The organism is Rhodococcus sp. AZ1, from assembly GCF_054979605.1.
In genome coordinates, this window is the sequence record NZ_JBUEQF010000006.1 from 115344 (window position 1) to 173014 (window position 57671).

Consider the following 57671-nt stretch of genomic DNA (forward strand, 5'->3'; position numbering starts at 1 on the left):
GCGTTTCGGCAAGGTGTGGGCTTCGATGGCCATCACCGAACCCGAGTTCGGATCCGACTCGGCCGCCGTGGGCGCAACCGCTGTTCTCGACGGCGACGAGTGGGTGCTCAACGGCGAGAAGATCTACGTCACCGCCGGTGAGCGCTCGACACACGTCGTCGTGTGGGCCAGCGTCGACAAGAGCAAGGGCCGCGCCGCGATCAAGTCCTTCGTCGTCCCACGTGGCACACCGGGCATGACCGTCTCACGCCTCGAGCACAAGCTGGGCATCAAGGCCTCCGACACCGCCGCCCTCCTGTTCGAGAACTGCCGCATCCCCAAGGACAACCTCCTCGGTTCCGCGGACGTGAACACCGACAAGGGCTTCGCCGGTGTCATGCAGACCTTCGACAACACTCGCCCCCTTGTGGCCGGTATGGCCATCGGTGTGGCGCGGGCTGCCCTCGAGGAGCTGCGCAGCATCCTCGCCGACGCCGGCGTCGAGGTCGACTACGACGCGCCCGCCATGAACCAGCCCGCCGCGGCGGCAGAGTTCATCCGCCTCGAAGCCGACTGGGAGGCCGCCTACCTGCTGGCCCTTCGTGCAGCCTGGATGGCGGACAACAAGGAGCCGAACAGCCTGCAGGCATCGATGTCGAAGGCCAAGGCCGGACGCAGCGCCACCGACATCACGCTCAAGGCCGTGGAACTGGCCGGGACGTTCGGGTACTCCGAGCGTCCGCTGCTCGAGAAGTGGGCGCGGGACTCGAAGATTCTCGACATCTTCGAGGGCACCCAGCAGATCCAGCAGCTCATCGTCGCCCGCCGAGTGCTGGGCCTGAGCTCGGCCGAGCTGAAGTAGACACGCTCGGCGCAGCACCAGCCGGGGCGCGCCGACGCCTGATCCTGCGGGGTCAGGTGTCGGCGCGCTTCTCCGTTCCCCGGGCCTCGTCGACGAGAGTCTGAATGCGACGGGTCAGCTCGTCCAACTGCTCGACGATGTCGCGGCGCAGAGCCGACTCGGTCTCGGGATCCATCACGCCGACCGATCCGGTCTGCGTGGAGATGAGTAGTTCGATGTTGGTTCTCAGTGCGGTCAACGGGGTCTGCAGCTCGGCTCCGGCGTCGATGATCAGCTGCGACTGGCGGGCACCGGAATGCACGAGCGCGGTGAGCATCGCGTTGTAGCTTCTGGTCAACGCGGCCAGCTCGTCGTCACCGACGACGGGAATGTGTCGAAGGTCGTTGGTCTGCGCCACCCTGTTGGTCGCCCTGGTCAGGCGCGCCACCGGTCGCAGACCGGCGTTGGCAGCCACGGACCCGGCAGCGGCCCCGACCGCGATCAGCGCAGCCCCGAGACCGCCGAGCCAGAGAACCAGAGTGTGCAGCGTCGGCTCCATCGAGCTCTGCGGCTCGGCAACCATCACCACCTGACCGTTGGAGGCCGTGCGCCCCGCGGCGACGTACCCGTGAGCGATCACCGTGATGGCATCTCTCTGCCCGCCGACCAGTGGTTCGAACTCGGTCGACAGGCGCCCGGAGTCGTCGGCGAACGGTTCGGCGTACCCGTTCTGAGTGACCAGCTGGCCGGTGGAGGTGACCACCGCGACCCGCAGGCCCTGCGCCCCGTCGCTGGCGAAGCCGAGCGCCGCCGGGGACACCCCTGTCGATGCGCTGGTGGCCAACTTGGTGGCGTTGCGTTCGACTCGCGCGACGATCTGGGACTGGAGGGCGTCCTCGACGACGACGTAGATCGCCAGGGACGAGACCGCGACGGCACCCGCCGAGAGAACCGTGGTGAGCACGAGCACTCGCAGCCTGAGCGAGAGTGCACGTCTGCGCGAGATCACAGCGCTTCCCCGCCGCGCAGTGCTGCGGTGTCGCCCGAAAAGTCGCATGTCATCAGTATCGACTCGCGAACTGAGACTGCCCTGAGATGCGCACCCGTCGTAAGCTCGATCGGGTGACGGGAGTCACTCGCCACGGAAGGCGAGTGAAGTTATGCTTGCCTCACAAGGGAAGGGTTACCTCAGTTGAAGAACCGGACCGATCCTTCCACCTTCGGACGAGAGTGGTCAGCGATGTCGACGATGACGGATCGGCTGGGAAACCGCACGATGACGGGCAAATCGTCCATCACCACCCGCGAAGCGAGCGTGGCCGACCTGCGTCCGGGACAGAGTGCCGTGGTGACCCGCATCTGCGATGAGGCCGGCGCCTCCACCGCACGGCGATTCTTCGATCTCGGGTTCACCCCCGGCACGACCGTCCTCGCGGTGCGCCGCGCCCCACTGCGCGGTCCTGTCGTACTTCGCGTTGCCGGCTACGACATCGCGCTGCGCCGCAACCAGGCGAGTTGCATCAAGGTCGCGCTCGACTGACGTGGTGGTCCACTCTCTCCCGAGCCGGTTCGGTGTCGGGCACTCGATCCTGGAGTCTTCACGATGAGCCACGCACACCATGGTGCACCCAAGAGCGTCGCAGTCGACGATGTCGCCGCGCGATTGGCACTGGTCGGGAGCCCGAACTCCGGCAAGACCACTCTGTTCAACGCACTCACCGGGCTGCGCGCCAAGACCGGCAACTACCCCGGTGTCACCGTCGCACGGTACGAGGGTCGCGCGCGTCTGGACGATCGGGACGTCCTGATCGAGGATCTGCCCGGTTCCTACAGTCTCGATGCCATCAGCCCCGACGAGCAGGTGGTCAGCACCGTGCTCGACCCGGACGACGCGGAGAACCCGACACCGGACGGCCTGGTGGTCACCCTCGACGCCACCACGCTGCGCCGATCGCTGGGAATGCTCGCGCAGGTGCTCGGGACGGGGTTGCCCGTCTGTGTGGTGATGACCTTCAGCGACGAGCTGACCCGTCGTCAGGGCTCGATCGACATCGCCGCGTTCGAGCGCGCAGTCGGCGTTCCCGTCGTCACCGTCACCGGCGGTCGCAAACAGGAATTGGCCGCGCTGCGCACGTTGCTGCCGAACCCGTCGGAGTGGTCGGCCCCGGCGGTTCCCCCACCCACCGACACCGACGAGGTCACGGGGTGGATCGACTCGGTTCTGCGGTCGTCGTCCTATACGTTGCCGGTCACCGACGCGCGAACCAAGCGCATCGACGCAGTCCTTCTGCACCCGCTGTGGGGGTCTCTGACCTTCTTCGCGATCATGTTCGCGTTCTTCCAGGTGATCTTCACCCTCGCCGCACCGCTGCAGGACTACGTCCAGCAGTTCTTCGATTTCCTCGCCGATCAGGTCGATCAGCGGGTGGGTATCGACTGGCTGGCCAGCTTCCTCAGCGACGCGATGATCGGCGGGGTGGGCGGCGTCCTGGTGTTCCTGCCGCAGATCGCGCTGCTGTTCATTCTCATCGCGCTGCTCGAAGGCATCGGCTACATGGCGCGCGCCGCGTTCCTGATGGACAAACTGATGTCCACAGCGGGCCTCGAGGGTCGCGCGTTCGTCGCCCTCCTGTCGTCGCTGGCCTGTGCGATTCCGGGAATCATGGCCACCCGAACCCTTCCCTCGACCCGCGACCGAATCGCCACGATGATGGCGGCGCCGCTGATGACGTGCTCGGCCCGTCTGCCGGTCTACATCCTGTTGACGGGGCTGCTGGTGGACTCGTCGACCAAGGTGGGACCGTTCGGCGCGCAGGGTGTGGTGATGTTCGGCCTGTACATCGGTGGAGCGGTGTCGGCGATGCTGACCGCAGCCCTGTTCTCCCGCATCGGGCGCGGCACCGGTCCGCTGCTCCCCTTCTACATGGAGATGCCGCCCTATCGTGTGCCGTCGTTGCGCACTGTCACCCTCAGCGTGTGGGACGCCTGCAAGGGTTTCGTCCGCAAGGTCGGTGTCATCATCCTCGTCACCACGGCGGCGCTGTGGCTGCTGCTCAATCTGCCGTTCCGCGGGGACGCCGACTTCGCAGCAGCCGGGATCGACCCGGCCGATTCCACCGCCACCTCGGCGTACGTCATCGAGAACAGCGCCGGCGCAGCCGTGGGCAAGTTCATCGCGCCGGTGTTCGAGCCGCTCGGCTTCGACTGGCGGATCAACATCGGCATCGTGGCGTCGCTCTCGGCTCGCGAGACGTTCGTCGCCACGATGGGTCAGGTGGCCGCCGCCGAGAATCCCGACGATCCAGGGAACTCGCTAGAGTCGCTCACCGTCACCGACGGCCCGCGCGCCGGGCAGCCACTGTTCACCGCGCCCGTGGTGGCAGCTCTGATGGTGTTCTTCCTCTACGCCTTGCAGTGCATGTCGACCATCGGCGTGATGCGGCGCGAATCCGGAACCTGGAAGTGGCCGGCGATCGCCTTCGGCTACATGTTCGTCCTCGCGTGGACGATGGCCCTGATCGCGCACACCGTCGTGGCGGCCCTGACATGATCGGGACTCAGCCATGACCGGGGCGCAGCCATGAGTGTGGCGATCCACCCCGAACCCGTGGCCGACTCACCGGACGTGCGTTGGGTGATGCCCGCCGGGACACTGCCGTTCGTGGGCGCCGTCGCCGCGATGCCGGACGACGTGGCTGCGCTGGTCGCCGACGGCACGGTCGCCGCCATCGACGTCGAACCAGTTGCGGTGCGAGTGACGTTGGGCCCCGGACATTCCTGGCGGGCGGACGGCGCTCGAGTGCGCACCGCGCTCGCGGGCGGCCTCGGCACCCCGTCGGCGTGGAAACCGCAGGGCAGAACCGATCCGGACGACGTGCTGCGCGCCGCGGTCGACGAGGTGCTCAGCGGTGACGTGGGTACCTACATTCGCTCGCACGGTGGTGAGCTGAGGGTGGAGGAAGTGCGGGACGCGGTGGTGACGCTCTCGCTCACCGGGACCTGCGCGCACTGCCCCGCCTCGGACATCACCCTCACCGATCGGTTCGAAACCGCTGTACGCGCACGGTTCCCGGGTCTGCGCGGGGTGCGGGTGGGGGCGCCGACGGTCGACGGCCTCGCCGCGGGACGACCGCTGCTCGGTCTGTTTCCCCGGTAGGAGACCGTCGACCCCGATGACGATCTGCCCCGGCCCACGCGATCATCACAACCGAGCCCGTGCGGAGCGAGCGCGAGATCGACCTCCCCGATCCGACGCCGACGAGGTGTGAGCCCCGCGGGGATTAGCATCACGCGCATGACAACTCTCCAGCGCGTGGCCGCTGCGGCGAACATGGCCGTGTTTCCCTTACTGAAGGTGCCGGGATTGTCGACACTGCTCGGCCGATCGATGGTGGTGCTCGAATACACCGGCCGCCGCTCGGGGAGGTCGATCCGGCTGCCGGTGATGTACCGGCGGCGCGGCGATCAGGTGCAGGTGCTGGTTGCTGCGCCCAGCCAGAAGACGTGGTGGACGAACTTTCTCGGTGATGGCGCCCCGGTCACGGTGAGTTTTCCCGAAGGCCGCCGCACCGGGCACGCAGTGTCGTCGCTGACGGCCAACGGTCAGCGTCAGGTGCTCATCACCCTCGACCCCCGCTGACCACCGGGAACGCGGGCCTACCACCGCACGAGACCTCCTACCGACGCACGAGACCTCAGTGCGCGGGCCCGTGCTTACGCGTGCGGAAGGTCGGGCTCTGCTCCACCGAGGCGACACCGGCGATGTCGGCCAGCGCTGCGGGGCGCTGGAGGTCGGCAGTGCCGGAGATGATGCCCAGCGTCGAGTGCACGGCGGTGACGCGTACACCCTGGTTCTGCAGAGCCTCGACGATCTGATCGAGAGCACCCAGATGCTCGTCGTCGACGGTGATCGTGACCTCTCCCATGGCTGCGATGCTACGCCCGCAGCACCGGGGCCAGGATGGGCTACTGCGGCGCCTGGATGAGCCCGGACCCGACGTCGGACGCGGGGATCTGCAAACGGGTGCTGCCCTGGGTGAGAGTGGTCCACAGGTCGCGTCCGCGGCGTCCGGTGACCTGCGCCCACAGCGCGGCGATGCCCGCCACGTGCGGAGTGGCCATGCTGGTGCCGCTGATGGTGTTGTAGCGCGAGGCGCCGTCCACAGCCTGCACCGGCCACGAGGAGTACACGTCCACACCCGGTGCGGCGACGTCGATGTTGCCGCCGTCGACTCCCAGGCTCCGGGCAGAGAACGGGGCGATTCCCAACATCGGATCCACAGCAGCGACGGCGGCGATGGACGGACTGTTGGCCGGCACACCCACGAACCCCGGGTTCGCCGGACGTCGCGCGTTGTTACCCGCCGCAGCCACGATGAGCGTTCCGCGGTCCAGCGCGCGCCGACCGACGGTCTCGTACGCCGAGGACACCTCGCGAACATCGGCACCCAGCGACATCGACACCACGGTCACCGAGTTGCTCAGCGCCCAGTCCAGACCGGCCAGGATCTGCTGATCGGTACCGCTGCCGGTGTTGTCGAGCACCTTGCCCACCAGAATCTGCGCCTGGTGAGCCACACCGTAGCGACGTCCCGTGGTCGGCGTCAGCGGCCCGCACGCGGTACCGATGCAGTGCGTGCCGTGGCCCACCCCGTCTGCGGTGGTCTCGCCCGCGACGAAGGATCGCTGGGTGAGTTCGCGCGAGGCGAAGTCGGGGTGAGTGCTGTCGAACCCGGTGTCGAGCACTGCCACGGTGACGCCCGCACCGGTGGCGGCGCTCGAGAGCACACCGGTGGCCTGCAGGCCCCAGGTGGCGGCATCGGTGTCGACGAAACCGGTGGGGGTGGCCACAGCAGCGGACGGCCCGAGCAACTGCGCGGAGAGCGCATCGACCCCGTCACGGTAGCCCGCCACGTACTCGGCGCCCCGGCCGATCCCGCCAGGCTCCGCGGCAGCTCGAAGGTGATGGATGCGCTCGTGCTCGACGGTGCGAATTGCTCCGTCGTCCGCGCACATCGCCTCGAGGGACTGCGCCTGATCAGGATCTGCGTCGACCACGGCCACGCCCAGGGCCGCGAAGACAGTGGCCTGGGCCCGACCAACCTGGTCCATCTCCAGTACACGGCCCGAGAAATCGAGCGTCGAAGCCACCTCCGTCAAGCCGGCAACACGCCGCAGGGCGGCGGCGTAGTCGGCCGCGTCGTCCCTGCGCGCGAACACCACCACGTGCCGCCCGGTGGTGGTGCTGGTTCGAGTGCTGTTGTCTCCGAACATCATCGACGGGCTCCGTATTGGTTGATGGGCGGCGACCGGACCCCCGCGTGGGCCGACGATCCACCGTGGCCGAGCGGTCCCGACCCACTTTCGACCGTAGCGCGGGCCACCGACACCGCGCTCGCACTACCCTCGGCACCATGGCGCGAACCATTCCGGACAGTCCGTCCATTCCCAATTCCGGCGAGAGCCAGGTGTGGAACCTGCTCACCGAGCAACTCCTCGACGACGACCTGCTGGTGTGGAGCCAACGGGTCACCGATCACACCAAGGACCACGAAGTGGATTTCGTGGTGGCCATCGCAGGAGCCGGTGTGATGTGCCTCGAGGTCAAGGGTGGATCGGTGTGGCACAACGGCACCGAGTGGATGCAGGGGAACGGCCATGTGATCGATCCGGTGAACCAGGCACGACTGGCCTGCTACGCACTGCGCGAGTACGTCGAGAACGATCCACGGTGGACTCTCGGCCGGGTGCCCTGGGCGCACATGGTGGTTCTCCCCCACACCGAGTTGCCGGCCGACTTCGCGCTGCCGGACTGCCCGCGGCACCGGGTGATCGACCGAACGCAGCTGCACGCGATGTTGCCGTTGATGGAGCAGGTGCTACGAGGCCTCCCCCACGCGGGCACCCGCCCGGGCGCTGCGGGGGTGACGATGTTGGCCACCACCCTCGCCGGCCGCGGCCTCCCCCAGCGGGACGTGGTGGCGCGGGCACTCGAGAACGAGAGCGCCGCCGATGCACTGACCCGAGAGCAGGCGGTGCTGTTGCGCGCGATCGGCATGCTCGATCGCGTGGAGATCCGGGGCGGCGCGGGCAGCGGCAAGACCTACCTGGCGCTCGAGCAGGCCCGTCGACTCACCCGAGCGGGCAAACGCGTTGCGCTACTGTGCTACTCGCACGGGCTGGCGTCGTATCTCGAGCGCATCACCGGCGCCTGGAGCTATCGCGATCGCCCCGCATACGTCGGGGAGTTCCATGATCTGGGGATCGAGTGGGGCGCTCCGCTCGGACCCGACGAGTCCGAGCGCACCGCCGAGAGCTCTCGGTTCTGGGAGCACACGCTGCCCGAACAGATGGCCGACCTGGCGCGAAACCTGCCCGAGAACAAGCGGTTCGACGCCCTGGTCATCGACGAGGCCCAGGACTTCGCGGACGGGTGGTGGACTCCGCTGCTGGCCTGCCTACGCGATGGCGAGCGCGGAACCATCGTGGTGTTCAGCGACGAGGGGCAGCGGGTGTTCGACAGGTTCGGCCAACCGCCGGTATCGCTGGTTCCCCTGGTTCTCGATCACAATCTGCGCAACACCCGGCCCATCGCCCGAGCCTTCGAGCCACTGGTGGGCCAGCGAATGCATCTGCGCGGATCCGATGGTCCCGCAGTGCGTTTCGTGCCGTGCGCCGCCGACGACGCGCTGGCCGTGGCCGACGACCAGATCGACCCCTACCTCGAGCTGGGGTGGCGTCCGGAGGACATCGCACTGCTGAGCACCGGGTCACGGCACGACGAACAGAAGGAACGGCAGAAGGATGGCAACGCCGCGTACTGGGCGTCGTTCTGGGACAGCGAGCAGGTGTTCTACGGGCATGTGCTCGGATTCAAGGGCCTCGAACGCCGGGTGGTGGTGCTGGCACTGAACGAGCGCGCGGTGGGCCCCCGCTCCTCCGAGCGGTTGTACGTCGGGCTCTCGCGCGCCCGCGACGAGTTGGTGGTGTGCGGGGATCCGGAGTTCGTGCGCGCCGTCGGCGGAGACGAGCTGCTGCGACGGTTGGGAATCAGCGGGTAGCCCATTGCCACAACTCGTGTCCTCGTGCAACAATCCGGTCACCATCTGATACGGGGGTCTCATGAGGTTGTTTCGGCATGTCGGTGCCTTCTCGCTCGTCGCCACGGCGGTACTCGGCACCATCGTCGCCCAACCCGCGTCGGCGCAGCCGATGCGTCAGATCATCGGCGGTGAACGTGCAGCCCCGTCGCCGTCCACGGTGCTGGTCGACATCGACACAACCTGCACCGGTTCACAATTGAACGAAAGCTGGGTTCTCACTGCGGCGCACTGCATCGGCACCTTCCCGACCGGTCGTCCCCGCGCGGTGTATCAGACGAACGACCTGAACAACCGGGGCCCCGCGCTCGCGGTCGGAGCGACGTTCATCTCTCCGATCGGCGATTTCGCTCTCGTCCAGTTGGCCCAGCCGGCGCCGAACACCGAGTACGCCAGGCTCAACTTCTCAACCGGCGCCCTGAGTTCGGGAACCGGCACGATCAAGGGGTTCGGGCTGCGCGCCGGACGAACGCCGTCCGACGGCCTCTATCAGGCGTCGGTGGCGTTGGCGGGTCCGACGGTCGAACTCAGCGGCGCTCCAGGGCAATTGGTGCGAGGGATCACCGGAGCCGCCACGAGTGGCGACTCCGGTGGCCCGCTCATCGTCGACGGCCTGCAGATCGGGGTCGCGTCGTCGCTCAACCGCGTGGACGATTTCTCGACCACCAACGACACCAACTACGCCCTGATCTCTATCGCCGCAGCGTGGATACGACCCACAGCGGAAACCGGTGTCGCACCGCCGATCTCGGCCAGTCCACCCCCCGCGCCGCCAGCCCCGGCGCCGCCCCGGCCGGCGTCACCGTTCGGGTCGTAGCCTGTATCGCTCACCCACCGCAGGTGGACAGGGCCAGGTAGCCGTTCTCGTCACCGATCTGGGTGCAGTGCGACGTTCCGCCACCGCCACCACCGATCGAGAACGGCGTCCTCGGTCCGGCCGATGCCACTGCCGCCGAGGCCAGTCCGCCGGCCACAAGCGCGCTGCTGAGAACGGCACAGGTGATTGCTCGCTTGATGGAAGTCATGTCGGTGCCTTTCGTCCACGGAAAGCTCGTGCCGAAGTTGGCCCGAGCACTCTGTTCGATGCAGCGGACGGCAGGAATGTTCCGAGAGAGCACTCATCGGTGCATGCGGCTGCGGGCCGCGTCGGCGGCAAGGCTGCCGGAAGAAGCGGGACGACCGCGGGTCGACACTGCGACCGAGAACGAGACCGTGCCCGACCAGAGACAAACCCGCCCTCGACTTCGGCGACGGATTGCGCCACACCCACTGCTCGTGTTCGCTGGCTGCATGGCCGGTCAGGACAGCACTGTTGTCGATCGCATCGCAGCCGAGTTGGCGGCTCCGGCGGTCGGCCGCCCCTGGCGAGTCGGCGTCGACGGCATATGCGGCGCAGGCAAGTCCACGTTCGCCCGCGCCCTCGTCGATGCCCTCGAACGACTCGGCCGCCCGGCGATTCTGGTCGACTCCGACGGTTTCCACCACGTCAAGGCCCGCCGACGGCGACTACAGGACACCGATTCCGCGCGGGGCTACTACGAGGACGCCTACGACTTCGATTCGCTCGCCGACGGCGTGCTCCGTCCGCTGGGACCCGGTGGTGACCGGCGGTACGCGACCAAGGTGCACGATCTCGAGACCGACGAGGTCGTGACCGGCCGGATCGCGGTTGCTCCCGCCGACTCTGTCGTCGTGTTCGACGCGACGTTCATCCAGAGGCCCGAGCTCGACGGACTCTGGGACGAGGTGGTGTACCTGCATTCCGAAGAGTCGGCTGCGCTCGCTCGGGGGATCGCTCGCGATGCGCAGCAGCTCGGCGGTGCGGACCAGGCAACGCGTGCGTACGAGTTGCGATACATGGCCGCGTGCCGCCTGTACCTCGCCGAGCGCGACCCGGCTGCGCGGGCATCGATCGTCGTCGACAACACCGACCCCACCAGCCCGTCGATCCTGCGAGTTCGCCGCCCCGACCGGAGCTAGAGACGGAAAAGGCCCCTGACCTGGTAGTCATGGTCAGGGGCCTGATCGTAGTAGTCCTGGCAGGCGCTAAGGCCAACACCCCACGACCCGGAGATCAAGTGCCTGACCAGGCACAATCGGCGGATGGTCTTATCCGCTCGCGAATCACAAAGCAAGTACGCCACGCTGTTGTCCAGCTCTACGAAGGCGGAATGACGATTCGAGCGGTTGCCGGCGAGGTTGGAATCGGTCGGACGACGGCGTTGAACATCCTCGAGCGGGAGGGTGTCGCGCTTCGGCCGCACGGTGCTCGGTATTGAGACAACGGTGCCGGGTACCTCCAGCGGAGTGTCGAACGCCGACGGTAGCGTCGCGGTTCGAGTCAACGAGTAGCCCAGTTCTGCGAAGCGACGCTGGATAACTGGCGGCGCAGCTGCGGTCGAAAGCGCCGTCAAGAGTGAACGCCGCGATTGCCACGAGCTGAACCTACCGGCGGCCAGGCGCTGAGGGCCTTGCGCCGCACGGCAGCGAGGTCGGTCTCCAGCTTGTCCAGTGCGGACTTTAGGTCGTCGGCCGGAGCGATCGCCTGGAGCACGAGTGAGCGCACCACCGTCGAGATAGGTAGACCGCGCTGTTCGGCGTATTGCGTCAGCTCGTCGAACTCGTCCTCGCGGAAGCGGACCTGCAGGTTGCGTGCGCGCGGATGTCCGCGCGTGACCTTGACGTGGACCGGCAACGGCTCATTCGGGTCGCTTCCAGCCTCGGCCTCCTCGACCGCCTCGGCCTCGGCGGCGAGCAGGTCGTCGATCTTCTTGCTCATGGGGCTTCTCCTTCCTCGCCGGCGTAGCTGCCTTCGTTGTAGATGCGGCGGTCCTTCTCGTTGGCTGACCACCCGTTGACGCTGTACTCGGTTCCGTCGTGCTGAAGCACGATGACCGTGACGATGTCGTCGACGATGGTCGAGAAGCCGATGATTCGGATGCTTTCGCCGCTTGTGCCGTTGTAGTCGGGGTCAATGGCGATCCGGTTTGGATCGCTGAGCGCGTCGTCTGCCACCTGCGGCGTGATGCCGTGCTTGCGTTGCATGTACTCGCCGCGCTTCGACCAGTCGACGCGCTCGAACACACGCCTATCGTAATGCATTTCATTACGCACCGGTAGAGCCGTGATCTCTGCTCGGTCTTCTGCGGCTTCCTCATGGTCAGTCGGCGTCCTGGCCACCTCCCCTCCGAGGAGCCAGCGCCTCCAAGATGACTGCCGTGACCGGGTCGACGGTCTCGTCGGGCTGGATGTAGTGCTCCTTAGTGATCTTGCTGGATGTGTGCCCGAGCATCTCGGCCGCCAGGTCCGGGTCGCTGGCACGATCAAGGAACGTGGCAACCGTCCGCCGGAAGGAGTGCGGGGTGACGCCGTCAATCTCGACGTCCTCCAGCACCGCGCGCAGTCGGCGACGGATGTTGTTCGTCGTCAGCGGGGTGTGATTGCGGCTGAAGAAGATTAGGTACTCGGGGTCTCCCTCGCAGACGAGCACCAGACGCTGACGGAGCACCTCAGCAATGAAGGACGGCACAGAAACGGTCCGGGTCGACTTCTGCGTCTTGGGGTGGTGCTGGCGATGAGTGGGCTTGCCCTTCGGCGACACGATGTTTCCGCAGATCCTCACGGTCGCGGGGCCTAGGCATGACGCATAACAGTCCGTCCCGTCCGCGACCCGGTGCGACCTGACTGTCGGATAAAATCTGAAATGCTTTCAGGCTCGGAGATCCACGATCTCCGAGCCTGAAATTCGTAGCGGGGACAGGATTTGAACCTGCGACCTCTGGGTTATGAGCCCAGCGAGCTACCGAGCTGCTCCACCCCGCGCTGCCGGCAAGGCGACATCAACCGCACTTGCTGAACTCGAAGTTACCGGACGGCGACAACGGAAAGCAAATCACCTGTTCGACAGGGAGATTGCTCGCCATCGGGGTCACGGCAGGACGCGGGACCGTCGATTCGCGTGAGCGGGGTCTCAAAAACCCCGTGTTCCCCGACACATAACGGTGGGGTCACGATCACGACACGAACGCGCGTCTCTGCGGTCTGAACTGCGCAAACACGGGGCTGAGTCGGACCGATTCGTTGGTCAACGCCGCGTTTCGCTGACGTGACGTCTCGAAAACCCTTCGCTAGCGTCGCTCTCGGTCCGCACAAGGGACCCGGCCGACCCGCCGCTGGAAGCACACTGCCCTGCGGGATCGGATACCCAACTCACCAGGGGCAGGGACGAGATACGGCTCGTCGGATCCGGATACCACCGCCGACACATCAGGGCCCGTCCTCCAGCGCTGAGAGGATTCACCCCGCATGACCAATGCATCGAAGAAGACCACGCGTGCCCTCGGCTGGCTGGCCGTGACCGGAGCCGTCGTCGCAGCACCGCTGGCGCTGAGCACCGGCACTGCCAACGCTGCCACCCACAACTGGGACGGCGTCGCCAAGTGCGAGAGCGGCGGCAACTGGGCCATCAACACCGGCAACGGCTACTACGGCGGCCTGCAGTTCAGCCAGAGCACCTGGCGCGCCAACGGCGGAACCGGCTCGGCCTCCAACGCGAGCAAGGCAGAGCAGATCCGCGTCGCCGAGAACGTCCTGCAGACCCAGGGCGTGGGCGCATGGCCCGTCTGCGGCAAGTACCTCACCTCGGGCACCAGCTCGGACGTCGCCGCGGCTCCCGCACCAGCGCCCGCCCCGGCCCCGGCTCCGGCCGCTGCGCCTGCCCCCGCCCCTGCCGGCACCCCGGTCGTGGCCGTCGACATCCAGAGCTACATCGCTCAGGGTGCGGCCATCGCGCGCCAGTACGGCTTCGGCAAGGAGTACGACGCCTTCGTCGCCGCCAACCGCGGCCTCATCGAAGGCCTCGGCAAGTAGCACCGCACGACGCCAACGCCCCCACCCGATCGGGTGGGGGCGTTGGTCGTTCTCAGCCGCCGGAACTGTTGTACTGGTCGATCGCCTTCTGCAGGTTGTCCAGTGCAGCGCCGAGCTGGGAGAAGTTGCCCGAGGCCTGTGCCGAACGCACGTTCTGCAGAGCCGCGTTCAGATTGGCGATCGCGGCCTCCCTGTTCGCCGGCGGCGCAGGAGCCGCTGCCGGCGGCGGAGCAGAGGGGGGCGCCGATGTCGGGGGCGGCGCCGCTGGCGTCGACCCATCAGTGGGCGTCGGCGTGGTGGCCGTCTGTCCTGCCCCCTGACCGATCGCCTGCTCGAGTGCCTCTCGGAGCGTCGGCGCGTAACCGACTCGGCCCTGGTAGCTGACCAACACTCGAATCAGCTGCGGGAACGACGTCGGATCGTTGCTCCGCGATGCGTACACCGGTTCCACGTACAGCAGGCCGCCGTTGCCCACCGGCAGCGTCAGAAGGTTGCCGAACGTGACGGTGTTCTCGCGTCTGACCACACCGAGATTCTCCGAGACCGCCGTGGTGGTGGTCATGGTGTTCTGCACCTGGTTCGGGCCCTGCACCGAGGTGTCCGTCGGCAATCGCAGCACCGTGATCCTGCCGTAGTTCGGCCCCGGTGTGGAGTCGGCGGAAATGTACGCGCCCAGCACTTCTCGGCGGAAACCGGTGAGCGCACTGGTCAGCTGGAACGTCGCGTTCGACGTCGTTCCCGACGGATCGGTACTGACCACGTAGTACGGCGGCTGGCTGAGGTTGCTACCTGCGCCACCGTCGACGGTCGGGTCACCCGGAACCTGCCAGAAGGCGTTGTTGGTGAAGAACTCTCGCGGATCGTCGACGTGGTACCTCGAGAGCAACTCACGCTGGACCTTGAACAGGTCCTCCGGGTACCGGAAGTGGCTGGCCAGATCCGGGGTGATGTCCGACTTCGGCAGTACGGTGCCGGGGAACACCGACATCCACGCCTTGAGCACCGGATCACTCTCGTCCTGCGCATACAGCTTGACCGTGCCGTCGTACGCGTCGACGGTGGCCTTCACCGAGTTACGGATGTAGCCGACCTGGCGGGGCGGAAGCGCGCGCGTGGTGGGCGAGTTGGCCAGCGAATCGGTGGTCGCATCCTCGAGCGAGGTCTGCTGCGAGTACGGGTACTGATCCAACGTGGTGTAGCCGTCGATGATCCACTGCATGCGCCCGTCGACCACAGCCGGATACGTCTTGCCGTCCAGGGTCAACCACGGTGCCACCTTCGACACGCGGTCCCTGGGGTCACGGTTGAAGATGATCTTCGACTGATCGCCGATCACGCCGGAGAACAGAAGATTGCGCTCGGCGTACTTGGCCGCGAACGCGGTTCGGTTGAACCAGTTCCCGATCGAGACGCCGCCCGCCCCGGTGTAGGTGTAATTCTTGCTGTCGGTGTCGTACTCGCGCGGGGATCCTGTCGAACCCACGATCGCGTAGTCCGCATCCGAATTGGCGATCACCGGACCGTAGTAGATGCGCGGCTGATCGAGCTTGGCCGGACCGTCCTGACGCAGGGTGCCCTGACTGTCGTTGTTGACCCAGTTCAACTTGTACTGCGGGTAGCCGCTCTGGCTGTCACCGACATTGTCACCGACCCCGATGACGGCGTTCGCCGGAGCGGCGACGAAACCGTTGCCGTGGGTGTAGACGGTGTGACGGTTGATCCAGTCGGTCTGGTTGCCGGTCAGGGACTGCGGGTTGATCTCACGCGCGGCGACGATGTAGTCGCGCAACTGACCGTCGGTGAGGTACCGGTCGACATTGAGGGTGTCGGGGAAACCGTAGAAGTTCCGGATCTGCTGCTGCTGAGTGAAGGTGCGCGAGAGCACGTTCGGGTCGAGCAGACGAATGTTCGACACCGTGGACGTCTCGGCTGCCACCTGCTGTGGCGTGGCCGTGGCCTGTCCGGAGTAATCCCGATACTGCACGGTGGCGTCGGTGATCCCGTACGCCTGCCGCGTGGCGACGATGTTGCGCTGGATGAACTCGCTCTCCTTGTCCGCCGCGTTCGGTCGAACCGAGAACTGTTCCACCACGAGCGGATACACCGCACCGACGAGGATCGAGGACAGCACCAGCAGCGCCGTCGCCAGAGCGGGGATGCGCAGATCGCGCAGGAACACCGCCGCGAAGAACGCGATGGCGCAGATCACGGCGATGGCCAGCAGGATCAGTTTGGCGGGCAGTACCGCGTTGATGTCGGTGTAGCCGGCGCCAGAGAAGATCGGCTCCTTGCGCCCGCTGGTGAGCAGTTCGTAGCGGTCGAACCAGTATGCAACCGCCTTGAGAACCACGAAGGTTCCGGCGAGCACCGCCAGTTGCACACGCGCCGCCGTGGTGAGAGCTCCTGCGCGGCCGGACAATCGGAGCCCACCGAAGATGTAGTGGATGACCAGGGAGATCAGGAAGGCCACCAGCACGGCGACGAACAGCCAGTTCAGGATGGAGCGGTAGAACGGCAGATCGAAGGTGTAGAAGCCGATGTCCAGCCCGAACTGAGGATCGGTGAAACCGAAGCTGCCCCCGTTGAGGAACAGTTGCACCGTGGTCCAGTTGGACTGTGCGACCAGACCTGACAGCACTCCGATCACCGCGGGTATGCCGATACCGAACAGTCGTAGCCGGCTCATCACGGTGGTGCGGTAACGCGCGATCGGATCGTTGGGACCGGCGACCGGCACGAACACCGGGCGCGATCGGTACGCCAGCACCATGGCGGCGAAGACGATCGCGCCCACCACCACAGCCACCACGGCGAACACGATCACCCTGGTGATCAACACCGTGGTGAACACCCCGCGGAAGCCGACCTCGCCGAACCACAGCCAGTTGGTGTACGCATCGACCAGGCGCGGGCCGATCAGCAATAGTGCAGCCAGAACGGCCGCTGCGATGAGCAGAATTCGGCTCCGTCTGCTCAGAGACGGCAATCCGGTAGGGGGCCTCATGCCCACGAGCCACGCTCCAGTGTTCGAGCGGTCGACCAGCCTCGGACATCGAGGTGGGGACCGGTGGATGTTCGTCGGAGCCAACTGTACGTAACGCCCGCACCAGCGCGCCGCCGGTTGCGGTGACCACGGGGTGCGGCGACGGTGAGAGGATGCTCGATGTGAGCGAGTCGCACCCCGAGATCGACAATCCAGACGACGCGCTGGCCCGGTGCGTGCGCGAGGTGATCGACCACGTCGACGGCGACGGATGGGACCAACCACCGCAGATGTTCGCTTTCGTCCCCACTGCCGATCTCATCGCCGCGGAGCCGTCCCTGCACGACGAGTTGGTCGACGGCGCGACACTGACCGTCCTGGCGCAGGAACCGTTGCCCGCGGACGTCGACGGCGGCTCACCGGCACTCGACGAGTTCCTCGCCACCATGGCGTGGCCGCCCACCGTGGCGGGGTGCGCACTGGTCCAGGAGATCGTGGTGCTCCCGCCGGAGGCCGAATCGGACCTCGACGAGGCACTTGCACCGGTCCTGACCGATCGCGATGCCGCCGATCAGGCCGCCCGGCTCGCGGCGGGCGCCCACCCGGACCGACGCGACGGGCGCCTGATCGTGGCTGTACTGCGCGACGGGCCGTCGGTCAGCATTCTCCAGATGCGCCCGGACGGCGAGGACGACGCGTCGGATCCGTTCGGGACCGCGGAGCCGGAGCTGCTCACCTACGAGAACTTGGCACCGGCCGTGGTGGCCGCACTGCACTCGACCTTCGACGAGCAGGACGAGTTCTGACCGGTCCGCCGAACTAACAGCTCGGCGCGTCACCACCGGAGGCAAGTGACTTCAGCGCGTCGACGGCAGTGCTGAGGGTGTCGACCTTGACCAGGCGCAAACCGTCCTGCGGGTTGGCGGTGGCCTCGGCGCAGTTCTGTGTCGGGACGAGGAAGGTGGTTGCACCGGCCTCACGCGCCGCGACCATCTTGTAGGGGATGCCGCCGATCGGTCCGACCGTGCCGTCCGCGGAGATGGTGCCGGTGCCGGCGACGAACTTGCCGCCGCTGAGCTCGCCCGGGGTCAGCTTGTCGATCACCGCCAACGTGAACATCAATCCCGCGGACGGGCCACCGATGTCGGCGAGGTTGAAGTCGACGGTCAGGGGCGGCTTCGGCTTCTCCTGAGCGGACACACCCAGGTAGCCGCGGCCCGATCCGTCGGGTCGGGTGCCGAGAACGACGGGTACGTCGACGCTGCTGCCGCCGCGCGAGACCCGGAGGGTGACCGACGTGCCCGGCGCGAGCGAGCCCACGGCGTCCTGCAGACCGGCGACGGTGCTGACGGGCGTGCCGTTGACCGCCTGCAGTTGATCGCCCTCGCGAACCTTGCCGTTGGCCGGACCGTCCTCGGCCACCGAGGCGACGGCCAGGTCCGCGGGCAGCTTCAGGTACCGCAGGGCGGCCACCTCGGCACTGTTCTCCGACTGCGCGAAGTCGGCCTTGTTGTCGCTCTCGATCTGTTCTCGGGTCCGATCCGGCGGGTACACCTGCTCACGTGGCACCAAGCCGAATCGTCCGCTGGCCCACATCGTCAGCGCCTGGAACACGTTGAACCCGTCACGCACCGTCACCGTGGTCATGTTGAGGTTGCCGGTGGTGGGATCGACGGTGGTGCCCTGAACATCGACCACCTGCTTACCGTCGACCTCGCCGAGGGTGTTGAAGGTGGGGCCGGGCCCCAGGGCGACGAACGGCACGGTGATCACGGTGCCCAGAACACCCAGAACGAGCACGGGCACCAGGGCAACAAGCAGCGTCGCTATCCTCCGAGTCACGCGCTCAACAGTAGGTGACCGGCCGCCGGCGTTCGCGCACAGCGCACCGCGCAACCCCGCGCACCTGCGGTGGGAGCTTGTACCGTTGGATCATGAGCAACTTCGGATTCTCGGCCGCAGACAACGACCCCGACCGGGACCGGGACGAGCGGGGCGAGCAATCCGGGCCCGCGGGATTCGGCTTCGGCGCCGACGGCCTCGATCCTGCCGCACTGGGAAAGATGATCACCGAGTTCGGACAGATGCTCTCGGGCATGAGTGCCGGCGGCGCGGGCGCGGGTCCGGTCAACTACGACCTGGCGAAGAAGCTCGCCCTGCAGCAGCTGGGCGCCACCGCGGTGATCCGGGACGGTTCCCGATCGGCCATCGCAGATGCGGCGCACCTGGCCGAGCAGTGGCTGGACGCCGCCACCATCCTTCCGGCGGGCGCCACGCGCACGGAGGCCTGGACGGCTCAGGAGTGGATCGAGAACACCATCGCCACGTGGAAGCGGCTGTGCGATCCCATTGCCGGGCAGGTCTCGGGAATGTGGAGCGCAACCCTGCCCGAGGAGGCGAAAGCCATGATGGGGCCGATGATGGCCATGATCGGGCAGATGGGCGGCATGGCCTTCGGTTCCCAGCTCGGTCAGGCGCTCGGCCAACTCGCCGGGGAGGTGCTCACCTCCACCGACATCGGACTTCCGCTGGGCCCCAAGGACATCGGAGCCCTCCTACCCGCCGCGGTGGCCGAGTTCAGCACCGGAACCGAACTCCCCGAGCGTGAGGTCTTGGTGTTCCTGGCTGCCCGCGAGGCTGCCCACCACCGCCTCTACACCCACGTGCCCTGGCTGCGTCAGCGCGTGCTGTCCACAGTCGAGCAGTACGCCAACGGCATCAAGATGGACCTGAGTTCCATCGAGGAGGCTGCCCGCGGCCTCGACCCGATGGCTCTCGCGGATCCCGCGCAGCTCGAGAAGCTCATGCAGGCGGGAACCTTCGAGCCGCAGACCACTCCGGCGCAGAAGGCCGCTCTCGAGCGTCTGGAAACCCTGCTGGCCCTCGTCGAGGGGTGGGTGGAGGTCACGGTCACGGACGCACTCGGCGAGCGTCTCCCGGGTGCGGCGGCGCTGTCGGAGACCATGCGGCGTCGGCGCGCGTCGGGTGGCCCGGCCGAGCAGACGTTCGCGACACTCATCGGCATGGAACTGCGCCCGCGCAAGATGCGGGAGGCGGCAGCCCTGTGGCGCACACTCACCGACTCCGCCGGAATCGAGGGCCGCGACGCGGTGTGGGCCCACCCCGACCTTCTCCCCGATGCGAACGACCTGGACTCCCCCGCCGCGTTCATCGACCGCGTGGTCGGTGGCGAGACCACCACGTTCGACGATCCGATCGCCGAGTTGGAGGCCTTCGAGAAGCGTCGTCGCGAGGGCGAGACGGGCGCGGGCGACGCCGAGAACGACTGAACGCCCGACACAACCTCGAACCGCAGTTCAGGGCCCACAACGCCCTGTGGACAACTCCCCTCGCGACGGATGTCGACCGGGCGAGGTGTGCCACCGTGATCGGTCATGAGCACCGTGACACCGCTGCTGGACCCGACCCTTGCCCTGCTGACTCGACGGGACGGGAGCGTCCAGGTGGGGTGGGACCCCGAACGTGCGCACCTGGTTCACCCACCGGACGGTGTGGACGCGGCCACGATGATCCGCGCTCTGCGCCTGCTCGACGGCACCCGCAGTGTTCCCGACATGCTTTGGAAGGCAGCCGATCTGGGCGTCGAAGCCCCGCACATGAGCGCGGTGGTCGGTGAACTGATCCGCCACGGCAGCGCACGGACACCCACTCACGACCGGCCGGGGCGCACGCCCACAATCGCGGTGCTCGGTCGCGGACCTCTCTCGGATCGACTGCGCACCGCACTCGCCGAGATCGGCACGGTCACCGTGCACAGGGCCGAACTGCCGCGCCGACGCGTCGAGCACGACGTGGTGGTCCTGGCCGACCTGTTGGTGGCCGATCCCACCGTGGTCGCCGAACTGACACGCACCGCCACTGCTCACCTGAGCGTGCGGTGCCGCGACGGTCGGGGCGTGGTGGGGCCGCTGGTCGTTCCTGGCCGCACCTGCTGCCTGCGGTGTGTCGACTACACCCGATGCGACTACGACCCCGAATGGCCGTACCTCTCGGCGCAGATGCTCGGATACGTCGGGACCGCCGACCGGGTGACACTGGGTCTCACAGCGACGATCGCCGTCGGACAGGTCGCGGCGCTGCTCGCGCACCGCCGCGACCCGACCTCGCCGCTTCCGTCGTCGGCGGGGTGCACTCTCGAGGTCGACGGGCCGAGCGCGGTGGTGGGCCACCGACACTGGCCCGTGCACCCGCATTGTTCCTGCATCGACGATCGATCCCGCGAGGATTCACCGCTTGGCGGCCTCGGTGGTGGATGATGGTGTGGTGCCCGAGATTCCCCGCCGTACCTCCTCCCGTAACGCCAAGTTGGCCAGCATCCCGATAGGTATGGCCGGCCGCGCAGCGGTCGGCTTCGGCAAGAAGCTGGCCGGTGGGGACCGCGCCGAGATCGATGCTCAGCTCGCCGCCAAGGCCGCCGATCAGATGTTCTCGGTTCTGGGTGAACTCAAGGGCGGAGCCATGAAGCTCGGCCAGGCACTGAGCGTGTTCGAGGCGGCCATCCCCGAGGAGTACGCCGAGCCCTATCGCGAGGCGCTCACCAAACTCCAGGCCGAGGCACCGCCGATGCCGGTCAAGCAGGTACACCGCGTCCTCGATCAGCAGCTCGGAACCCAGTGGCGCAAGAAGGTGATCGAGTTCGACGACACACCGGCGGCCTCGGCCAGCATCGGTCAGGTACACCGAGCCGTGTGGTCGGACGGCCGCGACGTTGCGGTGAAGGTGCAGTACCCGGGCGCGGACGTGGCACTGCGGTCGGACCTGAAGACGCTGTCACGGTTCGCCGGTGTGCTCTCCACCATCGCCCCGGGCGCGGACATCAAGGAGGTGCTCGCCGAGCTCACCGACCGCACCGAGGAGGAACTGGACTACCGCATCGAGGGCAACAACCAGCGGGCATTCGCCGCGGCCTTCGCCGACGACGAGGACTTTGTGGTGGCCAAGGTGGTGGCCAGCTCACCGAAGGTGATGATCTTGGAGTGGATGACCGGAACGGCCCTGTCCGCCATCGTCGCCGGCGGTACACCCGAGGAACGCAACAACGCCGGGTATCGACTCGCGCTCTTCCAGTTCGTCTCGCCGAGCAAGGCGCGGCTGCTCCACGGCGATCCGCACCCCGGCAACTTCAAGGTGATGCCCGACGGGCGACTGGGCGTGATGGATTTCGGCACCGCCCTCCCGCTGCCCGATGGCTGGCCCCCGGTGCTCGGGCGAATGGTGCGTCTGGCCCGTGACGACAACTACGACGACCTCACCGCCCTGTTGCACGAAAATCGGTTCGTGATCCCGGGGCGTACGGTCGGCGAGTCCGAGATCATGGATTACCTGCGACCGTTCACCGACCCGATCAAGACCGAGTCCTTCCACTTCACCCGCACCTGGATGCAGCAGGTCGCCAACACGACCACCAGCTTCGACAGTCAGCAGTTCAAGACGGCGCGGTCGCTGAACCTGCCGCCGGAGTACGCGGTGATCTTCCGTGTGCTGATGGGCACCGTGGGTATCTGCGCACAGTTGGACGCCTATGCCCCCTACATGGCGATCGTCGAGGACTGGTTGCCGGGCTACGCGGACTGACCGCGCGCCGGCACCAGACCTCGACGGGCGACCTCAGGCGCAGATCGGATTCTTGCGGGGCCGACCGCGAGGGCGCTTGACCGCGATCACAGCGCCCTGATCGAAGATCTCACCGCCCCACACACCCCACGGCTCGGCGCGGTCCAGGGCTGCGCGCAGGCACCTCTCGCGCACCGGGCACAGGGCGCACATCTGCTTGGCGATATCGAGTTGAGTCGGTGACTCGGCGAACCACAGGTCGGGATCGCTGACGCGGCACGGCAATTCGCGTGCCATGGGTTGTCGGGTGTCGTCGCGGCATGTCGACCGGGTCGTGGCGGATGACACGTCGTGCTCCTTCTTCTCGTTGTTCGATCGGGAGGTCTGGGGCGATTCCGCGGCCGGCCACAGGGATCGACGTTGCTCGGATCAGCGTTGCTGAACAACGAGAACGGCCACGGTTTCGCAGGTGCGAATCCGTGGCCGGAAGGATGGGGGTCGACTACCCGAGAGGGTGACGATCCATCAGCACGGATTCGCGAGGGGCGGCGAGACGATTCGGTACGAATCGAATCGCCCGTCCGGCGCCTGCTGCGCGGGAGGCGACTGCCCCGGCGGGGGAAATCGGTCCACGGGGGGCGAGGACGACGGCGGTGGTGGTTGCGGTAATGATCATCGACTCTCTCCTTCCGAGGGCGCAGGGTGTCCGTTGCTCGGTGCTTACCCTAAAGGGTCACGAGCGCGGACCACAACCCTTTTTCTACCTGCGGTTTCGCACCAGTTCGAGAACATCGGCGCCGAATCGCTCGAGTTTCTTGGCGCCGATGCCGGGAATGGCGACCAGTGCGCGGTCATCGGCGGGGCGCTGCTCGGCGATAGCGGTGAGGGTGTTGTCGCTGAAGACCACGTACGCCGGAACCGACAGCTCGCGTGACTTCTCCAGCCGCCACTGCCGAAGGTTCTCGAGCAGCGTGACGTCGGCATCGCCAGGGCACTTCTCGCATCTGCCCAACATGGTGGGCACCGCGCCGATCAGGTGCTGACCACACACCCGGCACACCGGGCGCTTCCTCGACGGCGTCGGGGCGGCGATGCGGGAGGCCGGTGAATCGTCCGGGACCAACCCGACGAGAAAGCGGGACCGGCGACGGGACTTTCGGCCCCCAGCCGCCCGCGCGAGGGCCCACGACAACTCCAGGTGCGTGCGAGCGCGGGTGACCCCGACGTAGAGCAGGCGGCGTTCCTCCTCCACGGCGGCCTCGTCGGGTGCCGAATTGTTCTCTCCCAGTGCGTGACTGATCGGAAGGGTGCCGTCGGTGAGACCCACCAGGAACACCGCGTCCCACTCCAGACCCTTCGCCGCGTGCAGCGACGCCAGCGTGACGCCCTGCACCACCGGGGGGTGGCGAGCCTGAGCGCGCATCGCGAACTCGGTGAGCAGCCCGTCGAGGTCCAGGTCGGGCACCTGCGCCAGAAGATCCTCGGTGAGGGTGACCAGCGCCGCCAGGGCCGCCCACTTCTCCCGGGCCTGTGCACCCGCCGGCTCCTCGGCCGTGAGACCGAGCGGGGCGAGAAGCGCGCGCACCAGCGGTATCAGGCCCTGACCCTGCACGGCCTGCGTCGGCAGATCGTCGCGGGCGCCCCCGGAACGGATGGCGGCGACAGCCTGGCGGACATCGGGCCGCTGGAAGAAACTCTCGCCACCGCGCACCTGATAGGGGATACCGAGTGCGGTCAGCGCCTGCTCGTGTGCCTCCGAGTGGGCGTTGATGCGGTACAGGACGGCGATCTCCGACGCCGGGGTGCCGCCCTTGATCAGCCGGGCGATGGCGCGGGCCACTCCGGTGGCCTCGGCCGGCTCGTCGTCGTACTCGACGAAGGTGGGCTCAGGACCCGGCGGGCGCTGACCGACCAGCTGCAACCGTGTGCCTGCGATGCGACCTCGCGCGGCACCGATCACTCGATTGGCCAGCGAGACCACCTCGGGGGTGGACCGGTAATCGCGCTCGAGCCGGACGACCGTGGCCTCGGGGTAGGTGCGTGAGAAGTTGAGCAGGAACGACGGGGTGGCGCCGGTGAACGAGTAGATGGTCTGGTTGGCATCACCGACCACCGTGAGGTCGTCGCGATCACCGACCCACGCATCGAGCACCCGCTGCTGCAGTGGTGTGACGTCCTGATACTCGTCGACCACGAAACATCGGTACCGCTCACGGAACTCGTGCGCCACCTCGGCACTGCTCTCGAGAGCGGCGGCGGTGTGCAGCAACAGATCGTCGAAGTCGAGGAGCATGGCATCGGAGTTTCGAGACTTGAGGGCCTCGTATCCGGCGTACACCGCTGCGACCTTGCCCGGGTCGAACGGGGTGTCCCGATGCGTGCGAGCGGCGGCCTCCGGGTAGTCCTCGGGCGAGACCAGCGAGGCCTTGGCCCATTCGATCTCACCTGCCAGGTCTCGCACACTGTCGGTGGAGGTGGGCAGCCCCGCCCGGCCGGCCGCCTGGCCCACCACCGCGAACTTGCGATCGAGCAGCTCCCACGGCGTGTCACCGACGACCTGCGGCCAGAAGTAGCGCAGTTGCCGCAGGGCGGCGGCGTGGAACGTCCGGGCCTGCACCTGACCGTCGTCGCCGCGAATTCCCAGAAGCCGCAGGCGTTCACGCATCTCCCCCGCCGCGCGGGCGGTGAACGTGACGGCCAGAACCTGACCCGCCGAGACATGACCGGACTCCACCAGGTGTGCAATGCGGCGGGTGATGGTGCGCGTCTTGCCGGTGCCGGCGCCGGCCAGCACGCACACCGGCCCGCGGGGAGCGAGAACGGCCTCGGACTGCTCAGGATCGAGACCGTCCACCACGCCGCCACTCATGGCGCCCATCATGTCAGTTCGTACCGACACACTCTCCCCGCGCAAGACCGCCGTGCGGAACATTCCGCACCGAACGGGTGTTGGCACACCCGTGACCACTTCTGCCGCCCCTGCCCTGACCGTGTACTCCACCACCTGGTGCGGATACTGCCGTCGACTCAAGACACAGCTCGACGCCAACGGAATCGCCTACACCGAAATCGACATCGAAGCCGATCCGGCGGCCGCGGAGTTCGTGGGCAGCGTCAACGGTGGCAACCACGTGGTTCCCACCGTCAAGTACGCGGATGGCCAGACCGCGACCAACCCGTCGCTCGCGCAGGTCAAGGCCGCGCTGGGCGTCTGACGCCACAGGTCGACCGAACCCGTCGACTCAGTTCCGAGCTGCGGCCCAGGATTCGAGCATAGCCCGCGCAATGGAGATCGAACCGGGCAGCAGCAACGGCGCATCCGCCGAGGCGGACCAGTCGCCCAGCGCCAGTGCTCGACGCACCTCGTCGCGGGTGAACCACCGGGCCTCGGCTATCTCACCATCGCTGAACACCAACGGCTGCGCGGGATCGGCGACCGCTTCGAAACCGATCATCAGCGATCGCGGGAAAGGCCACGGTTGCGAGCCCAGGTAGGCGACGTCGGTGACGTCGAGCCCAACCTCCTCACGAATCTCGCGGACCACACACGCCTCCATCGACTCACCGGCCTCGACGAACCCGGCGAGAACCGAGAGCCTGCGCGGCGGCCACAGGGGCGATCGAGCCAACAGCACGCGGTCGCCGCCGTCGTGCACCAGACAGATGATGGCCGGGTCCGAGCGAGGGAACTCCTCGTGCCCGGTGACCGTGCTGGTCCGCGACCACCCTGCTGATGTCGAGACCGTGGGTGAGCCGTCCACCGGGCTGAACTGCGCGGCGCGATGCCAGTTCAGCAGCGCGACCGCGGTGACGAAGAGCCCGACCTCCGTTTCGTCGAGCTGATCGCCGATCCCCCGCAGATCCGCCAGCGCACCGGACAACTCCCCCACGGGCCGCGCCCAACGGTGGGCCCCGTCCACCATTCCCAGGAACACCGCATCGGCCGGCGGTTCCTCGGACAGTTCGATCGCGGGGCCGAAGACCAGCCGACGGTCGTCCACACGGGCGCGGCCGTTGCCGTCGACTTCGAGCATCAACGCGGTCGGCCATCCTGCGGCGAGGGCGGAGGCGTCCTTGCGAAGTTCTTCGGCACGGTCGATCGGTGATCGGGAGAGCGTCGGCAGCACGGTCAGGGCGAAGGTGGACACTCCCGCAACCCTAATCGCCTCGCCGTCACATACTCACGCGACGTATGTAGAGCAGGCGGTCGTCCGCTTCGATCGCGTCGACCTCCGGAGATCCGACGCGCACGAGCACACCGTTGCGCACCACCCCGAGCACGATGTCGGACAGATGCCGAGGTGAGCCGCCCACCTCGTCGCGCTCGACCTCTCGCTCGGCGATGGCGAACCCGTCCTCGGGCGTCAACAGGTCTTCGATCATCTCCACCACCGTAGGTGTGGTGGTGGCGATACCGAGCAACCGGCCCGCCGTCTCCGAGGAGACCACCACCGAATCGGCCCCCGATTGGCGCAGCAGGTGCACGTTCTCCGCCTCGCGCACCGACACCACGATCTTCGCGGTGCGCGCCAGTTCACGGGCGGTCAGCGTGACCAGGACCGCAGTGTCATCGCGGTTGGTGGCCACCACGATCGACGACGCGTTCTGCGCACCGGTCAGCCGCAGCACATCCGAGCGGGTCGCCGAGCCGTGCACGGTGACCAGGCCGAGGTTGGCGGCGCTGTCGAGCGAACTCTGGTCGGTGTCGACCACCACGATGCTCGACGGCGCGACGCCGTCGCTGAGCATGGCGCGTACAGCCGTGCGGCCCTTGGTTCCGTATCCGACGACCACGGTGTGGTTGCGCACGGTGCGCCTCCATTGCTGAATCTTGAACGCCTGGCGCGAACGTTCGGTGAGGGCGGACAGGGTGGTGCCGACGAGCAGGATCAGGAAGAACACCCGCAGGGGCGTGATGACGAGTGCGTTGACCAGGCGCGCTGTCGGGGTGATCGGCGCGATGTCGCCATAGCCGGTGGTCGAGAGCGAGACCGTGGTGTAGTAGAACGCGTCGAGGAACGACAATTCGTTGCCCTGGTTGTCGGCGTATCCGTCGCGGTCGACGTAAACCAGCGTCGCCACCACGAACAGCACGATCACCGCGATCACGATGCGCTTCCAGATCGCCCGCTGCGGACTCGACTCCTCGATCGGGATCCGCAGCACCCCCACCAGCGCGAAATCCGGGCGGTCGGTGAGGGCGGAGCTTCCTCGGCGGAGCCGACGTCGCAGCGCGCCGCTCATTCGGCTGGGCCGACTCTCTTCGGTGACCATCGCAGAAGAGCGTAGCGCCAGCGATGGGGCTCCGGCGCTGTGTGCCTCTCCGCGGGTCGTCGCAACCGATCGGGTAGGCGTGCGGCAGGGTGGAGACATGACCGCATCAGCGAACACAGCCGCGCTCGCCCCTCGCTCGAGAAACGCGTCGGTTCTGGCCACCATCCTCGGTGTGGCCGGGATCGCGCACTTCGTCGCTCCCAAGCCGTTCGATCAGCAGATCCCCCCTGCCCTCCCCGGCTCTCCCCGCACGTACACGTACGTGTCCGGAGTCGCCGAGATCGCGCTGGCCGCCGGACTCCTCGCCCCGCGCACGCGGCGCATCAGCGGCGGGGCAGCAGCGCTGTTCTTCGCGGCGGTGTTCCCGGCCAACATCCAGATGGCCATCAACGTCCTCCGCAGCTCCAAGGCTCCGACGGCCCTGAAGGTCGGTGTGGTGGCGCGCCTACCCCTACAGATCCCCCTCATCACACGCTCCCTGGCGGTTCGCCGAGACGGCTGACCTCGACACCATCGCGGCCAGCTGCGCTCGATCGGGAAGGCCCCGGGGCGAGATCGTGCGGCCGCTGCGCACGTAGTGGAACGCCGCTCGCACATCGACGAGTTCGATGGCGCGATCGGGGTGCGCCGCGCACATCAGTTCGTGCCAGGCGATCCGATAGGCGGCCAACTGCACGGCGATCGATTGCTCCTCGTTCGCTGTCGGCACCGCCCCGGTCTTCCAGTCCACCACCGTCCAGCCACCGTCGGGGTCGGCGAACACCGCGTCCATGCGCCCACGCAGCACCACTCCCCCCACCACGGTCTCGAACGGCACCTCCACCTCCACCGGACTGCGGCGCGCCCACTCGGACCGGTCGAACGCGTCCTTGAGTGCCTCGAGGTCGGTGTCGGCGTCAGCGCCGGTGTCGGCCGCACCGGGCAACTCGTCCATGTCCAGCAGCCGAGTGGCGCCGAAGCGTCGTTCCACCCATGCATGGAAAGCGGTGCCGCGGCGCGCCAGCGGGTTCGGCGCCATGGGCACAGGGCGTCGAAGTCGGCGGGCCAACGCCACCGGATCGGCCACCAGTTCCACCACCTGACTCACCGACAGGTGACCCGGGACGGTGACGCCGGTGGCCTCTCGAGACGGTGTGTTGCGTTCGGCGATCAGAGCCGCAGCATCGCCGATCCACCCTTCCGGATCCTCATCGACCTGCCCTGGTTGCAAGGCGGACCCGTGGGGGTCGGCCTCGAGTGCCCGTCGAACTGCGGCGGCGCCGAACTCGACGTCGGCGCGTCGCGCACCCAGCGGGTCGGCCGGCCAGGACGCGGTGACCGATTGCTCGGCCAGCGGGTTGGCCGCCTCTGCGGCGGGTGCCGGCGCCCACGTCTCGATCACCACGGACCCCGGCGTCGCTTCGGCAGCGGAATGCAATTCGGTGAGGAACTCGGACGGCCCGCGGCGAGTGTTGCCCGTATCCCAGTGGTAACCCGAGACGTACAGCGCGCGTTCGGTTCTCGTCAATGCCACATAGAACAGCCGCCGATCCTCCGCCAGCCGCCGATCCTTGAGAGCAGCGGTGTGGTCATCGAGAGCGATCTCGAGCTGCTTGCGATCGCGTACCTGCCCCACATCCACCACGGGCACACCGTCCGCATCCGCAGCGTGTCTCGCGCGGTCACCTCGCAGCGAGGTGGGCAGTTCGGCCGGCGATCCGATCCACGACGACGCCGCCTTGGCCGACGGGAAGACCCCCGCACTGACGTGCGGCACGGCCACGACCTCCCATTCGAGGCCCTTCGCGGCGTGCACGGTGAGCACCTGAACTCGATGGGGGGCCACCTCCACCTCGCCCGGCGCCAAACCGTCCTCGACATCGTCTGCGGCGGAGAGGAAGGCAAGCAACCCCGACAGTGTCGCCGTCGGGCCATCGGCGTACTCGGCGACGACCTCGGCGAACGCGTCGAGATGCTCGCGGCCCACCTCGGAATCGGTGCTCGATCGACGCCGCGCTCGCGCCTCGGTGCCGATATCCATCACGCGCTCGACCTCGGCGACGAAGTCCGTGAGTGGTTGACCCATGCGCGAGCGAAGCGCGGCCAGCTGCACACCCAGTTCCGTGATGCGGCGATGACCGACGGCCGAGTAGTGCTGTGCCGGACCGGGGTCGGCGATCGCGTCGACCAGCCCCGACTGCTCCGAGCGCTCCCCGGGCACCGCGGACTCGAGTGCTGCCGCCAGAACCTGCGAGTCGGTCAGCACACCCGTGGCACCACCCGACACCCGAGTTCCGATGCGGCGCGCCCGATTCCACAGGGCGCGCAGATCCCCGACACCGAGCTGCCAGCGGGAGCCGGTGAGAATACGCATGGCCGCGCCACCGGCCAGCGGGTCGGCGATCACGCGCAGCATGGCCACCAGATCGGCCACCTCGGGAGTGCGCAGCAACCCGCCCACACCGACAACGTCGACGGGCAGTCCGCGTGAGCGCAGCACCTCGGCGATCGGGTCGGCGTCGGCGTTGCGTCGAATGAGCACCGCGGCCGTCGGCGGGTCGAGACCGGCGGCGGCCGCCTTCGTGTACTCCTCCGCAATGCGGTCGGCAACCCAGGCCCGCTCGTCGATCACGCTCTCGTGCAACGCCAGTCGAACGTCGCCGACCTCCGCCGCCGGACGCGGGGTCAACTCGTCCACCTCGACTCCGCGCCCGCGCAGGGGTGCGGCGACCAGGTTGGCCAACTCCAGCGCCTCGGGGGGGTTGCGCCAGCTGGTGGTCAGCTGCAGTACCGACGCCGGCCGTCCGGTGCGACGGGGAAAATCGTCGGTGAAGCGCGGCAGGTTCGCCGCGGAGGCACCGCGCCAGCCGTAGATCGACTGCATCGGATCGCCCACAGCGGTCACCGACAGCTCTTTGTCACGGGAGCCACCGAACAGCGAGGACAGCAGAACACGCTGCGCGTGGCCGGTGTCCTGGTACTCGTCGAGCAGGACGAGGCGAAACCGCTGACGCTCCCCCGCGCCGATCGACGGATGGTCTGCGGCCAACCGGGCCGCCAGTGACATCTGGGCGCCGAAGTCCAGGCAATGGTTGCGGCGCATCACGTCCCGAAGATGCTCGACCAGTGCAAGTAGCTCGACCCGAGCACGTTGCACATCGCGGATCCCGGCCAGCTTCTTCGTCGGTTCCGCGTTCTGCCGCGGACCCGGCGGAAGGTTGTCGACGAGCTGTGCCAGGCGTTCGCACTCGCGGCGAAGCTCGTCGGGTTCGACGAGATGCTCGGCGAGTTCACCCGACAGCGACAGCACGGCCTCGGTGATCGTCGCGGGCACCCTGTCGAGGGTGAGCGCGCCGTCCCATCCGCTCACCACGCGGTAGGCGAGTTGCCACAGCTCGGTCTCCGAGAGCAGCCGCGAGGACGGCTCCACCGGAACCAGCAGACCGTGTTCGGTGATCAGACGCCCGGCGTAGGAGTGGTAGGTGCTGATCTCGGGCTCGCCGGCGATGATGCGATCCCGCAGGGCCCCGCTGGGATCGAGCCGTCGCAGAACCTCGGACCCGGCCAACCGCGCCAGACGCTGGCGCACCCGAAGGGTGAGCTGGTGCGCGGCCTTGCGCGTGAAGGTCAGGCCCAGAACCTGATCCGGCGTCACCAGAGAGTTCGCGACCATCCACACCACCCGCGCCGCCATGGTCTCGGTCTTGCCGGCACCGGCCCCAGCGACGACGAGAGTGGGCCCGATGGGGGCTGCGATGACCGCGGACTGCTCCGCGGTGGGCGGTTTCTGGCCCAGAACGGCCGCCAACTCGCCGGGCATGATGCGCGCAGAGTCGACCGAGATCATCCTTCGCTCACCTGCCGACCTGCACCCTGAGCCGGGCAACTCGAAACCACCGGGCAGTGTCGGCAGCCGGGATTGACCCGGGCGAGGAACGTGGGACCGCGGGTGGCCCGCGCGGCCTCGACGATCCGCTCGCGCCACGCCTCGAGCGCATCCGGCGACAGCGGCGGCTGCGCACGCTCGGTGCAGGAGCCGCTCTTGCCCGGAGCTGCAACGAAGACCAGACGGGCGCCGCCGGGTTCGACCGCCGGGGCATCGGCGACCAACCCGGCCGCGAGCGCAACCTGATAGGTGGCCATCTGCGGGTGTTCCGACGCATCGTGCTGGCTGAGAGGTTTCTTCGAGGTCTTCAGATCCACCACCACCGGGCGGCCCTGCTCGTCGAGTTCGAGGCGGTCGATGCGCCCGCGTAGCTCGACGGCGGGCTCGTCGGGGGAACGCGGCTCGAGAACTCCGTCCACCTCCACCTCGACACCGATCTCGGTGAGACCCGCCCGGGTGGACTGCAGCCAGGATCGGAAGGTGGCCAGCATGCGGTCGGTGCGCTCCATCTCCCGGCGGGAGTACCATTCGGACCCGAGATCGACAGCAGCCCAGGCATTCTCGAGGGCGCGACGCACCTCGACCGGAGGGACATCTCCGGCCACGGCCTGCGCGAGTGTGTGCACCATGGCACCGGTGACCGCGTGCACCTTGTCCCCGTCGGTGCCGCCGAAGCGCTCCAACGCCCACCGCAACGGGCAGGTGGACAGTTTTTCGACCTGCGATGGCGAGAGCGGAACGGGCCGATCGCCCTCCCACAGCGGGGTCTCGATGCTGGGCCCCGCCATGCCGTACCACTGGTCCGGGTGCGCACCGGGAACCCCCTCGCGCGCAAGGTCGGCCAGGACACGCACTGCACGCCGGTGGCGCTGTGGATCACGCTCGGCAGCGCGGGCATCGCACACCACCGACCGCAGTTCACCCACCAGTGAGGAGAGGGTCAGCGTGTGCGCGCGTGACTGCGTCGGTGACGGTGGCTGCGGTGCGAGGCCCTCACCGCGGTCCCCGTCGATCGCCCCTTCGATACCCGCGTCGTGTAGCAATTCGTCGAGGAACCTCGAGTGCACCAGATCGCTGTCGACCGTCGAGTCCACGCCGCTGACGCTGAGGCGACGCCGGGCTCGGCTACAGGCGGAGAGGAACAGGCGCCGCTCATCCGCCAGGAGCGGCGCCGTGCGCGAGAGCACCGATACATCCCCGCCGACGACGACGCCCGACGCGACATCGTTCAAGTCCTCCACACCGAGCAGGGAGTCGCGCGAGCGCAAGCTCGGCCACATCCCCTCCTGCACCGCGGCCACGGCCACCACGTCCCACTCCCGACCCGCGGCGGAGTGCGCACTGAGCACCGTCACGACGTCGCGGGGAACACTGGTTCGCGAGCGCGTCTGGGTCGGAATCTCCTGATCTGACACGTACTCGACGAAGCCGATGACTGTTGCGCGTGGCAGCCGGTCGACATAGTCGGCGGCCGCGTCGAACAGGGCCACCATGCTGTCGAGGTCACGATCGGCCGACGCCCCTCGAGAACCCCCGAGGTCGCTGTGGCGCAACCACCGGCGCTCGAGTCCGGAGGCCTGCCACGCCGCCCACAGCGCGTCCTCGACCGCTCGGGGCGACGCCCGCAACACGTTTCGAGTGCGCCTGAGCACCTTACGCACTCGGAGCAACGGCGCAGCTTCGACGTCGCTGAGCTGGCCCACCAGGGCCTCGATACTCGCATCGTCCGGTTCGACGAGGGCCAGACGAATGAGCTCCGTGGATTGCCGGTCGCGTCCGGCATCGATGTCGCCGCGGCGTAGCCCGCGCCGCACCCGACGCAGGGCGAGCGGGTCTGCGCCCCCGATGGGTCCCTCCAGCAGAGCCACGGCGTCCTCCCCGCCGAAGTGGCCCTCGCCGCTGGCCGCACGCAGGACCAGCAGGAAGGCCGTGGCGGCCCGCTGCGCAGTGAGCGGGCGCTCGGTGGCAGCGAACTGCACGGGCACATCGGCTGCGGCACATGCGCGTCGGATGGGCGCGAGCGCGTGGGTGACCGACCGCACGATCACCGCCATCTGCGAGTACGCAACTCCCTCCATCACATGCGCACGACGAAGGAGGTCGGCGATCCGCGCCGCCTCCTTGGCCGGTGTGGCCGCGACGAACACCTGCACCGGGGCGGGGGCATCGGTTGATGCAGGAGCCTCGGTGATGGGCGGGTCCTCGGTGATGGCAGGGGCCTCGAGCGCACCGCGCGTGGGCGAACTCCCCGGCAACCGGGATGCAATGGCGCGCACCGCCTCCGCGATGGGCGCGGTGTGTCGATGATCGATCCCGAGCACCACACGGGCGGCACGGGCCGAGGTGTCGAAGGAGGTCAGGAAACTCGGGTCCGCACCGCGGAACCCGAACACCGCCTGGTCGGGGTCTCCGGCCACGACGGCGGTGGACGCGCTGTCGATGATGAGCGAGATCAGCCGTGCGGCCTGCGGATCGAGATGCTGGGCGTCATCGACGAAGACGTGCCGCACTCGGGCTCGCTGAGCGGCCAGCAGATCCGGATCGGTGGCAAAGCTGGTGAGCGCCTCACCCACCAGTTCCGCAGCGTCGAGACCAGGCGCGGTGGCCTCCGGCGCCTCCACCCCCACCGAGCCGCGCAGCATCATCGCCTGCTCGTACTGCGCGGCGAAGCGCCCGGCAGCCACCCATTCGGGGCGGCGATGCGTGCGACCCCACCGCACCAGATCCTCCGGGCCCAGCCCGCGCTCGGCGGCACGCAGGAGCAGATTGCGCACCTCGGCGGCGAACCCGCTGGTGGTCAGCGCCGGTCGAAGGTTCTCGGGCCATCGATCACCCCCGTCGGCTGCCTCACCGCGCAGCATCTCGCGGATCACGGCGTCCTGCTCGGCGCTGGTGAGAAGGCGCGGTGGACGGTTGCCATGCGCAGCGGCCTGCAGCCGCACGATCGCGAATGCATACGAATGGACCGTGCGCACCAACGGCTCCCGCGTGGCCCGCGGCGCCGACCCCGACGACAACAGCGCCGCCGTGATGCGCTCACGCATCTGCGCCGCTGCGGTCGCGGACTGGGTGAGCACCAACACCGACTCCGGATCGCACCCGGACGCGATGCGCGAGACCGCGGCATCGGCCACCAGCGACGTCTTGCCCGTGCCGGCAGCACCGAGGACCTGCCACCGACGGTCCGGGCCGGCATCGGTGATCACCTGCGCGGGTAGGGTCGGCCATGCCCGCGAGGCTGCCGGTACGGCCTCCGCGAAGGACAGCCCGGTAGTGGTCGAATCGCTCACACCCACAGTCGACCACAGGGGTACGACACGCCGGCACCACACGAGAGGACCCAACCATGCAGGACGCCGCTTCCTCATCCAGCGTCGCTCCGGTACTGAACGTGCACCTGTTCGGTCCGCCCACCGGCACACCGATCCTGGCCCTGCACGGCATGGGTGGTCACGGACAGCGGTGGGAGCACTGGTCCTCACACCTGCCCGATGCGCGCGTCATCGCTCCCGACCTCCTCGGGCACGGTCGGTCACCCTGGCCCCCGCCGTGGAATATCGAGTACCAGGTGGACGCGGTGATCGCCGCTCTGGCCGCCCACACCGATCCCGCGCACACCGATACCCCGGTGTTGGTGGTCGGGCACTCCTACGGCTGCGCCGTCGCCATCGCGTTGGCACGGGCGGTGCCCGATCGCATACGCGCCCTGCTGCTGCTCGACCCCGCTGTGGGCCTGGATCCCGAGCGCGTGCTGGCCGTCGCGGAGTCGACGGCCCGACACAGCGACTACGCCGACGAGGCGCAGGCTCGGGCGGACAAGACCGACGCGGCGTGGAACGACGTACCCGAAGCACTGATGGACGCCGAGATCGCCGAGCACCTGATCCCAGCGCCCGGTGGCCGCGTCACCTGGCGGGTATCGACTGCCGCTCTGGTGGGTGTGTGCAACGAGCTGGCGCGACCGGTGATCACCCCGCCGCCCGGTGTGCCCATCACCGCCGTTCAGGGGATGCGCGTGGACCCGCCGTACATGACCGATCGGCTACGTGAGGTTCTGCTGGCCGCCGGCGCGACGATCGCCGAGTTCGACTGTCACCACATGGTTCCGCAGGCCAAGGCCGCCGAATCCGCAGCACTGGCCCGCGACCTGCTCACCGACACCTGACGGGACGGGCGCTCACGTGGCCGGCGACCATCCCAGCGCCGGACCCAACCGGGTGGCGATGTCGGTGATGATCTGGGTGTAGTCGCCGGGCTCGAAGGAGAACGGCAGCGCGAAGGCCACCTCGGTGGCCCGCTGGAAACCGGCGTGGGCATACAACGCGGCGGCCAACTCCTCGGACGTGCCCACCAGATCGGGCGCGAAGAGCATCGAGCGCGGACCCTGCGGAATGAGCGTGCGCGCGTACCTCGACTCGGCATAGGCCCGATACCGACCGATCTGCTCCGCGGCGGCGGTGTCGGTGGGAATGACCACCAGGCCCTGCGAGACCCGCGCGCGCGACGGGTCCGGGTGGTGGGCGAGATAGGTGTCGATGTGCTCACCCTGAATGGTGGCGAAGTCGAGCGAGTCGCTCCCCTCGGTGGTGACCACGGACGAGGTGAGGTAGTTCAGGCCCTGCTGCGCGGCCCACAATGCCGATGAGCGCCCGCCGCCGTACCACACCCGTTCGGCCAGACCGGCGCTGTGCGGCTGCACCGAGCGGCTGTAGACCTCGATGCCGTCGACGCCCTCGAAGTCGCTGACCGGCTCCCCGCGTAGGCATCGCAACAGTCGCAACACCCGATCCTTGGAGAAGTCCTCGATGTCATGGGTGTGCGGGTACAGCGCATCCTTGATGTTCTCGTAGCGCATCGGCACGCCCACGGACACACCGGGATTGATCCGACCGCCCGAGAGCAGGTCGACGGTGGCCAGGTCTTCGGCCAGTCGCAGCGGGTTCTCGAGGCCCAGCGGGATGACGGCGGTACCCATCTCGATGCGCGTGGTGCGCATCGCTGCTGCCGCCATGATGGCCACCGGTGAGGAGATCCCGTACTGGAGGTGGCGGCAGCGCAACCACACGCTGTCGAATCCCAGCTGCTCCGCCAGTACGATGGTCTCGACCGCCTCGAGGTGCCCGGCCCGGGGACCGGCGGGGTCGAAGCGGCCGATGGTGAGGAATCCGAGGTGCCGAAGCTTCTCACCCTCGTGTGGCATGGAGCTCCCTTCGATCGTGGCGTCAGGACGGGCCCACCGCGGCACTCGCCTCCTCGCGCAGGTGCCGTCGGCGACGCACCATGAGGGTGACCAGCACGGCGATCAGGGCGCCGTAGATGACGTAGTCCGCGTACCCGAGGTACTGCTGGAACTTCTCGTGCTGCGTACCCAGAGCCGCACCCACACCCAACAGCATCGTGTTCCACAGGGCGGACCCGGCCACCGTGAGAGCGGTGAAGACCGTCAGGTTCATCGCCGCCGCCCCGGCGGGCAGCGAGATCACCGAGCGCACGCCCGGGATCATGCGGCCCAGGAACACCGACCAGGTGCCGAAGCGAGTGAACCACTGAGCGCCGCGCTCGGCGTCACGTCGACTCACCACGCGGGTCCACACCAGGAAGTTCACCGTCCGCGCCAGCCCGACACGTCGGCCCACCCCGTAGAACACCAGAGCCCCGAGCCAGGCTCCGATGGTGCTCCAGACCACCATCGCCCAGAACGACAGCGAACCGCTCTGACTGAGGTACCCGGCGAAGGGCAGCAGAACCTCGCTGGGAATGGGCGGGAACACCGACTCCACGAAGATCAGCAGCCCGATTCCGGGGGCGCCGAGCGCCTCGAGGACATCGGCAGCGAAGCCGGCAATTCCGGTGAACCCATGATTCTGCACGTCCCCAGTATCCCGGATGACGCGACTAGGCTCGCCCGGTGACCTTCGACGCCCTCCTCCTGGCCGGCGGCCGGGGCTCACGACTGGGCGGGGTGGACAAGCCCGAACTCGACGTCGGTGAGCGCACCCTGCTCGACCGTGCGATCTCGGCCGTGGCCGACGCGAGATGCGTTGTCGTGGTGGGGCCGACACGGACCGCGACGGCGTGGCCACGCGAGGTCGTCCAGGTCCGCGAGGACCCCCCGTACGGCGGGCCCGTCGCTGCCATCACCGCCGGACTGGCGTCGCTCACCGCGACGAGGTCGGCGAGCGAGATCGTGGTGATTCTCGCCACCGATCTGCCCGACATCACCCCCGATGCGGTGTCCGTGCTGGTCGAGACGCTGCGGGCACACCCGGACGTGCCCGTGGCGGTGGCCGTCGACGACGACGGTGCCGAGCAGTACCTGGTGGCCGCATGGCGAGAGGAGACCCTCGTCGCGGCTGCCGCGGGCGCTGCGGCGCAAGCCGGCGTCCGGTCCCTTCTGCCGGCCGAGCGCATCACGGTCCCGCTGTCCACGGTCACCGACGTCGACACCGCCGCCGACCTGGCGGCCGCTCGCTCGAGGTCACGGGTCACCGTCACGCAGGCACGGGCCGCGATCACCGCCGCGGTGTCCCCCGACCCGATTCGCATGGTCTCGACCTCCTCCGAGCGGCCGGCAGGTGCGGTCCTCGCGTCGGACATGGTTGCTGCACAGCCCTTCCCGGTGTTCGACACCTCCGCGATGGACGGCTGGGCGGTCTCCGGTGCCGGACCGTGGCACATCGTCGACGACGTGGTGCTGGCAGGCTCTCGCTCCGACACCCTCACACCCGGGTTCGCGGTGCGCATCGCCACCGGTGCCCGCGTACCGACGGGTGCGACATCGGTGCTCCGCGACGAGTTCGCACGGCCCGATGCCGGAACCCTGACCCGACTACCGCACACGCCCGTCCGATCGGACATCCGCCGCCGCGGCGAGGACTGGGACGGCGGCGAGATTCTCGCGCCGGCAGGCTCGGCGATCGGCACTGCGCTGTGGTCGCTCGCGCACAGCGCCGGGGTGTCGAGGTTGCACGTACGTGGTCCGGTGACGGCCGGCGTCCTGCTGACCGGTGCCGAGGTTCTCACCGGCGCCATGTCCGAACCCGACCCCCGCGACCATGGCGTCCACATTCGGGACTCGATCGGCCCGGTTGCACCGGAATTGTTGCGGGAGTGCGGCTTTGCGCCCGGTCCTATCACACATGTCGCCGACGCACCATCGGCGCTCGACGCCGAGTTCACCGCGCCGCGCAGTACGGTTCTGGTGGTGGTCGGCGCGACGGGAGGCGGCGCCGCCGATCGACTCCGCACAGCCCTGGCGGACTGCGGCGCGAACATCGTGGTCGCCGGAATCGCTTGCCGTCCTGGGGGTTCCGCAGTAGTGGCCGTTCTCCCCGACGGTACGACCGTGCTCGGTTTGCCAGGCAATCCCTACGCCGCCGTGGCCACGCTGCTCACGGTAGGGCCGACGGTTGCTCGCGCACGCGCCGGCGCCGGTCGCCGCGAGCCGATCCTCGGCGAGGTGGTCGGCGCACCGACAGCGCCCGCAGCGACGACCCTGCTTCAGCCCGTCCGGCGGGACGGGGCGCGGTGGTCGGTGCTGAGCCCGGTCCGCACCGCCCATCTACGCTCACTTCTCGACGCGGACGCGATAGCTCTACTGCCGCCCGGCACCGTGGACGGGACGCTGGTGGAGCTTCTCCCGCTCCCCGGACGGTGACCCGGACGCGCCGACGAGCGCGCTGCGATACCGCTCGACGAGCAGATCCACCACCGCGGGATCGACTCCGAGTGGGTCGGTCACCGAGTCGGCGCCGCAGCGCAGCAGACGCTCGTGGAAGAGCCCCGGTGCGAGCAGGTACGACGCGAGGACTATCCGCGCACCCGGTCGGCTCAGATTCCGAATGCGTTGCGCTGCAACGACACACGGGACGCGAGGTGTACCGGTGGCAATGGTGGCCACCTGCACCGGGACGCGCAGTTCCTCGGCGAGAAGTGCCGCGGCCTCCTCGACGTCCGAGCGAGCCCGGGGGTCGGACGACCCGGCGGCTGCCAGGATCACCGTGTCGCCCTCGCCGAGCGATACCCGCGCGCGAACGGCGTCGGCCATGACGCCCGCGAGAAGTCGACCCGGACCGAGGGCGGCAGTGACGATCACGTCGCCGCGCCCACTGTCGGCCACCTCGCGGGGAACGTCCTCGTACACGTGATAGCCGGACGCCAGGAAAGCCGGGACCAGTACCACCGGGCCGGGGTCGAGATCGGTGAGCACCTGCGACGGCGTGGGTCCGAGGACGTCGACGTACGCCACGCGGACGGTGGTGACCTGTTCGCGGACCGCGGCGGCCAGCGCCTCGACCGTACGAACTCCGGTGGCGCTGCGGGTTCCGTGCGCCACCAGGATCAGCGGGACCGAATCGGTCACCGCGATCATCGGGACCGAATCGGTCACCGCGCGTCGCCGGGCTCGTCCACGGCGAGCCGGTACCCGCGCTTGACGACCGTGGTGATCAGTCCCGGCACCCCGAGCGCCGACCGCACACGCGTCATCGCCGTCTCCACCGCGTGGGTGTCTCCCCCACCGCCGGGGAGGGCGGCCAGCAGATCCTCCCGTGAGACGACGCGTCCGGGGTCCCGGGCGAGTGTCTTGATCAGCGCCATCCCGGCCGGCGACAACCGTGTCGGTGTCCCGTCGATCATCACGCAGCCGCCGAGGACGGCGAGTTCGTGACCGGCCACCGACAGTGCCCGCGACCGCACCGACAGCTCGTCGGCCACGTGGCGGGCGAGGGCGCCGAGACGGGCGCGTGCGGGCGCGGTGGTGGGAACGGAGAGAACCTCGAGCGGGCCGGCGGTGACCGGACCGACGCAGACGGGCACCACGCGGGAGCGAAGAGCCTCGAGGAGTGGATCGAGAACACCATTGGCCTTGGCGCGCATGAGCATCGACGCCACGGCCGGGGCGGAGGTGAAGGTGATCGCATCGAGGTCACCGGCGATGACGGCCTCGATCATCCGGTCCATGGGGCCCTGATCGTCGGGCGGTGTCCAGCGGTAGACCGGGACGGCGATCACCGTGGCTCCCGCGGTGCGCAGCGACTGGCAGAAGTCCGGAATCGGCTCCCACTCCGTGGCGGCCCCGTGCAGCTGCACCGCGATGCGAAGGCCGTCGACGCCCTCGGCGTGCAGGTGGTCGATCACCTCGGCGGACGACTCCGAGGCCGGCGACCACTCCTCCCGAAGGTTGGCCGCCCGGATCGCTCCGGTGGCCTTGGGCCCACGCGCGAGGATCCGGGACTGGGCGAGCGCGACCGACAGCGACTCCGCACATCCCCAACCGTCGGCCGCTTCCATCCAGCCACGGAAGCCGATGCCCGTGGTGGCCACGGTGATGTCCGGTGGGGCGGAGATGATCTCGCCGGTGACCCGATGTAGCTCGGCATCGTCGGCGAGCGGGATGATGCGGATGGCAGGAGCGTGCACGACCTTCGCGCCCCGTCGCGTCAACAGGGAAGCGAACTCCTCGGCGCGACGCGCAGCTGTGACGCCGACGGTGAACCCGGCCAGGGGTGTCGCCTCGGCGTCACGCGGCAGAGTCGGTGAGTTCATCCCGCGGGCGCCCCGACACTGATCACGCCGTCGCAGACATCGACCGCGTAGACCGGGATCCGCGTGCTCTCATCGTCGAGGCAACGACCGTCTCGTAGAGAGAACACGTGCTTGAGGAGCGGCGAGGCGACAGTGGGCTCGCCGCGCCGATCACCGACGATCCCGCGCGAGAGCACCGCGGCCCGCCCGAACGGGTCGATGTTCCCCACAGCTGCCAGCGTGTGGTCGTCGAGCAGGAATAGAGCAGCTTGATCGCCGCCGCGCAGGAGCACGGCAACACCACGGTTGGCGATCATGGACTCCAGTGTGCACGCCCGTGTCCACTGCAGACCAGCCCCTGCATCGTCGGCGCGGTGGGAAACCAGATCGGATGAGTCGACGATGGTCATGACGTTCCTCTCGTTGAGTTCCGTTCTACGGTCACGGTGTTTCCGACGAGTTACCGTCGGCGCCCGCCGGTGTGAACCCCGGCATCCCGATGAGCACCGGCACCTTCCGGTCGCCGCTCTCGTCGAAGGCCACCGTCGGGTCCGGCGACTCGGGGGCGTTGACGAAGGAGACGAAACGGGCGAGCTTGCTCTCGTCGTCGAGAACGCCCTTCCACTCGTCCTGGTAGCCCGCCACGTGACGCTCCATCGCGGCTTCGAGTTCGGCGCCGATCGCCAGCGAGTCCCGACACACCACGTCCTCGACGTGGTCGAGCCCGCCGTCGAGCGAATCGATCCACGGTGCGGTGCGTTGGAGGCGATCGGCGGTGCGCACGTAGAACATCAGGAACCGGTCGATGTACTGGACCAACGTGCTGTCGTCGAGGCCCTGCGCCAACAGTCGCGCGTGCGCCGGGGTCTGACCGCCGTTGCCCCCGACGTAGAGGTTCCAGCCGTTCTCGGTCGCGATGACCCCGACGTCCTTACCTCGCGCCTCGGCGCATTCGCGGGCACACCCGGACACACCGAACTTCAGCTTGTGCGGCGACCGCAACCCGCGGTATCGCTTCTCGAGGAACACCGCCATGCCCACCGAGTCCAGCACACCGTATCGGCACCAGCTCGACCCGACGCAGCTCTTGACCGTGCGCAGCGACTTTCCGTACGCCTGGCCGGATTCCATGCCCGCATCGACGAGGCGCCGCCAGATCTCGGGGAGCTGCTCGACGCGGGCGCCGAAGAGATCGATGCGCTGACCGCCGGTGATCTTGGTGTAGAGGCCGAAGTCACGTGCCACCTCACCGATCACGATCAGCTGCTCCGCGGTGACCTCCCCACCGGGCATCCGCGGCACCACCGAATAGGTGCCGTTCTTCTGAATGTTGGCCAGGAAGTGATCGTTGGTGTCCTGGAGCGAGGCCTGTTCGCCGTCGAGGATGTGCGTCGAGGACGTCGACGCCAGAATCGACGCGACCACCGGCTTGCAGATCTCGCACCCGCGTCCGGTGCCGTACGCGGCGATCAGCCCCGAGAACGTGCGCACACCGGTGGCGGCGACGATCTCGAACAACTCTCGACGCGACTGGGTGAAGTGCTCGCACAGAGCGGTCGAGAGAACCACACCGGACGCCGCGAGCAGCGACTTGATGCTCGGGAGGCAGCCACCGCAGGTGGTACCGGCACCGGTGCACGCCTTCACCGCAGGAACGTCGCAGGCACCCGCGGTGATGGCCGCGCAGATGGTGCCCTTGTCGACGTTGTTGCACGTGCAGATCTGCGCATCGTCGGGAAGTGCTGCCACGCCCAGCTTCTCGCCCGCAGGAGAGATCAGTGCCGCGGGATCGCCGGGAAGCTCGCGCCCGAGAAGTGGCCGCAAGGTGGCGTAGGCGGACGCGTCGCCGACGAGAATCCCGCCGAGCAGAGTGGTGGCGTCGTCGGAGAGCACCAGCTTGGCGTAGGTGCCCTTCGGTCCATCGCTGACCACCACCTCGAGGGCGCCCTCGGTAGCGGCGTGCGCGTCGCCGAACGACGCCACGTCGACCCCGAGCAGCTTGAGCTTGGTGGACATGTCCGCGCCGGGGAACTCGCCCGCGCCGCCGAGGAGACGGTCGACCACGATCTCGGCAGTGGTGTATCCGGGCGCGACGAGTCCGTAGCACCGCCCCTGCACGGCCGCGCACTCCCCGATCGCATGAATGTGCTCGTCGCTGGTGCGCAGCCCTGCGTCGGTGACGACGCCGCCGCGCTCGCCGACCTCGAGGCCGGCCGCGCGGGCCAGGGAGTCCTGCGGCCGCACACCGGCCGAGAACACGAGCAACGCCGCGTCGATGTAACTGCCATCGGCCAATTCCACGCGGAGCGAGCCGGATTCGTCCGCTGTGATCGACGACGTGCCCACGCCGGTGTGCACCGTCACCCCGAGATCGGTGACCAGACGCTCGAGCAGAGCACCTCCACCCTCGTCCACCTGCAGCGGCATCAGCCGAGGCGCGAACTCCACCACGTGGGGGGTCATCCCCATGAGCATGAGCGCATTGGCCGCCTCGAGTCCGAGGAGCCCACCACCGACCACCACGCCGGTGGCACCGGGTCCGGCAGCCTCGGCGCGGGCGCGGATGCCGTCCAGGTCGGCAATGGTGCGGTAGACGAAGCACGAGGCGAGGTCGTGCCCGGGGATGGGCGGGACGAACGGGTAGGAGCCGGTGGCCAGCACCAACTCGTCGTACGCCACCGTGTCGCCGGCCGAGGTGGTGACCGTACGAGCGTCCCGGTCGATCCCGACCGCACGAACGCCGGTCCGGAGCGTCACCGCGTCGTCACCGGGGTAGTCGTTGCCCGCGAGGGCCAGTTCGCGGTGGTCCCAGACGCCGACGTAGGAGGACAGGCCCACCCGGTCGTACGCCGGGAGTTCCTCCTCGCACAGCACGGTGACGGTGAACCGGTTCGCGGTGTCGCGTGCGCGCATCGCCTCCACGAACCGGTGGCCCACCATGCCGTGCCCGATCAGCACGATCGAGCGGGGTGGCACATTCACAGCGCTGCCGCCTTCTCGGTCGCGCCCGTCACTGCAGGGGTGGCGGCGGGCGGGGTGACAGGGGGCGGGGTGACAGGGTTGGCGGACCGGCGCACGTACACCAGCAGGGTGACCACGGCGCAGACGACGTAGAAGGCCAGGAACACCCAGAAGGCAGTGGTTGCCGACTTGGCCGACCCCGAGTACGAGGCGCGCAGGACCAGGTTGATGCCCACCCCACCGAGGGCCCCGACCGCTCCGGCGATGCCGATGAGTGCACCGGACATCGTCCGTGACCAGGCTGCCTGCTCCTCACCGGTCATCCCGACCAGGCGAGCGGACTTGTCGGCGAAGATCGCCGGGATCAACTTGTACACCGATCCGTTGCCGATGCCCGAGAGCACGAACAGCGCGATGAAGCCGACCACATAGAAGGTCATCATGGTGCCGGTGGCCGCGCCGGCAGTGGAGTCGTCCGCCATCGAGGTCGCCACCAGGATCCCGGCGGAGAAGATCATCGCGACGAAGGTGTACATCGTGATCGCGCCGCCACCGATGCGGTCGGCCAGACGGCCACCGAAGGGACGCGAGAGCGAGCCCAGCAGCGGGCCGATGAAGGCGATCTGAGCGGCGTGCAACGACGCCTTGGCCTGCATGGCTGCGGTGACGGGACCGCCGTCGGCAAGGCCGGCCAGGAAGTTGATCTGCAGGATCTGACCGAACGCGAAGCTGTAGCCGATGAAGGATCCGAACGTGCCGATGTACAGGAAGGCGATCACCCACGAGTCGGAGAACCTCATCACGTCGATCATCGAACGACCGTTGGTGCGCTGATTGTCGAGGTTGTCCATGAACAGTGCGGCGCCGACGGCCGCCGCGGCGATGAGAACCAGGTAGATCGCACACACCACCTCGGGCGCGGTGTTGCCGAGGGTCGCGATCACGAGCAGGCCCACCAGCTGGATCACCGGCACGCCGATGTTGCCGCCCCCGGCGTTGAGCCCCAGCGCCCATCCCTTCTCGCGTTGCGGGTAGAAGGCGTTGATGTTGGTCATCGACGATGCGAAGTTGCCGCCGCCGAGACCGGCGAACGCCGCCACCACGAGATAGGTGGTGTACGAAGTCGGGTTCATCATGAAGTACAGGGTCAACACTGTCGGCACGAAGAGGATCAGTGCGCTGAACACCGTCCAGTTGCGACCGCCGAAGCGTGCGGTGGCGAAGGTGTAGGGAATACGGAGGACGGCGCCCACCAGCGTGGGCACCGCGACGAGGAAGAACTTCCCGGCGGCGTCGATTCCGTAGGTGGCCATGGGCATGAACAGCACCATCACCGACCAGATCGACCAGATCGAGAAGCCGACGTGCTCGGCGAAGACGGACCAGATCAGGTTGCGGCGGGCGATCTCCTTGCCGCCGTTCTCCCAGGCAACGGTGTCCTCGGGGTCCCAGGAGGAGATGCGATGGTCGATCGAAACGGGTCGGGTTGTATCCGGTTGCGTACTCACGGCATTCGGTCCTTTACGGTCGGGTGCTCCGACCATAGGAAGACCATGTTGCCGTAATCGGCAGGGCAGTGACCCTTCGGTGAACTTGCCCTCACGCCGGCCGTCGAACCTCGGTGAGATCGGCTGCCGAGGCGGCGAGAGGTGTCAGAGCATCAGACGGATCAGATCGGCAGTGCGCGCCAGACCCGGGAATGCCTCCGGGGTCGAGCGCGGGTGCAGCGCGTGCACTGCGAGCCGGAACATGACCGCGCGCAACAACATTTGCGGCCACTCGTCCAGTGTGTCCCATCGAGCAATGAGGCCGTCGTCCGCACCGCCCCACGCCACGGAGTCCACCACCACCACGGCGGCCGCCCAGTTGGCCGGTCTCCAGTAGGGAACGATGTCGGTCAGACCGGGCGCCCGCGCGCCCGAGAACAGGACGGTGCCGAACAGGTCTCCGTGAACCAGCTGATCGGCGAGCAGAACCGGCTTGCGCAGGCCGGCGAGCCGGCCGATCAGTTCGATGCTGGCCGCACCATCGGGCGAGGTGGGCTCGCTGGCTCCGCCGAGCCGAGCCGAGCGCATCGGCACCGGCTCCCAGGCCGCGCGGTCGGCAGCGACGAACACCTCGGCATCCGACCACGGCGGAACCGGGTGCTGGGCGAGGAAGCGTGGCCGCTCGAGGTGGGCGGTGCCGGCGTGCAGCCGCATGGCCAGCGAGACGACCTCGTCGAACCGGGGTTCGGGTTCCCCGTCGACGAATGTGTCGGCGCGCCAGCCGGACACCACGTAGCGCCCGTCGGTCGACCGGACGGGGCGTGCCAGGCGAACACCGTCGACGACGAGGGTTTCACGCACCTTGGCCGACCACGCTGCCCGCGCATGATCGACGATGGGCGAGAGCACCACATCGCCGAAGCGCCACCCGCCGTCCCAGTCGTCCCCGAGCGGCACCGGGGTCTCGCCGCGGAGCCCGAACGTCCCACAGACGTGTGCGGGCGGTTCGATGGTGGACATATTCGACAACGTACCGCCTGGCCGACGATCAGTATTGCGGCATCCCCGGATCGATCTCGGCACCCCACGCCGAAATACCGCCGGCGAGATGGAGAACCCGCGTGAAACCTTCTTCCCGAAGGGCTGCAAGGACTTCCGCGGACCGTATGCCGGTTTTGCAGTAGAGAACCACGGTCTCTTCTCGCGGAATCTCCTCGAGCGCCGAACCGGAGAGCAGACGCCCCCGGGGAATCGAGACCGCACCCGGAATCCGGTTGATCGCGAACTCCACGGGCTCACGCACATCGATCAGGCGCACCTCGTCCAGCCGGGCGGCGAGTTCGATCGGCGAGATCTCGCCGTCCACTCCGGGGTCGGCGGGCACTGGGGGGTCGGCGGGCACTGTGGGGTCGGCTGGCACTGGGGGCACGCCGCAGAACGCGTCGTAGTCGACCAGTTCCGTGACGCGGGGTCGCTGCGGATCGCGTCGCAACGTCACCGTGCGATAGGTCATCTCCAACGCGTCGTAGATCATCAGCCGTCCGAGCAGCGGCCGCCCGATCCCCGTGATGAGCTTGATCGCCTCGGTGACCATGATCGAGCCCACCGATGCGCACAGCACCCCCAGCACGCCACCCTCGGCGCACGAGGGCACTGTGCCCGCAGCCGGAGGATCGGGGTAGAGATCCCGATACGTCACGCCGCGACCATCAGGAGCGTCCTCCCAGAACACCGACACCTGTCCGTCGAACCGGAAGATCGAACCCCACACGTAGGGCCGACCGGTCAGCGACGCCGCATCGTTGACCAGATACCGGGTGGCGAAGTTGTCCGACCCGTCGATCACGAGGTCGTAGTCGCGGAAGAGCTCGAGGGCGTTGGTGCTGTCGAGACGACACTCGTGCAGAACCACCCGGACGCTCGAGTTGACGGCCGCGATCCGATCGCGGGCACTGACGGCCTTGGGTCGGCCCACATCGGACTCACCGTGGATCACCTGACGCTGCAGGTTGGACTGCTCCACCACATCGAACTCGACGATCCCGAGCGTGCCCACCCCTGCAGCGGCCAGGTACAGCAGAGTCGGCGACCCGAGCCCACCCGCACCGATCACGAGCACGCGGGCGTTACGCAGTCGCTTCTGCCCGTCGACACCCAGATCGGGGATGATCAGGTGTCGGCTGTAGCGGCCCACCTCGTCTGCTGTGAGGTCGCCCGCGGCGTCCACCAGCGGTGGGAGCGGTCTCGTCTCGCTCACGCGCGCGGGTACGGCCACGGGTTGAACCGACAGACCTTGCCGTCCATGGGCACCACTCCGGCGGGGTCGAGCACCGCGATGTCGTTGTTGGCCGTGCCGAAGCTCTGCTGCATCATGATCGGCGCCAGCCCGCCGTCGGTCTCGCACGGCTGATGCCGGGCATAGCCGATGGCGTGCCCCACCTCGTGGTTGATCTGGTACTGGCGGTACGAACCGATGTCACCCTGGAAAGAGATGGCTCCGCGCACCCAGCGCGGCTCGTTGAGCACCACCCGCGAGATGGCGGGGTTGAAGCACGAGACCTCCAGCTGGATGTCGTAGCCACACGCCTGACGGATACTGAGCTGCGAGGTCAACGAGATGCGGAAGTCGGGCTCACCGGAGTCGATCCGCCGGAAGGCGAACTGGGGATCGTTGGTCCAGCTCTTCGGGTTCGCCAAGGTCTGATCGACCAGGCGGGCAAAGGACTCGTCACCGCCGAAACCGCTGGTGTCGACACCGTCCTCGACCTCGACGGTGTACGTGAAGACCTTGTTGGTGCCCTGCCCGACCTGCGGCGTCGTACCGGGAACGATGTGCCAGGTGTTCGCCCCCTGCACCGTGAACGGCCCTCCGTCCGGAAGCGCACCCGACGGGATGGTGGCCGCGAAGTTCCCGTCGCCCTGCGGTGGCACGCCCACCACGGCGGTGGAAGCCGTCGGATCACTGCGCTGGCCGACCGCGGGGGACGACGCCGACGCGGGAGTCGACGTCGTGGACGGGTCGGGTGCACGGACGGCGTCGACGACGACCAGAACCGTGATCACCAACAGGATCGGAAGAGCGTATGCACGCCAGCCGTACGTGGAGGTGAACCGACCCAGACGGCTCTGCTTGCGCGCTCCGCGGTACGGACGGGCGGAGCGCTGCTTGCCGGGATCGGGCGCAGTGGGATCCCATTGCGCCCGCAAGGGCTGGTGCGACAGCCGCTCCCGCTCCTCGCGTACGCCGCCGCGCGGGCGCCCGGGTCCGCCGCGAAAGGTCACCCCACCAGCGTCTCATATCGTCATCGCGAGTCCGACCTGGCACGCCGGGGTATCGTGTGGACGACCCAGACAGCCGACCCCCGAGGTCGGCGGAGGAGCTGTAAACACGCATGTCGATCCCCGAGTTCACCGGCACATCCGGCGCCGACGTCCGCCGCCGATGACCGACCTCACCGAACGCGGTTCCGTGCCGCCACGTCGCAGTCCACGCCTGCCCCGGGACGAGCGCCGCGCCCAGCTTCTCGCCGCTGCGAGCGAAATCTTCGTCGCGAACGGGTACCACTCGGCGGGCATGGATGAGATCGCCGAGTGCGCGGGGGTGAGCAAACCCGTTCTCTACCAGCACTTCCCGGGCAAGTTGGACCTGTACCTCGCCGTTCTGCAGAGCTACGTGGACAGTCTCATCGCCGGTGTGCGCCAAGCCCTGCGCTCGACCACCGACAATCACCGACGTGTGCGTGCCGCCGTGATGGCGTTCTACGACTTCGTCGACAACGACTCCCAGGGGTTCCGCCTCGTCTTCGAGTCCGACCTGATGGGCGACCCGCAGGTCCAGCGCAGTGTCGACAAGGCAACCGAGGCGTGCGTGGACGCCGTCTACGACCTCGTCGCCCACGATTCGGGACTCGATCCGCACCGCGCCCGCATCCTGGCCGTGGGACTGGTGGGGACCAGCCAGTTCACCGCCCGCTACTGGCTCGAGGCCGACCGTCCCATCACCAAGGAGGAGGCGGTCGACACCACCGTCGCCCTCGCGTGGGGAGGGCTCTCGCACGTTCCGCTGCAGAACATGTGAGATCCCGGTAGGGACCGCCGACGACCGAGCCCCGGTACGCACGATGCGTACCGGGGCTCGGTGCTGCTGGTCGGGTGCGCTCAGCCGAGGTTGGCTGCGAACCCCACACGGCGGCTGTCGGACGGACCGATCTCCACGTAGGCCAGCTTGACCGCCGGGATCAGGAACTTGCGACCCTTGTCGTCGACGAGCGACAGAACGCCCGTGCCACCGAAGGCCTCGGTCACGAGCGCCTCGACCTGATCAGGCGTCTGCTCGCTGTTGATGGTGAGTTCTCGCGGGCTGTCCGCGATACCGATCTTGACCTCCACGGTCGACCTCCACGATTGGTCCTGGTGACTACTTGTCGCTCCCGAGGCTAGTGCAGGCCGACCCACCCCGGCCTCGTCGCAGCACACGCTGACAGCGAACACATGCCGCGGGTCGGACCGGACCGAGGTCAGACCAGACCGAGAACCGCCATCCGCTCCGCGTGGCGCACCTGCATGCGGTCGAACAACGCCACGATGCCGTTGAAGTCGCCACTGACATCCATCACCAGGTCGGTGAGCTCCTCGCGCTGGGCGAGCACGAACTGAGCCTGGGTGATGGCCTCCCCGAGCAGGCGGCGCCCCCACAGCATCAGTCTGTCCTTGTCCTTGTGACTCGAGGCCACCCGCTTGTTCACCTCGTGAACCACGAACTCCGAGTGCGAGGTCTCCGCCAGCACACCCTCGATCACGTGCGCGATCCCCGCCGGGAGTCGATGGGCGAGTTCGAGGTAGAAGTCCGACGCCAACCCATCGCCCACGTAGGTCTTGACCAGCACTTCCATCCACGTGGAGGGCGTCGTGGAAGCGTGGTACGCATCCAGCGGGGCAGCGAACGGCTCGATCACGCTCAGCACGTTGCGGCCCCGCGAGGACAGCTCGCTCTCGAGGAGCTCGAAGTGGTTCATCTCCGCCGCGGCCATCGACGCCATCGCGATACGGCCCTCGAGCGACGGTGCCATCCGCGCGTCGTCGACGAGGCGGTAGAACGCGGCGATCTCTCCGTAGGCGAGCACGGCCAGAAGGCTCTCTATGCCCGGATGATCGACGGTGATGGCAGAGGCCGGCACGTCCGGCGGGTTGGCTCCCATGGGCGCCGACACTACCGCCGCGCACCCACGTGCGGTTCCACGCACGCGTGACCGGCTAGAATAAGCTCGCCCGCCTCACGCACCCTGCGCGAGACGGCTCCACGACACTGTGCGCGCACCCGTTCCGCGCCCCTGTCCGCGCCCCGCTCGTTCATGCGGTAGGCCCGGCGGACCTGGGCCCGAGCGAGGGCATCGACACCGGCCGAATCACGGCCTGGCCCTCCAATCCTCGTGCGCGCGAGCGAAACACGAGGAAGGCCGAACCCCTGAGCGAGACCCCCGACGTCACCGACGTCACCGATACCCCCGACACCACGGTGATCGTCACCGACGATCACGTTCCCCCCACCTTCGCAGAACTCGGAGTGGACGACGCGATCGTTCGTGGCCTTGCGGAGGTGGGCATCGAACGCACCTTCGCCATCCAGGAGCTCACCCTCCCCCTGGCCCTGGCCGGCGACGACCTCATCGGCCAGGCCCGCACCGGTATGGGCAAGACCTTCGGCTTCGGTGTGCCGCTGCTCCATCGCCTGGCCACCGGGCCGGCGGACGGCGCCGGCACCACCGCACTCGACGGCACCCCGCGCGCCCTGGTCATCGTCCCCACCCGCGAGCTGTGCATCCAGGTGGCAGGCGACCTCGAGAACGCCGCCAAGCACCTGACCTCGGCACGCGGACCGGTGACCGTGCTCTCGATCTACGGCGGCCGCCCGTACGAGAGCCAGATCGAGGCTCTGCAGGCCGGCGTCGACGTGGTGGTCGGCACCCCCGGTCGTCTCCTCGACCTCGCACGCCAGGGCCACCTCATCCTCGGAAAGGTCGGGGTACTGGTGCTCGACGAGGCCGACGAGATGCTCGACCTCGGTTTCCTGCCCGACATCGAACGAATCCTGCAGATGGTCCCCGACGGTCCACGCGACGGACGCCGCGGCCGCCAGACCATGCTCTTCTCCGCCACGATGCCGGGGCCGATCATCACCCTCGCGCGCACCTTCCTGACCCGTCCCACCCACATTCGGGCCGAGCACGCCGACTCGTCCTCCGTGCACGAACGCACCGCCCAGCACGTCTACCGAGCCCACGCCCTCGACAAGGTCGAGATGGTTGCCCGTGTCCTGCAGGCCAACGGTCGCGGCGCGACGATGATCTTCACGCGAACCAAGCGAACCGCCCAGAAGGTCGCCGACGAGTTGGCCGAGCGCGGTTTCGCAGTGGGCGCCGTGCACGGCGACCTCGGCCAGATCGCGCGGGAGAAGGCGCTGGGCGCGTTCCGGAAGGGCAGCATCGACGTTCTCGTCGCCACCGACGTCGCGGCGCGCGGGATCGACATCGACGACGTGACCCACGTGATCAACTACCAGTGCCCCGAGGACGAGAAGACCTACGTGCACCGCATCGGACGCACCGGGCGTGCCGGGCGGACCGGCATCGCGGTCACGCTGGTCGACTGGGACGACATTCCCCGCTGGCAGTTGATCGACAAGGCACTCGGCCTGGGCATCGCAGATCCTGTGGAGACCTACTCGAGCTCGCCGCATCTGTTCGAGGAGCTCGAGATCCCGACCGATGCCACCGGATCGGTCGCCAAGCCCCGATCTGCCCAGCGACGTGCGGACTCGTCCGCCACCTCGTCGGAAGCCGGCACCACGCGCCGGCCGCCGCGCGAGCGCTCGCGTCGACGCACCCGCGGCGGATCCGGCGTGACTCCGGACCAGCCGCCGGCCCCCTCTGCGGAGGGCACGACCGCGCAGAGCTCGACCGCGCAGAGCTCGACCGCGGAGAGCTCGACCGACGCCGCCGCCCCGCGGCGTCGTCGCCGGCGCCGCCGCGGGGCGTCCGGTGATTCGTCCCCCAACGGCGCAGCCGCTGAGACACCCAGCGGCGCAGCCGCGGAAACACCCAGCGGCGCAGCCGCGGAGACACCCAGCGGCGCAGCCGCGGCGGCGGACTGACCAGGGCGCCGGTGCCAAAGCCCGAACGCCGCACCCGCGGTGACCTCGTTGCCGCAGCCCTGATCGCGGTCGCCGTGATCGTGGCGGCCACCATCCTCTGGGTGACCGGGGACGCGGCGGGGACCACGTCCCGCACGTCGGCCTCGCCGATCCCGGTCCCACCCCCGTCCGCAATGGTTCCCACCTCGCTGGAGACGGTGTGGACGGCCGGCGACACCTCCGGCCCCGCCCCGGTGGTCGTCGGTGGAACGGTCGTGGCCGCCGTGGGCAATCGGGTCGACGGGATCGACCCCGCGACCGGTGGTGCCGCGTGGTCCTACGACCGCTCCGCAACGCTGTGCGCGGTGCTCTCCGGGTGGTCGAGCGCAGTCGCGGTGTACCGAGACGGACGAGGCTGCGGCCAGGTGACCGCCCTCGACGGCGCCACGGGTCGACGCGGCGCCCAACGAACCTCGGATGCGGACGACCCGGTGGCCCTGTCCTACGACGGCACCTATGTCCTCTCCCGTGGGGGCACCCGCCTCGAGGTGTGGCGATCCGATCTGGTGCGCACACTCGAGTACGGTCGCGTCGACGCGCCGGTCAACCCCGGCGATCAGCCCCGTTCGGGCTGCACTCTTCTCTCCGGATCGTCGAGTTCGAGCCGTGTCGCCGTGCTCGAGCAGTGTGGGGGCGAAGCCGGACCGCGCCTGACCGTGATGAACCCCGCACCCCGCGACGCGACGAAACCCGAGGTGTACGGATCGACGATCCTCACCGACGTTCCCGCCGCCGATTCCGGTGCCCGAGTTCTGTCGGTGGCCGGGGAGCGAGTGCTGCTCTACCTTCCCGCGACCGACACTGCACCCGCCCGGATCGGCGTCTTCGACGGCTCGGGCGCCTTCGTCTCCGCGCAGGATCTTCCCGCCGGCACCGCACCCACCGACGATCCCCTCTCACCGCCTGTGGTCGTCACCGGAAGCGTGGTGCTGTGGTTCACCGGTACGGCCACCCTGGCGATGGATCGTGTGACGTCGGCGATCCGCTGGAGCATCCCGAACACTCTCGGTGTGGGCACCCCGATGGCGGGCGACGTGCTGGTACCCACATCGGGTGCCCTCGCCGTGGTCGATCCGTCGTCGGGAACGATCCGGTCTCGGATCCCGGTCGATCGCGGATCGTTCACCGGGCCCGTCGGGACCGCGGTGGTGGGGTCGGTGGTACTCGAGCAGCGGGGGTCCACCCTCGTTGCTCTGCGTTCGCCCACCCGCTGAGGGCCGACCCGAATCAGTCGCCGGGCGAGTAGGTGCGGATGGGCGTGCCCTTCCGCCAATGGTCCGACAGTTGTTGCGCCAACGCTCGATACGCGAGTGCGCCTTTGCTCTTGCGACCGGACAGAACACTCGACCCCGACGCCGATGCCTCGGCGAAACGGACGGTGCGCGGAATGGGCGGATCGAGGACATCGATGCCGTAGCGATCGGACACATCGGCCAGAACGTCCCGAGAGTGGGTGGTTCGGGCGTCGTAGAGAGTCGGTAGCGCACCGAGAAGGGTCAATTCGGGGTTGGTGATCTGCTGAACCTCCTCCACCGTGCGCAGCAACTGACCCACACCGCGATGTGCGAGCGTCTCGCACTGCAGCGGGACGAGCACCGAGTCGGCCGCGGTGAGGCCGTTGAGGGTCAACACGCCCAGTGACGGCGGACAGTCGATGACGACCACATCGACGTTGTCGAGCACCGGCGCGAGGGCACGGGCCAGGGTGTGTTCGCGGCCGGGCCGCATCAACAGCAGTGCCTCCGCGCCCGCCAGGTCGATGGTGGCCGGCAGCAGCGACATGCCTTCGGCCGTCTCCAGCAGTACCGACGACACGGGCACCCCGGCGGTGAGCACCTCGTGCACCGAGGCTTCGAGACGGTCGGGATTGTGTCCGAGCGAGAACGTCAGGCTGCCCTGCGGATCGAGATCCACCACCAGGACCCGATGACCGAGCGCGACGAGTGCCGCACCCAGGGACGCGACGGTGGTGGTCTTGGCCACGCCGCCCTTCTGATTGGCCACCGCGAGGATCGTCGAGCCGCGTGGGCTGCGAGTGGACGACGTGCGAGCAGAGGACGGAGTCACGCTCCCGATCCTTCCCCACGAGGGGCCCGCGTGCGAGAGACATCGGCCCGTGTCGGTGTCGTCCTCTCGATCGCCGTCGACGCGGGTGGGCATGATGGTGCAATGGAACGCCCCGACCGGCGCGTGGTTCTGCTGCGTCACGGCAACACCGATTGGTCCGACACCGGCCGTCACACCGGCATCACCGACGTCGACCTCACCGAGCGGGGAGAGCGCCAGGCCGAGGCAGCCGGGCGCACCCTCGCCGCACTGGGTCTGCTCGATCCACTGGTGGTCTCGAGCCCCCGCATTCGCGCTCGGCGCACCGCCGCCCTGGCCGGACTGGCGGTCGACGAGACCTGGGACCTGCTGGTGGAATGGGACTACGGCAGCTACGAGGGACTGACGACGACCGAGATTCGGCAGACGGTCCCGCACTGGACGGTGTTCACCCATCCCTCGCCGGGCGGCGAGACGCTCGACGCCGTTGCTCATCGCGCGGACACCGTCATCTCGGCCGTCGAGCCCTCACTGGAGACTCGGGACGTGATCCTTGTCGGTCACGGCCACTTCTCCAGGGTTCTCGTTGCCCGGTGGTGCGGGTTCCCCGCCGCCGAGGGCGCCCGGTTCGCGCTCGGACCTGCCTCGTGCACGGTCCTGGGGTACGAACATTCGCGTCGACAGGTGATCACGAGCAACGCCGCGGCCGGGGCTCTCGGGTGACGCCGGTGCCGCTACTGAAGTCCGCTGCGCATCCACTTCGTGGTCGGTGGGCACAGCAGCAGACCGAGCGCCGAGATCACCACGACGGCGAGAAGCGTTCCGAACAGCGGCTGATCGGACCCGAAGAGCAGCGAACCGGCCACCGGCACCAGCAGGATCTGGACCACGACGGAGGGCGAGCGACCCCAGCGGCGACCGGTGAGCAGCGACCCGCCCGCAGCCAGCACGCCCGCCCCGAGGAGCCCGAACCAGAGCGCAGTGCCGTACCCGCTGGCAGCGGAGTCGTGGTGCCCACTGATGCTGCGCACCAGGAACCACACCGCCACCGCCACCGAGGCCGCGCCCTGCAGCGCCACCACGGCTCCACCGGCACGCGCGGTGATGGGAACGGTGTCCGCGGAGTCCGTCTCGACCATGGTTCCGAGAGTAGTGCCCGCTAGGCTCGGAAATCGTGCGCGCCCTGCTGATCGTCAACCCCAACGCCACCACCACCACCGCAGCGGCACGCGACCTCCTCGCGCACGCGCTCGCGAGTCGAACCTCGCTCACCGTCGGACACACCACCCACGCCGGCCACGCCAGCGACATGGCCCGCCAGGCTCGACTGGCCGGAGTGGATCTGGTGATCGTGCACGGCGGCGACGGAACGGTGAACGAGGTTGTCAATGGACTGCTCGGCCCACCGGCACCGACATCGATGCAGTCGGTCACGGTGGGGCCGATACCGCTGCTCGCCGTCGTCCCCGGCGGCAGCGCGAACGTGTTCGCGCGCTCCCTCGGAATCGAGCGGTACCCACTCGAGGCCACCAACCAGCTGATCGATCTACTGGGCACCGGCGATACCCGCCGTATCGGCCTGGGACATTGCGACGGCCGATGGTTCCTGTTCAACAGCGGAGTCGGGCTCGATGCCGAGGTGTGCGAGGCAATCGACAACAGTCGCAAGGACGGCGGCGGAGTCTCCCCCGCGCGTTACGTCCGCGCCAGCGTGCAGTCGTTCTTCCGGGCGAAGCGGCGCGCGCCACGCCTGACAGTGGAGGTCGAGGGACACGAGCCCACCGGCGGAATCCACTACGCGTTCGTCTCCAACTCCGACCCCTGGACCTACCTAGACACCCGCCCGGTCCACACCAATCCAGGGGCAAGTTTCGATAACGGTCTGGGTGTGTTCGCCATGCGAACCACGGCCGTATTGCCGTCCCTGCACGTTGCGCGTCAAATGTTGTTCGGAGCCGGGGCGCCGACGTCGAGATACCTGCTGCGGGTCGACGACGTTCCGTCTGTGACCATCACCGCGTCGGAACCGACCGGACTGCAGCTCGACGGGGATTACATGGGTCTGCGGGAGCGCGTGGAGTTCCGATCTGCAGCCGATGCCCTGGTGGTCGTAGCTCCGGCACCGACGGATCCGAGTGAAATATCCCACCCTCATACTCGCAACTCTTGACTTACGCGCTGATCGTGAAAGCATTCACAAGCAACAGCGCGGAAACATTTGCAACGCGCACGTGAATTGTTCGAGTCGAACGGCGCCGACGACGCGCGCCCAGTAAGGAGCACCAGGATGGATTGGCGCCACAAGGCTATCTGTCGCGATGAGGATCCGGAACTGTTCTTCCCCGTGGGAAACAGCGGCCCGGCTCTCGCACAGATCGCCGATGCCAAGGTTGTCTGCAACCGCTGCCCCGTCACCGCCGATTGCCTGTCGTGGGCACTCGAGTCGGGTCAGGACGCCGGCGTGTGGGGCGGACTGAGTGAGGACGAGCGTCGCGCCCTCAAGCGGCGCAACGCGCGCACCCGCGCCCGCTCGGCCGTCTGAGCAAGAGCCACCGCAGCACACCGATTGCCCGGCACCCACGACAGGGTGCCGGGCATCGTCGTGTTCGAGGCCACCGCAGCTACCGCCGCCGACCGAGCGGGACCCGCAGGACCGCCTCGGTACCTCCGCCGCGTCCGGCCCGCACGCCCAGCGACCCACCCAACTCCACATCGACCAGGGTGCGCACGATCTGAAAACCGAGACGATCGGACCGTTCGAGGCTGAACCCGGGGGGCAATCCGCGGCCGTCGTCGCGCACCGCCACGTCGAGCCACCGTGACGATCGTTCGGCCACGATCGACACCGTTCCGTGGGCAACGCGGTCGAAGCCGTGCTCCATCGCATTCTGGACGAGCTCGGTCAGCACCATCACAAGCGGCGTCGCGCGCTCTGCCGCGAACACCCCGAGGCTGCCGACCCTGCGAACACGCAGATTC

Annotated in this window: 54 protein-coding genes and 1 tRNA gene (2 of these 55 cut by a window edge); 24 read left to right on the top strand and 31 right to left on the bottom strand. The window is 68.4% G+C overall.

The genetic code is table 11. The features are described from left to right. Positions 1-841, top strand: the 3' portion of a protein-coding gene (locus tag ACY48E_RS09565) for an acyl-CoA dehydrogenase family protein (RefSeq protein WP_462871922.1). 383 nt of this gene lie to the left of the window's left edge; the window shows 841 of its 1224 coding nt (coding positions 384-1224); its start codon lies beyond the left edge, outside the window; it ends in the stop codon at positions 839-841. A gap of 52 nt (positions 842-893) precedes the next feature. Here the strand turns inward: ACY48E_RS09565 and ACY48E_RS09570 are convergent, their stop codons facing one another. Continuing rightward, complete coding sequence (locus ACY48E_RS09570) at positions 894-1829, bottom strand: HAMP domain-containing protein (protein WP_462871923.1); 936 nt, start codon at positions 1827-1829, stop codon at positions 894-896. A gap of 267 nt (positions 1830-2096) precedes the next feature. Here ACY48E_RS09570 and ACY48E_RS09575 point away from each other — a divergent pair, with 267 nt between their 5' ends. From ACY48E_RS09575 to ACY48E_RS09590, 4 genes are all read left to right on the top strand, one after another. Further along, the gene (locus ACY48E_RS09575; RefSeq protein ID WP_462871924.1) at positions 2097-2360 is read left to right on the top strand and encodes a FeoA family protein; all 264 of its coding nucleotides are present in this window, start codon (positions 2097-2099) and stop codon (positions 2358-2360) included. A gap of 63 nt (positions 2361-2423) precedes the next feature. After that, the gene (gene feoB / locus ACY48E_RS09580; RefSeq protein ID WP_462871925.1) at positions 2424-4370 is read left to right on the top strand and encodes a ferrous iron transporter B; all 1947 of its coding nucleotides are present in this window, start codon (positions 2424-2426) and stop codon (positions 4368-4370) included. A 30-nt stretch (positions 4371-4400) separates the two neighbouring features. Further along, positions 4401-4976, top strand: coding sequence for a NifU family protein (locus ACY48E_RS09585; protein WP_462871926.1), 576 nt, complete (start codon positions 4401-4403; stop codon positions 4974-4976). 138 nt (positions 4977-5114) lie between these two features. Beyond that, entirely contained in the window at positions 5115-5459 is a 345-nt protein-coding gene (locus ACY48E_RS09590) for a nitroreductase/quinone reductase family protein (RefSeq protein ID WP_462871927.1), read from the top strand. A gap of 55 nt (positions 5460-5514) precedes the next feature. Here ACY48E_RS09590 and ACY48E_RS09595 read toward each other — a convergent pair whose 3' ends face one another. Both ACY48E_RS09595 and ACY48E_RS09600 read right to left on the bottom strand, forming a co-directional pair. Further along, the gene (locus ACY48E_RS09595) at positions 5515-5745 is read right to left on the bottom strand and encodes a hypothetical protein (RefSeq protein WP_462871928.1); all 231 of its coding nucleotides are present in this window, start codon (positions 5743-5745) and stop codon (positions 5515-5517) included. A 40-nt stretch (positions 5746-5785) separates the two neighbouring features. Continuing rightward, complete coding sequence (locus ACY48E_RS09600; RefSeq protein ID WP_462871929.1) at positions 5786-7096, bottom strand: S8 family serine peptidase; 1311 nt, start codon at positions 7094-7096, stop codon at positions 5786-5788. A 137-nt stretch (positions 7097-7233) separates the two neighbouring features. On the opposite strand from ACY48E_RS09600, the gene ACY48E_RS09605 reads away from it, so the two are divergent. Both ACY48E_RS09605 and ACY48E_RS09610 read left to right on the top strand, forming a co-directional pair. Continuing rightward, positions 7234-8880 carry a nuclease-related domain-containing DEAD/DEAH box helicase gene (locus tag ACY48E_RS09605; protein WP_462871930.1) on the top strand — a complete coding sequence of 549 codons (1647 nt, stop codon included), beginning with the start codon at positions 7234-7236 and terminating at the stop codon, positions 8878-8880. Positions 8881-8941: 61 nt separating this feature from the next. Continuing rightward, positions 8942-9736, top strand: coding sequence for a S1 family peptidase (locus tag ACY48E_RS09610; protein WP_462871931.1), 795 nt, complete (start codon positions 8942-8944; stop codon positions 9734-9736). A 10-nt stretch (positions 9737-9746) separates the two neighbouring features. On the opposite strand, the gene ACY48E_RS09615 is transcribed toward ACY48E_RS09610, so the two are convergent. After that, positions 9747-9944, bottom strand: coding sequence for a hypothetical protein (locus ACY48E_RS09615; RefSeq protein WP_462871932.1), 198 nt, complete (start codon positions 9942-9944; stop codon positions 9747-9749). A 265-nt stretch (positions 9945-10209) separates the two neighbouring features. Here ACY48E_RS09615 and ACY48E_RS09620 point away from each other — a divergent pair, with 265 nt between their 5' ends. Both ACY48E_RS09620 and ACY48E_RS09625 read left to right on the top strand, forming a co-directional pair. Continuing rightward, positions 10210-10899: a nucleoside/nucleotide kinase family protein gene (locus ACY48E_RS09620; protein ID WP_462871933.1), complete on the top strand. Its 690-nt coding sequence runs from the start codon at positions 10210-10212 to the stop codon at positions 10897-10899. Between the two features lie 29 nt (positions 10900-10928). Continuing rightward, positions 10929-11198 (top strand): helix-turn-helix domain-containing protein, encoded by a 270-nt coding sequence (locus ACY48E_RS09625; RefSeq protein ID WP_462871934.1) that lies wholly within the window; start codon positions 10929-10931, stop codon positions 11196-11198. A 131-nt stretch (positions 11199-11329) separates the two neighbouring features. Here the strand turns inward: ACY48E_RS09625 and ACY48E_RS09630 are convergent, their stop codons facing one another. The 4 genes from ACY48E_RS09630 to ACY48E_RS09645 form a co-directional block, all read right to left on the bottom strand. Beyond that, positions 11330-11698, bottom strand: coding sequence for a hypothetical protein (locus ACY48E_RS09630; protein WP_462871935.1), 369 nt, complete (start codon positions 11696-11698; stop codon positions 11330-11332). Then, positions 11695-12003 (bottom strand): transposase, encoded by a 309-nt coding sequence (locus tag ACY48E_RS09635; RefSeq protein WP_462871936.1) that lies wholly within the window; start codon positions 12001-12003, stop codon positions 11695-11697. The genes ACY48E_RS09630 and ACY48E_RS09635 overlap by 4 nt, the downstream gene beginning before the upstream one ends. A gap of 76 nt (positions 12004-12079) precedes the next feature. Then, entirely contained in the window at positions 12080-12520 is a 441-nt protein-coding gene (locus tag ACY48E_RS09640) for a tyrosine-type recombinase/integrase (RefSeq protein ID WP_462871937.1), read from the bottom strand. Positions 12521-12667: 147 nt separating this feature from the next. Further along, a tRNA-Met gene (locus ACY48E_RS09645) sits at positions 12668-12741 on the bottom strand. Positions 12742-13224: 483 nt separating this feature from the next. Between ACY48E_RS09645 and ACY48E_RS09650 the strand changes: the two genes are divergently transcribed. Then, entirely contained in the window at positions 13225-13788 is a 564-nt protein-coding gene (locus tag ACY48E_RS09650; RefSeq protein WP_462871938.1) for a transglycosylase family protein, read from the top strand. A gap of 52 nt (positions 13789-13840) precedes the next feature. On the opposite strand, the gene ACY48E_RS09655 is transcribed toward ACY48E_RS09650, so the two are convergent. Further along, entirely contained in the window at positions 13841-16798 is a 2958-nt protein-coding gene (locus ACY48E_RS09655) for a UPF0182 family protein (protein ID WP_462871939.1), read from the bottom strand. A gap of 146 nt (positions 16799-16944) precedes the next feature. On the opposite strand from ACY48E_RS09655, the gene ACY48E_RS09660 reads away from it, so the two are divergent. After that, positions 16945-17577, top strand: a complete 633-nt coding sequence (locus ACY48E_RS09660) for a PPA1309 family protein (RefSeq protein ID WP_462871940.1) — start codon at positions 16945-16947, stop codon at positions 17575-17577. A 13-nt stretch (positions 17578-17590) separates the two neighbouring features. Here ACY48E_RS09660 and ACY48E_RS09665 read toward each other — a convergent pair whose 3' ends face one another. Beyond that, on the bottom strand, positions 17591-18613 hold the full coding sequence (locus ACY48E_RS09665; RefSeq protein ID WP_462871941.1) for a YlbL family protein: 1023 nt from the start codon (positions 18611-18613) through the stop codon (positions 17591-17593). Positions 18614-18705: 92 nt separating this feature from the next. Between ACY48E_RS09665 and ACY48E_RS09670 the strand changes: the two genes are divergently transcribed. From ACY48E_RS09670 to ACY48E_RS09680, 3 genes are all read left to right on the top strand, one after another. Next, positions 18706-20061, top strand: a complete 1356-nt coding sequence (locus ACY48E_RS09670) for a zinc-dependent metalloprotease (protein WP_462871942.1) — start codon at positions 18706-18708, stop codon at positions 20059-20061. 105 nt (positions 20062-20166) lie between these two features. Then, on the top strand, positions 20167-21048 hold the full coding sequence (locus ACY48E_RS09675; RefSeq protein WP_462871943.1) for a hypothetical protein: 882 nt from the start codon (positions 20167-20169) through the stop codon (positions 21046-21048). A gap of 7 nt (positions 21049-21055) precedes the next feature. Next, positions 21056-22366 carry an ABC1 kinase family protein gene (locus ACY48E_RS09680; protein ID WP_462871944.1) on the top strand — a complete coding sequence of 437 codons (1311 nt, stop codon included), beginning with the start codon at positions 21056-21058 and terminating at the stop codon, positions 22364-22366. Positions 22367-22399: 33 nt separating this feature from the next. Here the strand turns inward: ACY48E_RS09680 and ACY48E_RS09685 are convergent, their stop codons facing one another. Both ACY48E_RS09685 and ACY48E_RS09690 read right to left on the bottom strand, forming a co-directional pair. Then, complete coding sequence (locus tag ACY48E_RS09685; RefSeq protein ID WP_462872061.1) at positions 22400-22642, bottom strand: WhiB family transcriptional regulator; 243 nt, start codon at positions 22640-22642, stop codon at positions 22400-22402. Positions 22643-23105: 463 nt separating this feature from the next. Then, on the bottom strand, positions 23106-25226 hold the full coding sequence (locus ACY48E_RS09690) for an ATP-dependent DNA helicase UvrD2 (protein WP_462872062.1): 2121 nt from the start codon (positions 25224-25226) through the stop codon (positions 23106-23108). A 79-nt stretch (positions 25227-25305) separates the two neighbouring features. Between ACY48E_RS09690 and ACY48E_RS09695 the strand changes: the two genes are divergently transcribed. Then, the gene (locus tag ACY48E_RS09695; RefSeq protein WP_462871945.1) at positions 25306-25560 is read left to right on the top strand and encodes a mycoredoxin; all 255 of its coding nucleotides are present in this window, start codon (positions 25306-25308) and stop codon (positions 25558-25560) included. A 27-nt stretch (positions 25561-25587) separates the two neighbouring features. Here the strand turns inward: ACY48E_RS09695 and nudC are convergent, their stop codons facing one another. Continuing rightward, a complete protein-coding gene (nudC, locus tag ACY48E_RS09700; RefSeq protein ID WP_462871946.1) occupies positions 25588-26493 on the bottom strand; it encodes an NAD(+) diphosphatase in 906 nt (301 codons plus the stop codon). A gap of 25 nt (positions 26494-26518) precedes the next feature. After that, a complete protein-coding gene (locus ACY48E_RS09705) occupies positions 26519-27589 on the bottom strand; it encodes a potassium channel family protein (protein WP_462872063.1) in 1071 nt (356 codons plus the stop codon). Positions 27590-27716: 127 nt separating this feature from the next. On the opposite strand from ACY48E_RS09705, the gene ACY48E_RS09710 reads away from it, so the two are divergent. After that, on the top strand, positions 27717-28121 hold the full coding sequence (locus tag ACY48E_RS09710; RefSeq protein WP_462871947.1) for a DoxX family protein: 405 nt from the start codon (positions 27717-27719) through the stop codon (positions 28119-28121). Here the strand turns inward: ACY48E_RS09710 and ACY48E_RS09715 are convergent. Together ACY48E_RS09715 and ACY48E_RS09720 are read right to left on the bottom strand one after the other, a co-directional pair. Next, positions 28071-31445, bottom strand: coding sequence for an ATP-dependent helicase (locus ACY48E_RS09715; RefSeq protein ID WP_462871948.1), 3375 nt, complete (start codon positions 31443-31445; stop codon positions 28071-28073). The genes ACY48E_RS09710 and ACY48E_RS09715 overlap by 51 nt on opposite strands. Next, positions 31442-34774, bottom strand: coding sequence for an ATP-dependent helicase (locus tag ACY48E_RS09720; protein ID WP_462871949.1), 3333 nt, complete (start codon positions 34772-34774; stop codon positions 31442-31444). Before ACY48E_RS09720 ends, ACY48E_RS09715 begins: the two co-directional genes overlap by 4 nt. A 56-nt stretch (positions 34775-34830) precedes the next feature. Between ACY48E_RS09720 and ACY48E_RS09725 the strand changes: the two genes are divergently transcribed. Continuing rightward, positions 34831-35649 (top strand): alpha/beta fold hydrolase, encoded by an 819-nt coding sequence (locus ACY48E_RS09725; RefSeq protein WP_462871950.1) that lies wholly within the window; start codon positions 34831-34833, stop codon positions 35647-35649. A 12-nt stretch (positions 35650-35661) separates the two neighbouring features. On the opposite strand, the gene ACY48E_RS09730 is transcribed toward ACY48E_RS09725, so the two are convergent. Together ACY48E_RS09730 and ACY48E_RS09735 are read right to left on the bottom strand one after the other, a co-directional pair. Then, the gene (locus tag ACY48E_RS09730) at positions 35662-36684 is read right to left on the bottom strand and encodes an LLM class flavin-dependent oxidoreductase (RefSeq protein WP_462871951.1); all 1023 of its coding nucleotides are present in this window, start codon (positions 36682-36684) and stop codon (positions 35662-35664) included. A 22-nt stretch (positions 36685-36706) separates the two neighbouring features. Further along, positions 36707-37354 carry a DedA family protein gene (locus ACY48E_RS09735; RefSeq protein ID WP_462871952.1) on the bottom strand — a complete coding sequence of 216 codons (648 nt, stop codon included), beginning with the start codon at positions 37352-37354 and terminating at the stop codon, positions 36707-36709. A gap of 38 nt (positions 37355-37392) precedes the next feature. On the opposite strand from ACY48E_RS09735, the gene ACY48E_RS09740 reads away from it, so the two are divergent. Beyond that, complete coding sequence (locus tag ACY48E_RS09740; RefSeq protein ID WP_462871953.1) at positions 37393-39141, top strand: NTP transferase domain-containing protein; 1749 nt, start codon at positions 37393-37395, stop codon at positions 39139-39141. Here the strand turns inward: ACY48E_RS09740 and ACY48E_RS09745 are convergent. The 8 genes from ACY48E_RS09745 to ACY48E_RS09780 all read right to left on the bottom strand — a co-directional run bounded on the left by ACY48E_RS09745 (position 39079) and on the right by ACY48E_RS09780 (position 48739). Continuing rightward, on the bottom strand, positions 39079-39855 hold the full coding sequence (locus tag ACY48E_RS09745; RefSeq protein ID WP_462872064.1) for a sirohydrochlorin chelatase: 777 nt from the start codon (positions 39853-39855) through the stop codon (positions 39079-39081). The genes ACY48E_RS09740 and ACY48E_RS09745 overlap by 63 nt on opposite strands. 14 nt (positions 39856-39869) lie before the next feature. After that, a complete protein-coding gene (locus ACY48E_RS09750; RefSeq protein ID WP_462871954.1) occupies positions 39870-41030 on the bottom strand; it encodes a uroporphyrinogen-III synthase in 1161 nt (386 codons plus the stop codon). Beyond that, the gene (gene nirD, locus ACY48E_RS09755; protein WP_462871955.1) at positions 41027-41419 is read right to left on the bottom strand and encodes a nitrite reductase small subunit NirD; all 393 of its coding nucleotides are present in this window, start codon (positions 41417-41419) and stop codon (positions 41027-41029) included. The genes ACY48E_RS09750 and nirD overlap by 4 nt, the downstream gene beginning before the upstream one ends. A 31-nt stretch (positions 41420-41450) precedes the next feature. Further along, entirely contained in the window at positions 41451-43985 is a 2535-nt protein-coding gene (gene nirB / locus ACY48E_RS09760) for a nitrite reductase large subunit NirB (RefSeq protein ID WP_462872065.1), read from the bottom strand. 2 nt (positions 43986-43987) lie between these two features. Beyond that, positions 43988-45514, bottom strand: a complete 1527-nt coding sequence (locus ACY48E_RS09765) for an MFS transporter (protein WP_462871956.1) — start codon at positions 45512-45514, stop codon at positions 43988-43990. Between the two features lie 108 nt (positions 45515-45622). Then, the gene (locus tag ACY48E_RS09770; RefSeq protein WP_462871958.1) at positions 45623-46477 is read right to left on the bottom strand and encodes a TIGR02569 family protein; all 855 of its coding nucleotides are present in this window, start codon (positions 46475-46477) and stop codon (positions 45623-45625) included. A gap of 28 nt (positions 46478-46505) precedes the next feature. Further along, positions 46506-47714 (bottom strand): molybdopterin-synthase adenylyltransferase MoeB, encoded by a 1209-nt coding sequence (gene moeB, locus ACY48E_RS09775; protein WP_462871959.1) that lies wholly within the window; start codon positions 47712-47714, stop codon positions 46506-46508. Beyond that, positions 47711-48739 (bottom strand): DUF3152 domain-containing protein, encoded by a 1029-nt coding sequence (locus ACY48E_RS09780; RefSeq protein WP_462871960.1) that lies wholly within the window; start codon positions 48737-48739, stop codon positions 47711-47713. Before ACY48E_RS09780 ends, moeB begins: the two co-directional genes overlap by 4 nt. Before the next feature lie 160 nt (positions 48740-48899). Between ACY48E_RS09780 and ACY48E_RS09785 the strand changes: the two genes are divergently transcribed. Beyond that, positions 48900-49535, top strand: a complete 636-nt coding sequence (locus ACY48E_RS09785) for a TetR/AcrR family transcriptional regulator (protein WP_462871961.1) — start codon at positions 48900-48902, stop codon at positions 49533-49535. An 80-nt stretch (positions 49536-49615) separates the two neighbouring features. Here ACY48E_RS09785 and ACY48E_RS09790 read toward each other — a convergent pair whose 3' ends face one another. Both ACY48E_RS09790 and ACY48E_RS09795 read right to left on the bottom strand, forming a co-directional pair. Continuing rightward, positions 49616-49846 carry a DUF3107 domain-containing protein gene (locus ACY48E_RS09790; protein WP_462871962.1) on the bottom strand — a complete coding sequence of 77 codons (231 nt, stop codon included), beginning with the start codon at positions 49844-49846 and terminating at the stop codon, positions 49616-49618. Positions 49847-49974: 128 nt separating this feature from the next. After that, positions 49975-50655: a ferritin-like fold-containing protein gene (locus ACY48E_RS09795; protein ID WP_462871963.1), complete on the bottom strand. Its 681-nt coding sequence runs from the start codon at positions 50653-50655 to the stop codon at positions 49975-49977. 206 nt (positions 50656-50861) lie between these two features. Here ACY48E_RS09795 and ACY48E_RS09800 point away from each other — a divergent pair, with 206 nt between their 5' ends. Together ACY48E_RS09800 and ACY48E_RS09805 are read left to right on the top strand one after the other, a co-directional pair. Beyond that, positions 50862-52607, top strand: coding sequence for a DEAD/DEAH box helicase (locus ACY48E_RS09800; protein WP_462872066.1), 1746 nt, complete (start codon positions 50862-50864; stop codon positions 52605-52607). An 11-nt stretch (positions 52608-52618) separates the two neighbouring features. Continuing rightward, positions 52619-53860 carry an Rv3212 family protein gene (locus ACY48E_RS09805; protein ID WP_462871964.1) on the top strand — a complete coding sequence of 414 codons (1242 nt, stop codon included), beginning with the start codon at positions 52619-52621 and terminating at the stop codon, positions 53858-53860. Positions 53861-53873: 13 nt separating this feature from the next. Here the strand turns inward: ACY48E_RS09805 and ACY48E_RS09810 are convergent, their stop codons facing one another. After that, positions 53874-54713 (bottom strand): ParA family protein, encoded by an 840-nt coding sequence (locus ACY48E_RS09810; protein ID WP_462871965.1) that lies wholly within the window; start codon positions 54711-54713, stop codon positions 53874-53876. Between the two features lie 102 nt (positions 54714-54815). On the opposite strand from ACY48E_RS09810, the gene ACY48E_RS09815 reads away from it, so the two are divergent. Next, positions 54816-55415, top strand: coding sequence for an acid phosphatase (locus ACY48E_RS09815; RefSeq protein WP_462871966.1), 600 nt, complete (start codon positions 54816-54818; stop codon positions 55413-55415). An 11-nt stretch (positions 55416-55426) separates the two neighbouring features. Here the strand turns inward: ACY48E_RS09815 and ACY48E_RS09820 are convergent, their stop codons facing one another. Beyond that, the gene (locus ACY48E_RS09820) at positions 55427-55831 is read right to left on the bottom strand and encodes a hypothetical protein (RefSeq protein WP_462871967.1); all 405 of its coding nucleotides are present in this window, start codon (positions 55829-55831) and stop codon (positions 55427-55429) included. A 35-nt stretch (positions 55832-55866) separates the two neighbouring features. On the opposite strand from ACY48E_RS09820, the gene ACY48E_RS09825 reads away from it, so the two are divergent. Further along, complete coding sequence (locus ACY48E_RS09825) at positions 55867-56862, top strand: diacylglycerol/lipid kinase family protein (protein ID WP_462871968.1); 996 nt, start codon at positions 55867-55869, stop codon at positions 56860-56862. A gap of 117 nt (positions 56863-56979) precedes the next feature. After that, on the top strand, positions 56980-57234 hold the full coding sequence (locus ACY48E_RS09830; RefSeq protein WP_328809913.1) for a WhiB family transcriptional regulator: 255 nt from the start codon (positions 56980-56982) through the stop codon (positions 57232-57234). Positions 57235-57313: 79 nt separating this feature from the next. On the opposite strand, the gene ACY48E_RS09835 is transcribed toward ACY48E_RS09830, so the two are convergent. Further along, positions 57314-57671: the 3' portion of a sensor histidine kinase gene (locus ACY48E_RS09835; protein ID WP_462871969.1), read on the bottom strand. It continues 1118 nt past the right edge of the window; the window shows 358 of its 1476 coding nt (coding positions 1119-1476); the start codon falls outside the window, past its right edge; it ends in the stop codon at positions 57314-57316.

Bases quoted from the DNA above. Each gene is read 5' to 3' on its own strand.
- ACY48E_RS09575 (WP_462871924.1), top strand. From the start codon at position 2,097: ATGACGGGCAAATCGTCCATCACCACCCGCGAAGCGAGCGTGGCCGAC.
- feoB (WP_462871925.1), top strand. From the start codon at position 2,424: ATGAGCCACGCACACCATGGTGCACCCAAGAGCGTCGCAGTCGACGAT.
- ACY48E_RS09585 (WP_462871926.1), top strand. From the start codon at position 4,401: ATGAGTGTGGCGATCCACCCCGAACCCGTGGCCGACTCACCGGACGTG.
- ACY48E_RS09590 (WP_462871927.1), top strand. From the start codon at position 5,115: ATGACAACTCTCCAGCGCGTGGCCGCTGCGGCGAACATGGCCGTGTTT.
- ACY48E_RS09595 (WP_462871928.1), bottom strand. From the start codon at position 5,745: ATGGGAGAGGTCACGATCACCGTCGACGACGAGCATCTGGGTGCTCTC.
- ACY48E_RS09600 (WP_462871929.1), bottom strand. From the start codon at position 7,096: ATGATGTTCGGAGACAACAGCACTCGAACCAGCACCACCACCGGGCGG.
- ACY48E_RS09605 (WP_462871930.1), top strand. From the start codon at position 7,234: ATGGCGCGAACCATTCCGGACAGTCCGTCCATTCCCAATTCCGGCGAG.
- ACY48E_RS09610 (WP_462871931.1), top strand. From the start codon at position 8,942: ATGAGGTTGTTTCGGCATGTCGGTGCCTTCTCGCTCGTCGCCACGGCG.
- ACY48E_RS09615 (WP_462871932.1), bottom strand. From the start codon at position 9,944: ATGACTTCCATCAAGCGAGCAATCACCTGTGCCGTTCTCAGCAGCGCG.
- ACY48E_RS09620 (WP_462871933.1), top strand. From the start codon at position 10,210: ATGGCCGGTCAGGACAGCACTGTTGTCGATCGCATCGCAGCCGAGTTG.
- ACY48E_RS09625 (WP_462871934.1), top strand. From the start codon at position 10,929: ATGGTCAGGGGCCTGATCGTAGTAGTCCTGGCAGGCGCTAAGGCCAAC.
- ACY48E_RS09630 (WP_462871935.1), bottom strand. From the start codon at position 11,698: ATGAGCAAGAAGATCGACGACCTGCTCGCCGCCGAGGCCGAGGCGGTC.
- ACY48E_RS09650 (WP_462871938.1), top strand. From the start codon at position 13,225: ATGACCAATGCATCGAAGAAGACCACGCGTGCCCTCGGCTGGCTGGCC.
- ACY48E_RS09660 (WP_462871940.1), top strand. From the start codon at position 16,945: ATGCTCGATGTGAGCGAGTCGCACCCCGAGATCGACAATCCAGACGAC.
- ACY48E_RS09670 (WP_462871942.1), top strand. From the start codon at position 18,706: ATGAGCAACTTCGGATTCTCGGCCGCAGACAACGACCCCGACCGGGAC.
- ACY48E_RS09675 (WP_462871943.1), top strand. From the start codon at position 20,167: ATGAGCACCGTGACACCGCTGCTGGACCCGACCCTTGCCCTGCTGACT.
- ACY48E_RS09685 (WP_462872061.1), bottom strand. From the start codon at position 22,642: ATGGCACGCGAATTGCCGTGCCGCGTCAGCGATCCCGACCTGTGGTTC.
- ACY48E_RS09690 (WP_462872062.1), bottom strand. From the start codon at position 25,226: ATGATGGGCGCCATGAGTGGCGGCGTGGTGGACGGTCTCGATCCTGAG.
- ACY48E_RS09705 (WP_462872063.1), bottom strand. From the start codon at position 27,589: ATGAGCGGCGCGCTGCGACGTCGGCTCCGCCGAGGAAGCTCCGCCCTC.
- ACY48E_RS09710 (WP_462871947.1), top strand. From the start codon at position 27,717: ATGACCGCATCAGCGAACACAGCCGCGCTCGCCCCTCGCTCGAGAAAC.
- ACY48E_RS09715 (WP_462871948.1), bottom strand. From the start codon at position 31,445: ATGATCTCGGTCGACTCTGCGCGCATCATGCCCGGCGAGTTGGCGGCC.
- ACY48E_RS09725 (WP_462871950.1), top strand. From the start codon at position 34,831: ATGCAGGACGCCGCTTCCTCATCCAGCGTCGCTCCGGTACTGAACGTG.
- ACY48E_RS09730 (WP_462871951.1), bottom strand. From the start codon at position 36,684: ATGCCACACGAGGGTGAGAAGCTTCGGCACCTCGGATTCCTCACCATC.
- ACY48E_RS09745 (WP_462872064.1), bottom strand. From the start codon at position 39,855: ATGATCGCGGTGACCGATTCGGTCCCGCTGATCCTGGTGGCGCACGGA.
- ACY48E_RS09750 (WP_462871954.1), bottom strand. From the start codon at position 41,030: ATGAACTCACCGACTCTGCCGCGTGACGCCGAGGCGACACCCCTGGCC.
- nirD (WP_462871955.1), bottom strand. From the start codon at position 41,419: ATGACCATCGTCGACTCATCCGATCTGGTTTCCCACCGCGCCGACGAT.
- ACY48E_RS09765 (WP_462871956.1), bottom strand. From the start codon at position 45,514: ATGGTCGGAGCACCCGACCGTAAAGGACCGAATGCCGTGAGTACGCAA.
- ACY48E_RS09770 (WP_462871958.1), bottom strand. From the start codon at position 46,477: ATGTCCACCATCGAACCGCCCGCACACGTCTGTGGGACGTTCGGGCTC.
- ACY48E_RS09785 (WP_462871961.1), top strand. From the start codon at position 48,900: ATGACCGACCTCACCGAACGCGGTTCCGTGCCGCCACGTCGCAGTCCA.
- ACY48E_RS09795 (WP_462871963.1), bottom strand. From the start codon at position 50,655: ATGGGAGCCAACCCGCCGGACGTGCCGGCCTCTGCCATCACCGTCGAT.
- ACY48E_RS09815 (WP_462871966.1), top strand. From the start codon at position 54,816: ATGGAACGCCCCGACCGGCGCGTGGTTCTGCTGCGTCACGGCAACACC.
- ACY48E_RS09820 (WP_462871967.1), bottom strand. From the start codon at position 55,831: ATGGTCGAGACGGACTCCGCGGACACCGTTCCCATCACCGCGCGTGCC.
- ACY48E_RS09830 (WP_328809913.1), top strand. From the start codon at position 56,980: ATGGATTGGCGCCACAAGGCTATCTGTCGCGATGAGGATCCGGAACTG.